Source organism: Streptomyces sp. NPDC048523 (assembly GCF_043199815.1).
Taxonomy (GTDB): Bacteria; Actinomycetota; Actinomycetes; order Streptomycetales; family Streptomycetaceae; genus Streptomyces.
The window spans coordinates 112,688-168,735 of the sequence record NZ_JBICWQ010000011.1 but is presented as its reverse complement, the minus strand read 5'-3'; the positions used below and the strand labels follow the sequence as shown (position 1 = coordinate 168,735).

51 protein-coding genes and 4 pseudogenes (2 of these 55 running past the window's edge) are annotated in these 56,048 nt (G+C 71.2%); 37 read left to right on the top strand and 18 right to left on the bottom strand.

The annotated features are described in order from the left end of the window. The 10 genes from ACGFWE_RS38570 to ACGFWE_RS38525 form a co-directional block, all read left to right on the top strand. Positions 1-1,446 carry the 3' portion of a tetratricopeptide repeat protein gene (locus ACGFWE_RS38570; protein ID WP_352390820.1) on the top strand. The gene continues 618 nt to the left of window position 1, outside the view, so 1,446 of the gene's 2,064 nt are visible here — the last part of the coding sequence; its start codon lies off the left edge, out of view; the stop codon is at positions 1,444-1,446. A gap of 144 nt (positions 1,447-1,590) precedes the next feature. Beyond that, positions 1,591-2,706, top strand: a complete 1,116-nt coding sequence (ald, locus tag ACGFWE_RS38565) for an alanine dehydrogenase (protein ID WP_393604878.1) — start codon at positions 1,591-1,593, stop codon at positions 2,704-2,706. Between the two features lie 413 nt (positions 2,707-3,119). Further along, a complete protein-coding gene (locus ACGFWE_RS38560; RefSeq protein ID WP_352390821.1) occupies positions 3,120-4,247 on the top strand; it encodes a ParA family protein in 1,128 nt (375 codons plus the stop codon). Beyond that, positions 4,232-4,810 carry a hypothetical protein gene (locus tag ACGFWE_RS38555; RefSeq protein WP_352390822.1) on the top strand — a complete coding sequence of 193 codons (579 nt, stop codon included), beginning with the start codon at positions 4,232-4,234 and terminating at the stop codon, positions 4,808-4,810. The genes ACGFWE_RS38560 and ACGFWE_RS38555 overlap by 16 nt, the downstream gene beginning before the upstream one ends. Positions 4,811-4,828: 18 nt before the next feature. Beyond that, complete coding sequence (locus tag ACGFWE_RS38550; protein WP_393604857.1) at positions 4,829-6,004, top strand: segregation/condensation protein A; 1,176 nt, start codon at positions 4,829-4,831, stop codon at positions 6,002-6,004. Continuing rightward, entirely contained in the window at positions 6,001-6,654 is a 654-nt protein-coding gene (gene scpB, locus ACGFWE_RS38545) for an SMC-Scp complex subunit ScpB (RefSeq protein ID WP_352390824.1), read from the top strand. The genes ACGFWE_RS38550 and scpB overlap by 4 nt, the downstream gene beginning before the upstream one ends. Further along, a complete protein-coding gene (locus ACGFWE_RS38540; RefSeq protein WP_393604855.1) occupies positions 6,654-7,796 on the top strand; it encodes a pseudouridine synthase in 1,143 nt (380 codons plus the stop codon). The genes scpB and ACGFWE_RS38540 overlap by 1 nt, the downstream gene beginning before the upstream one ends. A gap of 275 nt (positions 7,797-8,071) precedes the next feature. Further along, positions 8,072-8,638 carry a TIGR03086 family metal-binding protein gene (locus ACGFWE_RS38535; protein WP_393604853.1) on the top strand — a complete coding sequence of 189 codons (567 nt, stop codon included), beginning with the start codon at positions 8,072-8,074 and terminating at the stop codon, positions 8,636-8,638. Between the two features lie 45 nt (positions 8,639-8,683). Then, positions 8,684-9,400: an NUDIX domain-containing protein gene (locus ACGFWE_RS38530; RefSeq protein ID WP_352390827.1), complete on the top strand. Its 717-nt coding sequence runs from the start codon at positions 8,684-8,686 to the stop codon at positions 9,398-9,400. Further along, a complete protein-coding gene (locus ACGFWE_RS38525; RefSeq protein ID WP_352390828.1) occupies positions 9,397-10,416 on the top strand; it encodes an ADP-ribosylglycohydrolase family protein in 1,020 nt (339 codons plus the stop codon). The genes ACGFWE_RS38530 and ACGFWE_RS38525 overlap by 4 nt, the downstream gene beginning before the upstream one ends. Positions 10,417-10,430: 14 nt before the next feature. Here ACGFWE_RS38525 and ACGFWE_RS38520 read toward each other — a convergent pair whose 3' ends face one another. Genes ACGFWE_RS38520 through ACGFWE_RS38510 form a run of 3 tightly spaced genes read right to left on the bottom strand, consistent with a single transcriptional unit; the run spans position 10,431 to position 12,120 of the window. Beyond that, on the bottom strand, positions 10,431-10,838 hold the full coding sequence (locus tag ACGFWE_RS38520; protein WP_352390829.1) for a Rieske (2Fe-2S) protein: 408 nt from the start codon (positions 10,836-10,838) through the stop codon (positions 10,431-10,433). Further along, a complete protein-coding gene (locus ACGFWE_RS38515) occupies positions 10,835-11,416 on the bottom strand; it encodes a DUF6529 family protein (RefSeq protein ID WP_352390830.1) in 582 nt (193 codons plus the stop codon). Before ACGFWE_RS38515 ends, ACGFWE_RS38520 begins: the two co-directional genes overlap by 4 nt. A gap of 23 nt (positions 11,417-11,439) precedes the next feature. Continuing rightward, positions 11,440-12,120: a hypothetical protein gene (locus tag ACGFWE_RS38510; RefSeq protein ID WP_393604850.1), complete on the bottom strand. Its 681-nt coding sequence runs from the start codon at positions 12,118-12,120 to the stop codon at positions 11,440-11,442. 251 nt (positions 12,121-12,371) lie between these two features. On the opposite strand from ACGFWE_RS38510, the gene aroH reads away from it, so the two are divergent. The 5 genes from aroH (at position 12,372) to der (ending at position 16,838) form a co-directional block, all read left to right on the top strand. Then, positions 12,372-12,734: a chorismate mutase gene (aroH, locus tag ACGFWE_RS38505; protein ID WP_007381029.1), complete on the top strand. Its 363-nt coding sequence runs from the start codon at positions 12,372-12,374 to the stop codon at positions 12,732-12,734. Beyond that, positions 12,731-13,816, top strand: coding sequence for a prephenate dehydrogenase (locus tag ACGFWE_RS38500; protein WP_352390832.1), 1,086 nt, complete (start codon positions 12,731-12,733; stop codon positions 13,814-13,816). Before aroH ends, ACGFWE_RS38500 begins: the two co-directional genes overlap by 4 nt. Before the next feature lie 137 nt (positions 13,817-13,953). Beyond that, the gene (cmk, locus tag ACGFWE_RS38495) at positions 13,954-14,640 is read left to right on the top strand and encodes a (d)CMP kinase (RefSeq protein ID WP_352390833.1); all 687 of its coding nucleotides are present in this window, start codon (positions 13,954-13,956) and stop codon (positions 14,638-14,640) included. Further along, positions 14,598-15,281: a lysophospholipid acyltransferase family protein gene (locus ACGFWE_RS38490; protein ID WP_393604847.1), complete on the top strand. Its 684-nt coding sequence runs from the start codon at positions 14,598-14,600 to the stop codon at positions 15,279-15,281. The genes cmk and ACGFWE_RS38490 overlap by 43 nt, the downstream gene beginning before the upstream one ends. Before the next feature lie 78 nt (positions 15,282-15,359). Continuing rightward, a complete protein-coding gene (gene der, locus ACGFWE_RS38485) occupies positions 15,360-16,838 on the top strand; it encodes a ribosome biogenesis GTPase Der (protein WP_352390834.1) in 1,479 nt (492 codons plus the stop codon). A 64-nt stretch (positions 16,839-16,902) separates the two neighbouring features. On the opposite strand, the gene ACGFWE_RS38480 is transcribed toward der, so the two are convergent. From ACGFWE_RS38480 to ACGFWE_RS38460, 5 genes are all read right to left on the bottom strand, one after another. Next, entirely contained in the window at positions 16,903-17,241 is a 339-nt protein-coding gene (locus ACGFWE_RS38480; RefSeq protein WP_352390835.1) for a hypothetical protein, read from the bottom strand. Between the two features lie 70 nt (positions 17,242-17,311). Then, positions 17,312-18,094: a hypothetical protein gene (locus tag ACGFWE_RS38475; RefSeq protein WP_352390836.1), complete on the bottom strand. Its 783-nt coding sequence runs from the start codon at positions 18,092-18,094 to the stop codon at positions 17,312-17,314. Positions 18,095-18,387: 293 nt separating this feature from the next. Then, positions 18,388-19,053 (bottom strand): ABC transporter ATP-binding protein, encoded by a 666-nt coding sequence (locus ACGFWE_RS38470; protein WP_393604844.1) that lies wholly within the window; start codon positions 19,051-19,053, stop codon positions 18,388-18,390. After that, positions 19,050-21,683, bottom strand: a complete 2,634-nt coding sequence (locus tag ACGFWE_RS38465; protein ID WP_393604842.1) for an ATP-binding cassette domain-containing protein — start codon at positions 21,681-21,683, stop codon at positions 19,050-19,052. Before ACGFWE_RS38465 ends, ACGFWE_RS38470 begins: the two co-directional genes overlap by 4 nt. Then, positions 21,683-22,159 carry a hypothetical protein gene (locus tag ACGFWE_RS38460; RefSeq protein WP_393604841.1) on the bottom strand — a complete coding sequence of 159 codons (477 nt, stop codon included), beginning with the start codon at positions 22,157-22,159 and terminating at the stop codon, positions 21,683-21,685. The genes ACGFWE_RS38465 and ACGFWE_RS38460 overlap by 1 nt, the downstream gene beginning before the upstream one ends. A 123-nt stretch (positions 22,160-22,282) precedes the next feature. Between ACGFWE_RS38460 and ACGFWE_RS38455 the strand changes: the two genes are divergently transcribed. The 3 genes from ACGFWE_RS38455 (at position 22,283) to ACGFWE_RS38445 (ending at position 24,966) form a co-directional block, all read left to right on the top strand. Further along, positions 22,283-22,831 (top strand): hypothetical protein, encoded by a 549-nt coding sequence (locus ACGFWE_RS38455; protein ID WP_393604839.1) that lies wholly within the window; start codon positions 22,283-22,285, stop codon positions 22,829-22,831. Continuing rightward, a complete protein-coding gene (locus ACGFWE_RS38450) occupies positions 22,800-24,092 on the top strand; it encodes an ABC transporter substrate-binding protein (RefSeq protein ID WP_393604837.1) in 1,293 nt (430 codons plus the stop codon). Before ACGFWE_RS38455 ends, ACGFWE_RS38450 begins: the two co-directional genes overlap by 32 nt. A 70-nt stretch (positions 24,093-24,162) precedes the next feature. Further along, the gene (locus ACGFWE_RS38445) at positions 24,163-24,966 is read left to right on the top strand and encodes a hypothetical protein (RefSeq protein WP_393604836.1); all 804 of its coding nucleotides are present in this window, start codon (positions 24,163-24,165) and stop codon (positions 24,964-24,966) included. Here the strand turns inward: ACGFWE_RS38445 and ACGFWE_RS38440 are convergent. After that, positions 24,955-26,109, bottom strand: coding sequence for an epoxide hydrolase family protein (locus ACGFWE_RS38440; RefSeq protein ID WP_393604835.1), 1,155 nt, complete (start codon positions 26,107-26,109; stop codon positions 24,955-24,957). The genes ACGFWE_RS38445 and ACGFWE_RS38440 overlap by 12 nt on opposite strands. Positions 26,110-26,171: 62 nt before the next feature. Between ACGFWE_RS38440 and ACGFWE_RS38435 the strand changes: the two genes are divergently transcribed. Then, the gene (locus ACGFWE_RS38435; RefSeq protein WP_352390843.1) at positions 26,172-27,224 is read left to right on the top strand and encodes a YafY family protein; all 1,053 of its coding nucleotides are present in this window, start codon (positions 26,172-26,174) and stop codon (positions 27,222-27,224) included. Positions 27,225-27,267: 43 nt separating this feature from the next. Here ACGFWE_RS38435 and ctaD read toward each other — a convergent pair. Next, positions 27,268-28,794: pseudogene (gene ctaD / locus ACGFWE_RS38430) on the bottom strand (cytochrome c oxidase subunit I); the annotation flags it as partial. Between the two features lie 368 nt (positions 28,795-29,162). Here ctaD and ACGFWE_RS38425 point away from each other — a divergent pair. After that, on the top strand, positions 29,163-29,378 hold the full coding sequence (locus ACGFWE_RS38425) for an I78 family peptidase inhibitor (protein WP_352390844.1): 216 nt from the start codon (positions 29,163-29,165) through the stop codon (positions 29,376-29,378). Between the two features lie 99 nt (positions 29,379-29,477). Here the strand turns inward: ACGFWE_RS38425 and ACGFWE_RS38420 are convergent, their stop codons facing one another. Together ACGFWE_RS38420 and ACGFWE_RS38415 are read right to left on the bottom strand one after the other, a co-directional pair. Next, positions 29,478-30,509 carry a phosphatase PAP2 family protein gene (locus tag ACGFWE_RS38420; protein ID WP_352390845.1) on the bottom strand — a complete coding sequence of 344 codons (1,032 nt, stop codon included), beginning with the start codon at positions 30,507-30,509 and terminating at the stop codon, positions 29,478-29,480. 1,349 nt (positions 30,510-31,858) lie between these two features. Next, positions 31,859-32,488 (bottom strand): annotated as a pseudogene (locus ACGFWE_RS38415) (mannosyltransferase family protein); the annotation flags it as partial. Between the two features lie 257 nt (positions 32,489-32,745). On the opposite strand from ACGFWE_RS38415, the gene ACGFWE_RS38410 reads away from it, so the two are divergent. Continuing rightward, the gene (locus ACGFWE_RS38410) at positions 32,746-34,347 is read left to right on the top strand and encodes an MFS transporter (RefSeq protein ID WP_393604834.1); all 1,602 of its coding nucleotides are present in this window, start codon (positions 32,746-32,748) and stop codon (positions 34,345-34,347) included. A gap of 153 nt (positions 34,348-34,500) precedes the next feature. After that, positions 34,501-35,673 (top strand): acyl-CoA dehydrogenase family protein, encoded by a 1,173-nt coding sequence (locus ACGFWE_RS38405; RefSeq protein WP_352390848.1) that lies wholly within the window; start codon positions 34,501-34,503, stop codon positions 35,671-35,673. 36 nt (positions 35,674-35,709) lie between these two features. Here the strand turns inward: ACGFWE_RS38405 and ACGFWE_RS38400 are convergent, their stop codons facing one another. Both ACGFWE_RS38400 and ACGFWE_RS38395 read right to left on the bottom strand, forming a co-directional pair. Then, positions 35,710-36,150, bottom strand: coding sequence for a cell division protein SepF (locus ACGFWE_RS38400; RefSeq protein ID WP_352390849.1), 441 nt, complete (start codon positions 36,148-36,150; stop codon positions 35,710-35,712). A gap of 306 nt (positions 36,151-36,456) precedes the next feature. Beyond that, the gene (locus ACGFWE_RS38395; RefSeq protein WP_393604833.1) at positions 36,457-37,389 is read right to left on the bottom strand and encodes an ABC transporter substrate-binding protein; all 933 of its coding nucleotides are present in this window, start codon (positions 37,387-37,389) and stop codon (positions 36,457-36,459) included. A gap of 406 nt (positions 37,390-37,795) precedes the next feature. On the opposite strand from ACGFWE_RS38395, the gene ACGFWE_RS38390 reads away from it, so the two are divergent. The 5 genes from ACGFWE_RS38390 to ACGFWE_RS38370 all read left to right on the top strand — a co-directional run bounded on the left by ACGFWE_RS38390 (position 37,796) and on the right by ACGFWE_RS38370 (position 43,536). Then, positions 37,796-38,653: an amino acid ABC transporter permease gene (locus ACGFWE_RS38390; protein WP_393604832.1), complete on the top strand. Its 858-nt coding sequence runs from the start codon at positions 37,796-37,798 to the stop codon at positions 38,651-38,653. Next, positions 38,650-40,407: an FAD/NAD(P)-binding protein gene (locus ACGFWE_RS38385; protein WP_393604831.1), complete on the top strand. Its 1,758-nt coding sequence runs from the start codon at positions 38,650-38,652 to the stop codon at positions 40,405-40,407. Before ACGFWE_RS38390 ends, ACGFWE_RS38385 begins: the two co-directional genes overlap by 4 nt. A 27-nt stretch (positions 40,408-40,434) precedes the next feature. Continuing rightward, positions 40,435-41,196, top strand: coding sequence for an amino acid ABC transporter ATP-binding protein (locus ACGFWE_RS38380; protein ID WP_352390853.1), 762 nt, complete (start codon positions 40,435-40,437; stop codon positions 41,194-41,196). An 81-nt stretch (positions 41,197-41,277) separates the two neighbouring features. Next, positions 41,278-42,246, top strand: a complete 969-nt coding sequence (locus tag ACGFWE_RS38375) for an LLM class flavin-dependent oxidoreductase (protein WP_393604829.1) — start codon at positions 41,278-41,280, stop codon at positions 42,244-42,246. 381 nt (positions 42,247-42,627) lie between these two features. Continuing rightward, complete coding sequence (locus ACGFWE_RS38370) at positions 42,628-43,536, top strand: S1 family peptidase (protein WP_352390855.1); 909 nt, start codon at positions 42,628-42,630, stop codon at positions 43,534-43,536. Positions 43,537-43,609: 73 nt separating this feature from the next. Here ACGFWE_RS38370 and ACGFWE_RS38365 read toward each other — a convergent pair whose 3' ends face one another. Beyond that, entirely contained in the window at positions 43,610-44,494 is an 885-nt protein-coding gene (locus ACGFWE_RS38365) for an alpha/beta fold hydrolase (RefSeq protein ID WP_393604827.1), read from the bottom strand. A gap of 88 nt (positions 44,495-44,582) precedes the next feature. Here ACGFWE_RS38365 and ACGFWE_RS38360 point away from each other — a divergent pair, with 88 nt between their 5' ends. The 6 genes and pseudogenes from ACGFWE_RS38360 to ACGFWE_RS38335 all read left to right on the top strand — a co-directional run bounded on the left by ACGFWE_RS38360 (position 44,583) and on the right by ACGFWE_RS38335 (position 52,070). Then, positions 44,583-45,455 carry a slipin family protein gene (locus ACGFWE_RS38360; RefSeq protein WP_393604825.1) on the top strand — a complete coding sequence of 291 codons (873 nt, stop codon included), beginning with the start codon at positions 44,583-44,585 and terminating at the stop codon, positions 45,453-45,455. Between the two features lie 229 nt (positions 45,456-45,684). Further along, positions 45,685-46,767 (top strand): S1 family peptidase, encoded by a 1,083-nt coding sequence (locus ACGFWE_RS38355; RefSeq protein WP_393604823.1) that lies wholly within the window; start codon positions 45,685-45,687, stop codon positions 46,765-46,767. 172 nt (positions 46,768-46,939) lie between these two features. Continuing rightward, a pseudogene (locus ACGFWE_RS38350) lies at positions 46,940-47,209 on the top strand (helix-turn-helix domain-containing protein); the annotation flags it as partial. Next, positions 47,190-47,357 carry a hypothetical protein gene (locus ACGFWE_RS38345; protein WP_393604884.1) on the top strand — a complete coding sequence of 56 codons (168 nt, stop codon included), beginning with the start codon at positions 47,190-47,192 and terminating at the stop codon, positions 47,355-47,357. The pseudogene ACGFWE_RS38350 and the gene ACGFWE_RS38345, both read left to right, overlap by 20 nt. Before the next feature lie 301 nt (positions 47,358-47,658). Next, positions 47,659-51,105, top strand: a complete 3,447-nt coding sequence (locus tag ACGFWE_RS38340; RefSeq protein WP_393604821.1) for a DNA polymerase III subunit alpha — start codon at positions 47,659-47,661, stop codon at positions 51,103-51,105. Beyond that, positions 51,102-52,070, top strand: coding sequence for a hypothetical protein (locus ACGFWE_RS38335; protein WP_393604819.1), 969 nt, complete (start codon positions 51,102-51,104; stop codon positions 52,068-52,070). Before ACGFWE_RS38340 ends, ACGFWE_RS38335 begins: the two co-directional genes overlap by 4 nt. A gap of 3 nt (positions 52,071-52,073) precedes the next feature. On the opposite strand, the gene ACGFWE_RS38330 is transcribed toward ACGFWE_RS38335, so the two are convergent. Continuing rightward, entirely contained in the window at positions 52,074-52,448 is a 375-nt protein-coding gene (locus ACGFWE_RS38330; protein WP_393604817.1) for a cupin domain-containing protein, read from the bottom strand. A 96-nt stretch (positions 52,449-52,544) separates the two neighbouring features. Between ACGFWE_RS38330 and ACGFWE_RS38325 the strand changes: the two genes are divergently transcribed. Both ACGFWE_RS38325 and ACGFWE_RS38320 read left to right on the top strand, forming a co-directional pair. After that, the gene (locus tag ACGFWE_RS38325) at positions 52,545-52,988 is read left to right on the top strand and encodes a MarR family winged helix-turn-helix transcriptional regulator (RefSeq protein WP_393604815.1); all 444 of its coding nucleotides are present in this window, start codon (positions 52,545-52,547) and stop codon (positions 52,986-52,988) included. A gap of 171 nt (positions 52,989-53,159) precedes the next feature. Continuing rightward, positions 53,160-54,023: an alpha/beta fold hydrolase gene (locus tag ACGFWE_RS38320; protein WP_352390863.1), complete on the top strand. Its 864-nt coding sequence runs from the start codon at positions 53,160-53,162 to the stop codon at positions 54,021-54,023. Positions 54,024-54,078: 55 nt separating this feature from the next. Here ACGFWE_RS38320 and ACGFWE_RS38315 read toward each other — a convergent pair. Then, a pseudogene (locus tag ACGFWE_RS38315) lies at positions 54,079-55,052 on the bottom strand (lytic polysaccharide monooxygenase). Between the two features lie 141 nt (positions 55,053-55,193). Between ACGFWE_RS38315 and ACGFWE_RS38310 the strand changes: the two are divergent. Continuing rightward, complete coding sequence (locus ACGFWE_RS38310; protein WP_352390864.1) at positions 55,194-55,643, top strand: GNAT family N-acetyltransferase; 450 nt, start codon at positions 55,194-55,196, stop codon at positions 55,641-55,643. A gap of 25 nt (positions 55,644-55,668) precedes the next feature. Here ACGFWE_RS38310 and ACGFWE_RS38305 read toward each other — a convergent pair whose 3' ends face one another. Then, a complete protein-coding gene (locus ACGFWE_RS38305) occupies positions 55,669-55,803 on the bottom strand; it encodes a hypothetical protein (RefSeq protein ID WP_352390865.1) in 135 nt (44 codons plus the stop codon). Positions 55,804-55,943: 140 nt separating this feature from the next. On the opposite strand from ACGFWE_RS38305, the gene ACGFWE_RS38300 reads away from it, so the two are divergent. Beyond that, on the top strand, positions 55,944-56,048 hold the start of the coding sequence (locus ACGFWE_RS38300; RefSeq protein WP_393604812.1) for a class I SAM-dependent methyltransferase. The gene runs 495 nt beyond the window's last position; 105 of the gene's 600 nt are visible here — the first part of the coding sequence; the start codon lies at positions 55,944-55,946; its stop codon lies off the right edge, out of view.

The window sequence follows — 56,048 nt, the reverse complement described above, 5'->3', positions numbered from 1 at the left end:
GGACTCGTCGAGGAGTGCCAGGGCCACCCCGCCGCGCTGATGCTGGCCGGGGGCTGGCTCGCCACCCGCCCCAAGGCGGCCGTCGCCGATCTGGCCAAGCAGCTGCATGCGGAGAGTGACGAGGCGAGCCCGCTCAGCCGGGTCTTCAAACTCGTCTACACCTCCCTGCCCGCCGCGGCCGCCCGCACCCTGCGACTGCTCTCGCTCGCCCCGGCCGGCCTCCTCGACCCGCACACCGCCTCCGCGCTGGCCGGCTGCTCGGTGGCCGGCGCCCGCTCCACCCTGGACGACTTCGTCGCACTCGGACTGCTGCACGCCGTGGACTCACCGCTGCCGCAGTACGAGGTACCCGGCTGCCTGTACCCCCTGCTCAAGGCACTCGCCGACACCCAGGACCGCCCGGCCGAGCTCCAGCTGGCCCGCGCCCGCATGCTCGAGCGGACCGTACGGCTGCTCCAGTCCTCCCGCGCGATCACCGAGACCGACAGCGCCGAGGCCCGCGAGAAGCTCCAGGGCATGCCGCCCTCGGTGCGCTTCCCGACCCCCAGGGCCGCCGAGGACTGGCTGCGCGTCCGCCGGCCGGCCCTGCTCGCCGCGGCCCGCCTCGCGGTCGCCGACGGGGAGCTGGACACCCTGGCCAGGCGCCTGATGTCGCAGCTCGTGCGCGCGATGGTGGCCCACTTCGGGATGCAGGCCGCCGCCTCCGACCTCTACGACATCCACGGCCTCGTCCTCGACGTGGCCGAGCGGCGTGCCCTGCCCCGCGAGAAGGCCGCCGCCCTGCTGAACCTCGCCGACCTGGACGCCCGGACCGGCCGCACCCGGGAGGCACTCGCGCGCTATCGGGCGGCCCTGGACGCCGGACGGGAGGCGAACGACCCGTATGCGACCGGCCGCGCGATGGAATCCGTAGGCGGCGCGCATCTGGAGCTCGGGGACTACGACCGGGCCGCCGACTGGTTCGGCCGGGCCCTGGCCCAGCGGCTGGCCCGGGGCGAGCGCGCGGAGGCCGCCCGGCTGTACGGCCGTATCGCCGCCGCGCACACCTACGCCGGCCGCTACGGCGAGGCGGCCAGGAACTGGCGGGCCGCGCTCGGCGGGCACCGCAAGGACGGCGATGTCGCCGCCCACGCACGCGCGTTGAGCGAACTCGCCCGGGTCCAGGAGTACGCCGGACACCCCGAGGAGTCGCTGCGCACCTGCCAGGAGGCCGTGGACTGGGCTCGGCGCGCCGAGGACGTCCGGCTGCAGGCCGCGCTCCAGCTGCGGCTCGCGGACACCCTGGACCGCCTCGGCGATCCCGCCGCCGCTCAGCTGCACCGCGGCGCCGCGGAACGTCTGCTGGGTGAGGAGCTTTCCCAGGGGGAACCCGGGTCCCAGCAGGCTGAGGAACCGAAACAAGACGCTGACGCCTGCGAAATCCGTAGTACATCCGCAGAAGATTGATGCAATGGAAGGCTAGACAGCGGGAACACCTTCATTAGACTGGCTCTGCCGCACCTTCTCCTGCGGTGTCTCCTGGTGTGCTCAAGCATGCCCGGGTATGTGTTGTATTGCCCTACACACTCTGAGCCAAGGACCGTGATCCACGTGAAGGTCGGCATCCCCCGCGAGGTCAAGAACAACGAGTTCCGGGTGGCCATCACCCCCGCCGGTGTGCACGAGCTGGTACGCCACGGCCACCAGGTCGTCATCGAGCGCGGCGCCGGCGTCGGCTCCTCCATCCCGGACGAGGAGTACGTCGCCGAGGGCGCCCGGATCCTGGACACCGCCGACGAGGTGTGGGCCACCGCCGACCTGCTGCTGAAGGTCAAGGAGCCCGTCGCCGAGGAGTACCACCGCCTGCGCAAGGACCAGACGCTCTTCACCTACCTGCACCTGGCCGCCTCCAAGGCGTGCACCGACGCGCTCATCGAGTCCGGCACCACCGCGATCGCCTACGAGACCGTCGAGCTGCCCTCCCGCGCGCTCCCGCTGCTCGCCCCGATGTCCGAGGTTGCGGGCCGGCTGGCCCCGCAGGTCGGCGCCTACCACCTGATGCGCTCGGTCGGCGGCCGCGGTGTCCTGCCCGGCGGTGTCCCCGGCACCCAGCCCGCGCGGGCCGTCGTCATCGGCGGCGGTGTCTCCGGCTGGAACGCCACGCAGATCGCCGTCGGCATGGGCTTCCACGTCACGCTGCTCGACCGCGACATCAACAAGCTGCGCGAGGCCGACAAGGTCTTCGGCACCAAGGTCCGGGCGATCATGTCCAACGCCTTCGAGCTGGAGAAGGCCGTCCTGGACGCCGACCTCGTCATCGGCGCGGTGCTCATCCCGGGCGCCAAGGCTCCGAAGCTGGTCACCAACGAACTCGTGGCGCGGATGAAGCCCGGAAGTGTCCTTGTCGACATCGCGATCGACCAGGGCGGCTGCTTCGAGGACTCCCGTCCCACCACCCACGCCGAGCCGACCTTCCAGGTCCACGACTCGGTCTTCTACTGCGTCGCCAACATGCCCGGCGCGGTTCCCAACACCTCCACCTACGCGCTCACCAACGCCACGCTGCCCTACATCATCGAACTGGCCGACCGGGGCTGGGTGGAGGCGCTGCGCCGCGATCCCGCGCTCGCCAGGGGTCTCAACACCCATGACGGCAAGGTCGTTTACCGGGAGGTCGCGGAGGCCCACGGCCTGGAGCACCTGGAGCTCGAGACGCTGCTCGGCTGAGCTTGTGACCTGCTCCGACAGCTAAGTCACCTTTTCGTAAAGGCGATACGTCAACAAGGCGCGTCAACGACGCACAGGCGGCCGGACCTTGCCCCACAAGGTCCGGCCGGATGTGTGTATGGTCACTTTGCGACTCTCGGTCAACTCGCGTCGAACGTAACCCTTGAACCGATTCGTACACCGGCGAAACCTGCCGTGCGACTGCCGTACGCCCTTGACAGCGTGATGTTTCATTGCCGACACATCCTGCCGGGTCCGGCGGATTGTGTTGCTGTGAACACCCGACACGCCATAGAGTCGCCAACCGTCGGCATGGTGCCACGCTGACCTTGTCTAGAAGTTTCCTGGTCTCCAAGGAGGTAAGACGACTTGTGAATGAGTCGACATTTTCTCCCGGGGGTGGTCAACCAGGAATGCCTGCCGGGGCCCAGAGCCCCGCGGGGTTCGAGGCTGTCGGCTCCGTCGCGGTGCGCACCTTCGCAGCCCGTCAGAGTCCGCCGACCGTGCGGACAGCACACCAGAGCATGGATGGCCATCACGTGAACGCCATGGCCGGCGACGGAAGTGGCGCGCCCCACAACCACTTCGCCGACTACGACGAACTGCCCGAGGGGCACTTCTACGACCCCGACGCCGAGTACGAGCCGGATCCGGAGTACGCGGCGACGCTCGCGCCCGACGCGGCCCGCCAGCGCCGTGAGCGCGTGGGCCCGACCGGGCGGCCGCTGCCGTACTTCCCGATCCCGGGCCCGCTGACCGACCACGGCCCCGCGAAGATCATCGCGATGTGCAACCAGAAGGGCGGCGTGGGCAAGACGACGTCGACCATCAACCTGGGTGCCGCGCTCGCGGAGTACGGCCGACGCGTGCTGCTCGTGGACTTCGACCCGCAGGGCGCGCTGTCGGTGGGTCTCGGTGTCAACCCGATGGAGCTCGACCTCACCGTCTACAACCTGCTCATGGAGCGGGGCATGGCGGCGGACGAGGTCCTGCTGAAGACCGCGGTCCCCAACATGGACCTGCTGCCGAGCAATATCGACTTGTCGGCGGCGGAGGTCCAGCTGGTCTCCGAGGTCGCCCGCGAGTCGACATTGCAGCGGGCACTGAAGCCGCTCATGGCCGACTACGACTACATCGTGATCGACTGTCAGCCTTCGCTCGGCCTCCTCACGGTCAACGCCCTGACGGCCGCGCACAAGGTGATAGTGCCTCTGGAGTGCGAGTTCTTCGCCCTGCGTGGTGTCGCACTGCTGACGGAGACCATCGAGAAGGTCCAGGAGCGGCTCAACCCGGAACTGGAGCTCGACGGAATCCTCGCCACGATGTACGACTCGCGCACGGTCCACAGCCGTGAGGTCCTGGCCCGTGTGGTCGAGGCGTTCGACGACCACGTCTACCACACGGTCATCGGGCGCACGGTGCGCTTCCCGGAGACCACGGTCGCCGGTGAGCCGATCACCACGTACGCCTCCAACTCCGTCGGTGCCGCCGCCTATCGCCAGCTCGCCAGGGAGGTGCTCGCCCGGTGTCACGCCGAGTGAGTCTGCCGGGGGCCGACGAACTGTTCCGTACGACAGGGGGGATGGCGCTCCAGGCGTCCACTCCCCGGCGGGGGACCAACGGCGAGGCCCGGGTGCCGGCTCCCGCGGGGGAGTCCGACGGGGCCGGAGCCGAGGACGCGCCGCAGTCCGTGCCCGCGCAGGGCGGGGACGGCGACGGGGCCGAGCATGTGGCGGCCGATGCCGAGTCCGTGGAGGCGGGTGAGTCCCGTCTCCGGGCGGCCGCCGCGGAGCGCACCGCGCGACGTCAGGAGGCGCAGGAAGGTTCTGCCCAGGCCTCCGGCGGGGCGCAGCCGCGCGGCAAGCGCGGCCGGTCGCCCGCCCGGCGGCCCAGTGGGCGCGAACGGCACGACGAGAAGATCACCGTGTACGTGTCGGCTGAGGAGCTCATGGACCTGGAGCACGCCCGTCTCGTGCTCCGGGGCGAGCACGGGCTGGCGGTGGACCGCGGGCGCATCGTGCGCGAGGCGGTCGCCGTGGTGCTGGCTGATCTGGAGTCCCGCGGGGACGCGAGCATTCTCGTCCGCCGGCTGCGTGGGCGGTAGCGGTAGCCTGCGAGGGCTATGACCTCGAACGACGTTCCCCTCGGCTCCGGCGCAACGGCCGGTCGTCGGCGTGTGCTGGGCCGGGGGCCGGGCGCTCCGCGGGGCGAGCAGGGCACGGAGGCGGTGCCCGCTCCTGAGGAGCTGGAGTCCGAGGTCCCGGAGTCCGAGGCGGTTCCTCCGGCCGGGGTGGTCGGGGAACCTGAGCCGGTTGCGGTTGCGGAGGCCGTGCCGGTTTCCGAGGGGCCGGTGGTCGGGGTTCCGCAGGCCGAGGCGGGCTTCGAGCCCGAGCCGGTCCCGGAGCCCGTGACGCTTCCCGAGGCCGAGGCCGAGGCCGAGGCGGAGGCCGTCCCCCAGTCTGTGTCTGAAGAAGAGGGCGAGGGGGAGTCCGGCGGTGTCTTCAAGGTCCGGCTCGCCAACTTCGAGGGGCCCTTCGATCTTCTCCTCCAGCTGATCTCCAAGCACAAGCTGGACGTCACCGAGGTCGCGCTCTCCAAGGTCACCGACGAGTTCATGACGTACATCCGGGCCATGGGGCCGGACTGGGACCTGGACGAGACGACCGAGTTCCTCGTCGTCGCCGCCACCCTCCTCGATCTGAAGGCGGCCCGGCTGCTGCCCGCCGCACAGGTGGAGGACGAGGCCGACCTGGCGCTCCTCGAAGCCCGGGACCTGCTCTTCGCGCGGCTGCTCCAGTACCGCGCGTACAAGCAGATCGCCGACATCTTCAACCGGCGGCTCGACGAGGAGGCCCGGCGCTACCCCCGTACCGTCGGACTCGAACCGCATCACGCCGATCTGCTGCCCGAGGTCGTCATCAGCATCGGGCCCGAGGGATTCGCGAAGCTCGCCGTGAAGGCGATGCAGCCGAAGCCCAAGCCGCAGGTGTACGTCGACCACATTCACGCGCCCCTGGTGAGCGTCCAGGAGCAGGCGGGGATCGTGGTCGCACGGCTTCGGGAGCTCGGCGAGGCCAGCTTCCGCCTGCTGGTGGAGGACGCCGACGGCACCCTGACCGTCGTGGCGCGCTTCCTGGCGCTGCTGGAGCTGTACCGGGAGAAGGCCGTGGCGCTGGACCAGGAGACCGCGCTCGGAGAGCTGATCGTGCGGTGGACCGGCGGTGAGGGAGAGGCCGAGCCGACGGTGACCGACGAGTTCGACCGGCCGCCCGAGCCGCCCAAGGAGGACAAGGCGTGAACGAGGAGACCACCGGGACCCCGGCGGGACTGCCGGGCGTCGCCGACCTCGATCTGAAGCCGGCGCTGGAGGCCGTCCTGATGGTCGTGGACGAGCCCGCGACCGAGGAGCACCTGTCGAAGATCCTGGAGCGGCCGAAGCGGCAGATCACCAGGGCGCTGCGGGAACTGGCAGGCGAGTACGCCGCACAGGGGCGCGGTTTCGAACTGCGGCACGTCGCGAACGGGTGGCGGTTCTACTCCCGGGCCGCCTACGCCCCGGCCGTGGAACGGTTCGTCCTGGATGGCCAGCAGGCCCGGCTCACCCAGGCCGCGCTGGAGACGCTGGCGGTGGTCGCCTACCGCCAGCCGGTCAGCCGCAGCCGGGTCTCCGCGGTGCGCGGAGTCAACTGTGACGGCGTGATGCGCACCCTTCTCCAACGGGGTCTGGTCGCGGAGGCGGGCACGGAACCCGAAACAGGTGCGATCCTGTACGTGACGACGAACTACTTCCTGGAGCGGATGGGCCTGCGCGGTCTGGACGAGCTCCCGGAGCTCGCGCCCTTCCTCCCGGAGGCGGAGGCGATCGAGGCCGAGACCCAGGAAGGCGTACCGTCGTTCGATCCGGACGCCCCGGATTCCGAGGGCGCAGACGACAAGACGGAACTTTGATGCGAAGCAGCAGCGGCAGGAACAGCAGCGGAAACAACGGCGGGAGCCGTGGTGGCAACAGCGGCGGCCGCGGCGGGAGCAGCGGTGGCCGCGGGGGGAGCGGCGGTGGCCGCGGTAACTTCCGCGGTGCCGGGAACGACCGCGACGACAAGCAGGGCGGCCGGCCGAAGAACCCCCGCCCCGAGGAGCGGCGCTACGACGTGGGCCCCGGCGGGACCCACGACGGACCGAAGACCGGGCGCGGTGCCTCCGCGCGCGGCGGTGCCAAGGGCGGCCCGAAGCAGGGCCAGGGCACCGGGCGCGGCCGTTCGGTGCCGGCGACCTCGCGGGAGTACGAGGCGCGGGCCGAGGAGCGCAACCGGGAGCGGTACGCCGGCAAGAAGGACGTGAAGCCGCCGAAGACCTTCCCGGGCGCCGAGCAGGAGGGCGAGCGGCTCCAGAAGATCCTCGCGCGCGCGGGCTACGGCTCGCGCCGGGCCTGCGAGGAGCTCATCGAGCAGGCGCGGGTCGAGGTCAACGGCGAGATCGTCCTGGAGCAGGGCAAGCGGGTGGACCCGGAGAGGGACGAGGTCAGGGTCGACGGCCTGACCGTGGCGACGCAGTCGTACCAGTTCTTCTCGCTGAACAAGCCCGCCGGTGTCGTCTCGACGATGGAGGACAACGAGGGCCGGCAGTGCCTCGGGGACTACGTCACCAACCGTGAGACGCGGCTCTTCCACGTGGGGCGGCTCGACACCGAGACCGAGGGCGTCATCCTGCTCACCAACCACGGTGAGCTGGCCCACCGGCTGACCCACCCCAAGTACGGCGTGAAGAAGGTCTACCTCGCGCACATCGTGGGCCCGATCCCGCGGGACCTGGGCAAGCAGCTCAAGGACGGCATCCAGCTGGAGGACGGGTACGCGAAGGCGGACCACTTCCGGGTCGTCGAGCAGACCGGCAAGAACTACCTCGTCGAGGTCACCCTCCACGAGGGCCGCAAGCACATCGTGCGCCGGATGCTCGCCGAGGCGGGCTTCCCGGTCGACAAGCTGGTGCGGGTCGCCTTCGGCCCCATCACCCTGGGCGACCAGAAGTCGGGCTGGCTGCGGCGGCTGTCCAACACCGAGGTCGGCATGCTGCTGAAGGAAGTCGATCTGTAGTCCCGCGTCCCCCACGCGTGCACGTGCGGCCGGTTCCGGAGTTCTCCGGGACCGGCCGATGCGTTTTCGCCCTCCCGCCGGTCTGTATCGATGACGGAGGGAGTGGGGATGGAGGGAGTGGGGATGGACGCGAGAAACGCACACCGTGACGAGACGGGTCCGGCAGCACTGGAGGGCCCTGTGCGGCCTTCGTGGCCTCGTCGGGCGCCAGGGGGCCAGGAGGCGTCTGCGAGGCCGCTGAGCGGCTGCTGCGGCGACCTGGCGGAGGTGCTGTCATGAGCGCGGGGGAGTTGTTGGAGCGTTCGCTCGCCTACGCGCTGGGGAGCGTGGCGGCGTCGCGGCGCGTGGATCTCGGCACGGGTACGCCGTGCGCCGAGTGGGATCTGGGCGAGCTGCTGGGACATCTCGACGACTCGCTGGACGCGCTGTACGAGGGGCTGAGCGGCGGGCGGATCGGACTGCTCCCGCAGGCCGACCGGGTCTGCGGCTTCCGCACACGCGCGTGTGCCGTGCTCGGCGCCTGGGCCGCCGGGCCGCCCGAGGGCGTGCTGGTGGGCGAACGCCCGCTGGACGTACGGGTGATGGCCGCCGTCGGTGCTGTCGAGATCACCGTCCACGGGTGGGACGTGGCCCGGTCCTGCGGACGGTCGCGGCCCATTCCGGAGGGCCTCGCGGCAGAACTCCTGTCCGTCGCCCAGCGTGTGGTGGGGGAGGAGGACCGGGGTGTGCGGTTCGCCGAACCGGTCCCCGTACCTTCCGGTGCGCGGCCTGAGACGCGGCTTCTCGCCTTTCTGGGGCGGCACTTCCAGGGACTTGTGGAAGACCCTCGCGTCTCTTTATAGTCGTAACGACTATTAGTCGGCTGACCATAAAGGGGGCGAGCGCGAGTGGACTACGACAAGTACGCCCACGAACCCTTCGCCGTCACCGTCGACCTCGCCGTCCTCACCGTCGCCGAAGGCGCCCTGCACGCGCTGCTCGTGGAGCGGGGGCAGGAGCCGTACGCCGGACACTGGGCGTTGCCCGGCGGGTTCGTGCACCCGGACGAGTCCGCGGAGACGGCGGCCCGGCGTGAACTCGCCGAGGAGACCGGGCTGTCGGACCTCTCGGGGCTGCATCTGGAGCAGCTGCGGACCTACAGCGAGCCCGACCGCGACCCCCGGATGCGGGTCGTCTCCGTCGCCTTCGCCGCGCTGCTGCCCGACCCTCCCGAGCCGCACGGCGGCAGCGACGCGGCCGAGGCCCGCTGGGTGGCGTACGACAAGGCGGGACCGCTCGCCTTCGACCACGACCGCATCCTGGCCGACGCCCACGAACGCGTCGGCGCCAAGCTCGAGTACACCTGCCTCGCCACCGCCTTCTGCCCGCCCGAGTTCACCCTCGGGGAGCTCCAGCAGGTGTACGAGACCGTGTGGGGCACCACGCTCGACCGGCCCAACTTCCGCCGCAAGGTGCTCGCCACGCCCGGCTTCGTCGAGGCCGTCCCCGGTGCCGCGCGGCTGACCGGCGGCCGCGGCAAACCGGCCGCGCTCTACCGCGCGGGACCGGCCACCACCCTGCACCCCCCTCTCCTCCGCCCGTCCCCGGAAGGACGCCCCGCATGACCACGATCCTGACCAAACGCGCCGCCACCGGCACCCTCGTCGGCCTCGCCCTCGGGGACGCCCTCGGTTTCCCGACCGAGTTCAACGACGTGCCGTCGATCCTCGCCAAGTGCGGGCCGTGGCGGGAGATGGAGCTGCGGACCCCGGCGATCGTCAGCGACGACACGCAGATGACGCTGGCGGTGGGCAGGGGGCTGCGGACGGCGATGGACCGGGGTGTGGTCGAGCCCAAGAGGCTGGCGCGGCCCCTGCGGGAGGAGTTCGTGGACTGGTACCAGTCGCCGGAGAACAACCGGGCGCCGGGGAACACCTGTCTGCGGGCCTGCGCACTGCTCAAGAACGAGCAACTGCCCTGGCAGGAGGCCAGCCAGATCAACTCCAAGGGCTGCGGCGCCAACATGCGCGTCGCGCCCGTCGGACTCGTCCCCGGGCTCAGTGACGAACAGCGGGCGGGCGCCGCTCAGTTGCAGGCCGCGCTCACCCACGGGCACCCGACGGGGCTCGCCGCGTCCGACCTCACCGCGCGTGCCGTACGGCTGCTCGCATTGGGCACCGGGCCCGACGAACTCGTCGGGTTGCTGCGGTCGTACGCCCTGGCGAACCGGGGCCAGTACCACGAGCGCTGGCTCGGCGACCTGTGGGCGAGGAGCCAGGACCCGACGCCGGGGCAGTTCATCGCGCGCGGCTGGGACGAGTGCCTGGCAGTCCTCGACCGGCTCGACCACGCCGTGCGCACCGCCTCGCCGGAGGAGGACCCCTGCCTGGCCACCGGGGCGGGCTGGATCGCCGAAGAGGCCCTGGCCACCGGGTTGTTGTGCTTCCTCCAGTTCCCCGAGGAGCCGCTGACGGCCCTGCGGCGGGCCGCGTGCAGCTCCGGCGACTCCGACTCGATCGCCTGCCTGACGGGCGCCTTCGCGGGCGCCCATCTGGGAGCGGACGCCTGGCCGGTGGAATGGGCCGACCGGATCGAGTACGGCAGTGAACTGGTGACGCTCGGCGCGCTCTGGGACGCCTAGAGCCGTTCTGCGTGCTAGGCGAGCTGGATCGAGTCGCCGCTGACCTTGATCTGCTTCTCGGGCAGCGGCTTGTCGGCCGGCGGGTTGGCCACCGAGCCGTCCGTGATGTGGAACTTGCTGCCGTGGCAGGGGCAGTTGATGGTGCCGTCGGACACGCTGGTCACCTGGCAGCCCTGGTGGGTGCAGATGTCCGAGAAGGCCTTGAACTCGCCCTTTTTCGGCTGGGTGACGACCACCTTCTCGTCCTTGAAGATCTTCCCGCCGCCGACCGGGATCTCGCTCGTCTTCGCCAGTTCGGTGCCGGCCTGCACCGAACTGGACCCGGAGTCGCCGTTCTCGTTGCCGTACTCGCCGCAGCCGACGGTCAGCGCGGCCGCGCCCGTCGTGAGAAGGACCGTGCGCCGCGTCGGGCTGTGCGTCATGTCGTGACTCCGAAGGTGCGGAAGAACCAGAGGGCGGACGTCAGCCAGAGGATCGTGAGCGCGGTGAAGACGAGCCCGCCGACGATCGGCAGCAGCCATCCGGGAAGTCGCTCCCAGCGGAGCAGCAGCATCTTGGCACTGAAGACACCGAAGAAGAAGCAACCGAAGAGGGAGTGCCACAGAACGCGTGATTCGTACGACTGGAAGCCCAGCGCGTACAGGCAGTGCACGGCGACCGGCACCGCGACGAGGAACGCCGCTCGGCCGGACCAGCGGTGCAGGGTGGCGGACCAGCTCGGGCCCGGCAGCTTGCCGTACACCATCAGGGCCGAGACGAGCTGCACGAGCGCGAAGAAGAACGCGACCGTGGCGAGCCATGACTTCACCGCACCGGTGCTGCTGAAGCCGGCGAGGTTGAAGGCCGTGCCCGTCGGGTCGTGGACCTTGCCGTAGGCGCCCAGGGCGACCGCCACCGCGGCGGCGACCAGGGCCGGGATCAGATAGCGGGCCGCACCGGGGCCGCGCTCGGGTTCGGGCGAGGGCCAGCTCTGGGTGGCCGCGTTCGGGTCGACGGTCATGATCGGCTCCTAAGGGCCCTGGGTCAGGGGGTTGCCGGGCGGGCTGTGAGCCGCTGTCCGTCGACCGTCACCGCACCGGTCTCCGGGTCGATCTCCGGCGCCGGGGAGGGCTTGCCGTCGCGCCTCAGGATGCCGACCTGTTCGCCGTCCGGAAGGACGATCCAGCCGCCTTCGACCTTCGCGCCGGCCACCGTGCTGTTCGCCCGGTAGAGCCCGGACGACTTCTTCGTCCTGCCGATGGTGAAGGCGTAGCTCCCGTTGCCGACCTCGGCCGTGCCGCGGATCTCCTTGGTGCCCTGCACCCTGCCCTCCAGGCTCGCGCCGCCCTTGCCGGTGAGCCGCAGGCTGCCGTCGTCCTTCACGTCGCCCCGGAGCCACGACTCGACGTTGTGGCCGTCGCAGACGTACGCGATCGCCTTGTCGTCGCGCACGGTGATCGCGACCGCGGAGGAGTCGTCGTCGGTACGGCCCGTGTAGACGCCCTCGGGCACCGGGGTCCGGGTCGGGGACTTGCTCGGCGGCGCGGACGTCTGTGCCGGTGCGGTGCTCGGTGACGCCTTGGTGCTGGGCGACGACTTCCCGGAGCCCGGCGGCTTGACGTACGACGACGTGGGTTTCTCGCCCGTGGTGGCGTTGAGCGAGAGCATGAACAGGCCGAGCAGCAATCCCGCGAGCAGTGTCAGCAGCGGTCCGGAACGCTTCATGTAAGGGGCCTCCCCCGAGGCGAGTGTCCTGCCATCAGAGCGGACCCCGGGGCCCGAGTCCAGGGGCGCACGGGTGTGTTTTCACCCGAAGTAGCGGAACTGCGACGTTCGGGTGACATTGCCACGGTCCGGGACGCCATCTCAGGACGCGGGCGCCGCGCACCCGTGCCGCACGGGCTGACTAGGCTGGTCGTACGAAGAGCCGGGTTGTGCATCAGCAACATCAGCAAGCATCAGCGAGGAGCAATGCCGTGGCGGTACGAGCGGTCCGGGGCGCCGTCCAACTCGAACAGGACGAGGCCGGCCACATGGACGAGCAGGTCGGGGCGCTGCTCACCGCCATCATGGAGCGGAACGAGCTGACCGCCGACGACCTGATCAGCATCTGGTTCACGGCCACGCCCGACCTGCACAGCGACTTCCCGGCCGCCGCGGCCCGCAAGCTCGGCATCGTCGACGTACCGCTGATCTGCGCGCAGGAGCTGGACATCGAGGGTGCCATGCCCCGGGTCGTCCGGGTGCTCGCCCACATCGAGTCCGACCGGCCCCGCGCCGACATCGCGCACGTCTACCTCGGCGCCGCGGCCGCCCTGCGCAAGGACATCGCCCAGTGAGGACCGCACTCGTCATCGGGACCGGGCTCATCGGGACGTCCGCCGCGCTGGCACTGGCGGGACGGGGCGTCACCGTCCATCTCGCCGACCACGACCCCGAGCAGGCCCGCACGGCCGCCGCGCTCGGCGCCGGCACGGACGAGGTGCCGGAGGGGCCCGTCGACCTCGCGATCGTCGCCGCGCCGCCCGCGCACGTGGCCGCGGTGCTCGCCGACGCCATGCGACGGGGCGTGGCCCGCGGGTACATCGACGTGGCCAGCGTGAAGGGCGGGCCGCGTCGGGAGCTGGAGGGGCTGGGACTCGACCTCTCCGCGTACATCGGTACGCATCCGATGTCCGGGCGGGAGAAGTCCGGGCCGCTGGCCGCCTCCGGGGACCTCTTCGAGGGGCGGCCCTGGGTGCTGACCCCGACCCGGGACACCGACACCGAGGTGCTGAACCTCGCACTGGAGCTGGTCTCGCACTGCCGCGCGGTGCCGGTGGTCATGGACGCCGACGCCCACGACCGTGCCGTGGCGCTCGTCTCGCACATGCCGCATCTGGTCTCCAGCATGGTCGCCGCGCGGCTCGAGCACGCCGAGGAGGCCGCCGTACGGCTGTGTGGCCAGGGGATCCGTGATGTGACCCGGATCGCCGCGTCAGACCCCGACATGTGGATCGACATCCTCTCCGCGAATCCGGGGCCGGTGGCCGATCTGCTCACCGATGTGGCCGGGGACCTCGAGGAGACGGTGCGGGCGCTGCGGGCGCTCCAGTCCGCCGACGAGGCCAAGCGGGACGAGGGCGCGTCGGGGATCGAGGACATGCTGCGGCGGGGGAACGCCGGGCAGGTGCGGGTGCCCGGCAAGCACGGGTCCGCTCCTCGGGTGTACGAGGTCGTGGCCGTGCTCATCGACGACCAGCCGGGGCAGCTGGCCCGGATCTTCGCGGACGCGGGGCGGGCCGGGGTCAACATCGAGGACGTGCGGATCGAGCACGCGACAGGCCAGCAGGCCGGTCTGGTGCAGCTGATGGTGGAGCCGTCGGCCGGACCGGTGCTGTCGGCGTCGCTGCGGGAGCGGGGCTGGGCCATCCGGCAGTAGGGCGGACGGGCCGGGAGCGCCCGGCCGGCGTCGGTCGGGCACGCGTCCGGACGAGTGACGCGCACCCAGTAACCTTGTGCGGGGCACAGTCGCGCCCCCACACCACTCGCCAGACCGCACCCGAAAGGTGTCCCCCCGTGGAAAACGGCGCCGCCCAGCCCGTGATTGTCGCCATCGACGGCCCCTCCGGCACGGGTAAGTCGAGCACCTCGAAGGCTGTCGCCGCGCAGCTGGGGCTGAGCTACCTGGACACCGGGGCCCAGTACCGGGCGATCACCTGGTGGATGGTGACCAACGGGATCGACATCGACGACCCGTCCGCGATCGCCGCCGTGGCGGGCAAGGCGGAGATCGTCTCGGGCACCGATCCGCAGAACCCGACGATCACGGTCGACGGAACCGATGTGGCCGGTCCCATCCGGAGCCAGGAGGTCACCTCCAAGGTCAGCGCCGTGAGCGCCGTACCCGAGGTGCGGGCCCGGATCACCGAGCTGCAGCGCTCGCTCGCCACCTCCGCGGAGAAGGGCATCGTCGTCGAGGGCCGGGACATCGGTACGACCGTGCTGCCCGACGCCGACCTCAAGGTCTTCCTCACCGCCTCGCCGGAGGCCCGCGCGGCCCGCCGCAGCGGCGAGCTGAAGGGCGCCGACGTACACGCCACCCGTGAGGCCCTGATCAAGCGGGACGCGGCCGACTCCAGCCGGAAGACCTCGCCGCTCGCCAAGGCGGACGACGCGGTCGAGGTGGACACCACCGAGCTCACCCTCGCGCAGGTCATCGAGTGCGTCGTCACCCTCGTCGAGGAGAAGCGGGCCGGGAAGTGACCGTTCCTTCCGAGAAGGGTGCCGAGGTCGGCCGGCGCATCGGCGTCGGGCTGATGTACGGGCTGTGGAAGCCGCGGGTGCTCGGCGCCTGGCGGATGCCCGCGACCGGGCCCGTGATCCTCGCCGTGAACCACTCCAACATCCTCGACGGCCCGATGGTCATGGGCGTGTCACCCAGGCCGACGCACTTCCTGATCAAGAAGGAGGCGTTCATCGGACCGCTGGACCCCTTCCTGATCGGCATCGGGCAGGTCAAGGTGGACCGCTCGGGCGCCGACCGCGGGGCGATCACCCAGGCGCTCGACGTCCTCAAGACCGGCGGGGTCCTCGGTATCTTCCCGGAGGGCACCCGGGGCGAGGGCGACTTCGCCTCCCTGCGGGCCGGGCTCGCGTACTTCGCGGTGCGCACCGGTGCGCCGGTCGTCCCGGTCGCGGTTCTGGGAAGCTCCGAGAAGCCGGGACGGTTGATAAAGGGGCTGCCTCCACTGCGCAGCCGCGTCGACGTCGTCTACGGCGACCCCTTCGAGGCGGGCGACGGCAGCGGACGGCGCACCCGCAAGGCGCTCGACGAGGCGACCGAGCGCATCCAGAAGCAGCTCAGCACCCACCTGCAAAACGCCAGGCGCCTGACCGGGCGCTAGGCGACACTGAGTAGTGGACCGATCCGGCGAAAGGGCCGTCGGTCCACCGATCACCACGATGAACGAGGTACGCACTTCATGAACGACCACATCCACTCCGAGGGCTCGGGCGAGGAGCACGACCACGGGGCGCTTGGCGATGCCGAGTACGCGGAGTTCATGGAGCTCGCCGCGGAAGAGGGCTTCGACCCCGAGGACATCGAGGGTGCCATCGAGGCGGCCGGCCACGGCCCGCTGCCGGTGCTCGCCGTCGTCGGGCGCCCGAACGTCGGCAAGTCGACTCTGGTGAACCGCATCATCGGGCGCCGTGAGGCCGTCGTGGAGGACAAGCCCGGCGTCACCCGCGACCGCGTCACCTACGAGGCCGAGTGGGCGGGGCGCCGCTTCAAGGTCGTCGACACCGGCGGCTGGGAGCAGGACGTCCTCGGCATCGACGCCTCCGTGGCCGCGCAGGCCGAGTACGCGATCGAGGCCGCCGACGCCGTCGTGTTCGTCGTGGACGCCAAGGTGGGTGCCACCGACACCGACGAGGCGGTCGTACGGCTGCTGCGCAAGGCCGGCAAGCCGGTCGTGCTGGCGGCCAACAAGGTCGACGGCCTGAGCGGCGAGTCCGACGCGGCGTACCTGTGGTCCCTGGGCCTCGGTGAGCCGCACCCCGTCTCCGCGCTGCACGGCCGGGGCACCGGCGACATGCTCGACGCCGTTCTGGAGGCGCTGCCGGAGGCGCCCGAGCAGACCTTCGGCACCGGAGTCGGCGGCCCCCGCCGGATCGCGCTGATCGGCCGCCCGAACGTCGGCAAGTCCTCGCTGCTGAACAAGGTGGCGGGCGAGGAGCGGGTCGTCGTCAACGAGATCGCCGGCACCACCCGCGACCCGGTCGACGAGCTGATCGAACTCGGCGGTGTCATCTGGAAGTTCGTCGACACCGCGGGTATCCGCAAGCGGGTCCACCTCCAGCAGGGCGCCGACTACTACGCCTCGCTGCGCACCGCCGCCGCCGTCGAGAAGGCCGAGGTGGCGGTCATCCTGATCGACGGCTCCGAGTCCATCTCGGTGCAGGACCAGCGGATCGTCACGATGGCCGTCGAGGCGGGCCGCGCGATCGTCCTCGCCTACAACAAGTGGGACACCCTCGACGAGGAGCGCCGCTACTACCTGGAGCGGGAGATCGAGACCGAGCTCGGCCAGGTCGCCTGGGCGCCGCGGGTGAACGTCTCGGCGAAGACCGGCCGTCACATGGAGAAGCTGGTCCCCGCGATCGAGACGGCGCTGGCGGGCTGGGAGACACGGGTCCCGACGGGCCGCCTGAACGCCTTCCTCGGCGAGCTGGTCGCCGCCCACCCGCACCCGATCCGGGGCGGCAAGCAGCCGCGCATCCTCTTCGGCACCCAGGCCGGCACCAAGCCGCCGCGGTTCGTGCTGTTCGCCTCCGGGTTCATCGAGGCGGGCTACCGGCGCTTCATCGAGCGCCGGCTGCGCGAGGAGTTCGGCTTCGACGGCACCCCGATCCACATCTCGGTGCGGGTGCGCGAGAAGCGCGGCGCGAAGAAGAAGTGACGTACCGGCAGTGACGGACACATGAGGAAGGGCGGCCCCGACGGGGGCCGCCCTTCCTCATGTGTCAGATCCCTCTGCGCGGGCCGGGTGGCAGCGCCGCCGGGACGTGCTGCATCCCGGTGTGCTGCGTCCCGGTCTGCTGCTGTCCGATGTGTCCCACCCGCTGCCACTGCGACTGCTGGCGGGCGCTGAACGCCCCCGCGCTGTAGGCGCTGTACGAGCTGCTGAACGAGCCGGAGGCGTGCGGGGTGTTCCCGAACGCGGTGAAGCCCAGCTCCTCCTCGCCGCTGCGGTCACCCGGCAGCGAACGGAAGGTCTTGACGTACTCGGAGTAGAGCGCGTCGTAGATCGGCGTGGCCGATGGTCCGCCGGGAAACCGGCGCGGAGCGTCGTATGGGTGCACGTATGTCCAAACGACACCGGGACCCCGGGGATGCGGTCCGGCGTGATCGACGTGCTCCTTCAGCCGGTCCTCACGTCCCCGCGAGCGGCATGGCGGCCGCGACCAACTTGCCGTTCGCCGCGGCCTTGTCGAGTGCGCCCCGCAGCAGGTCCTCGCGAGGCTGCCGTCCGATGGAGCCCACCGGCGCGGCGAACATCAGCACCTGCTGGTGCTTGTTGGCGGCGGCCCGCCAGCTCTCCGTCACCTGGAGCGGCTGGTGCGCCTGCCACCAGGCCACCGGCTGCCCGCCGTTCGCCGAGGGCTGGAGCACCGCGTGCAGCTGCCCCACCGCCAGCAGCACCGACCACCCGTGCAGCACGGACGGCACCGACTCGATCGACGTCAACGGCATGAAGCCCTGCTCGATCAGCAGCGGCAGGAAGTCGTCGCCGCCTCCCGTCGCGCCCGGCCGCGCGATCGGCCCGGTCGGCTCCACGACCAGCGCCGGGTGCAGCTCCCCGGCGATCAGGACGAGTCCGCTGGTCACACCGAGTACGGCCTGCTCGGGTACGACCTTGTCCGGGTCGAGGTCGACGGTGTCGCCGGTGATGGACTTCACCGCGCCCTGGAGCTGCTCCTCGGTGACCTGGACGACCTGGGAGGGCAGGCAGGAGGCGTGGGCGAAGGCCAGGACGGCGGTCTCGTCGCCGATGAACAGGACGGTGCTGGTGCGCTCCTGTTCGGAGTCGCCCTGGGTGCGGCAGGACGTGCAGTCGTAGCTGCCGGGGGCGTTGTCTCCGGCGAGCAGCCGGTCGGCTTCTTCGTCGCCGATCTCAGCGCGTACCTCGTCGCTGACGTCGAGCATGCGCGGCACGGGTGGCTCCCTCGGGAAGTGGTGCGTGGCGGGGCCGGGTGGCTCCCGGCCCGTGAACCGGGCGGGTCCCGGGCTCATGAAGGAGACAACGGGCGATCTGTGGCGGGAGTCACGCCCCATGGCGAAAGGAATCGAACCAACCGCAGCGCAGGGGCACAGGTCGGGCGGATTCGCGCACTCACCGTCAATTCCCGCTAGTTCCAGGCAAGTTGATTACGTGAAGTGGGTCATGGATCGCTATGACCACTGGTCGACAAATCAGGAAATCGCGGAATGAAATGGGTGGCCGAAAATTACCGTTTCTCTCGCCTGTGCCGCAGCTCCGCCGCCTCCCCGCTGAACACGACCGCGCCGCGCCGCAGTTCGTACACGATCGCCGTCCGGCTGTGCAGCGCGGGCGGGAGCCGTTGCTCGGCCACGACCACGCACGCGTCCAGTGCGGCGAGGAGCTCGTACGTGCGGGCCGCGACCGTGGGGGACATGCCCTGTGCGGGCTCGTCGACGAGGACCACGCGCGCGCGTGCCAGCAGGGCACGGGACAGGGCCAGCATGCGCTGCTCGCCGCCGGAGAGGGTGCCGGCGCGACGGGGGAGCAGCGGGGCCAGTTCCGGGTAGGCGTCCAGGGCCGGGTCGGGCGTGGCAGCGGCGAGGTCGAGGTTCTCGCGCACGGTGAGGGAGCCGAACACCGCCCGGCGCTCGGGGACCATGCACAGACCGCGCCGGGCCCGCTCGTACGCCGGTACGCGGGTCACGTCGGTGCCGTCCCACACCACGCTGCCGTCGGCGAGCGGCACCGTCCCGGCCAGGGCGCGCAAGACCGTCGTACGGCCGGAGCCGTTGCGTCCCAGCAGGACGGTGAGGCCGGGGCCGGGGGCGGTGAGGGTGACGCCGTGCAGGGCCTCCAGCGGGCCGTAGCGCACGCGCGCGTGGCGCAGGGAGACGGCCGTCCTGGCTGTCATACGGCGGTCTCCCGGGCCTCGAGCGTCTCCAGTACGCGGGCCGGGGGGCCGGAGGCGATGACGCGGCCCGCGGTCATCACGTGCACGACGTCCGCGAGGCCGGCGACCAGGTCGAGGTCGTGCTCGACCACGAGGAGGGCGGTGCCGTCCGCCGCGAGGGCCCTGAGGACGCGGGCCAGGGCGCTCACCTCGGCGGTGTCCAGGCCGGCGGCGGGTTCGTCGAGGAGCAGGACGTCCGGGGAGCCGGCGAGGGCTCTGGCGAGTTCCACTCGACGCAGGGTGCCGGTGGGGAGGCGGGCGGCGGGGGCGTCGCGCAGGGGGCCGTCCAGCTGGAACAGCCTCAGAGCGCGGTCCACCGCGGCCGGGTCCGGGACATGGCCCTGTTCCGCGCCCACCTGGATGTTCTCGGCCACCGTCAACGTCGGGAACACGGCGAGTCGTTGGAAGGTGCGGGCGATGCCGAGGCGGGTGCGGGCGTGGGGCGACAGACGGGTGATGTTGCGGCCGCCGTAGCGGACTTGGCCTCGGCTGGGCCGGATCGTGCCTGCCAGGCAGTGGAACAGGGTGCTCTTGCCCGCGCCGTTGGGGCCGATGATCGCGGTGATCCGGCCGGGTGGGACGGTGAGGTCGACTCCGTCGAGGGCGGTGAAACCGTCGTAGCGGGCCTGGAGGTCGTGGGTGGTGAGGACTGCCCGGCCTTCGGGACCAACCGCGCGGGGTCGGTGGGCGGGTGCGGGTGCCCGGGTCGGAGTCCGGGCCTGGGGCTGCGCGAGGCCAGGTGGGCGCAGGCGCCGTCTCAGCCGCGCTCCGAGCGGGGTCAGGGCTGTCGGCCGGGGCGGCCGCAGTCTTCCCGCCACCGCCCGCACCGCCTCGTACGGCCCCCCGGGAAAGCGGCCCACCAGGACCGCCAGCACTCCGATCAGCGCCGCCGCCACCCCTCCCCGTGCCCCCGCGTCCAGGCCGACCAGCAGGGCCGCCGCGCCCAGGGCGCCCAGGGTGCTGTCGGCGCCCAGGACGACCACCGCGGCGAACCAGAGGAGGCCGCGGACGGGGTCGTAGGCGGTGGGGTCGAAGGCGCGCAGGCCCATGCCGAGCATGCCGCCGCCCAGGGCGGCCAACGCGGCGCCCGCCACGAAGGCGAGGAGCTTCAGGGCGGGGACGCGGACGCCTGCCGCCGAGGCGCCGGACTCGTGGTCGCGCAGGGCGGCCAGGGCCCGGCCCGTGCGGCCTCTGCGTAGCGCGTGGGCCGCCAGCAGGGCGAGCGCGAGCAGGACCAGCTCCAGGACGTAGTAGGCGCGGTCGCCGTCGAAGCCCTCGGGGCGGTCCAGGGACAGGCCGGACGTGGCGTACGGCTGGGCGAAGACGAAGCGGCTCACGCCGACGCCGACCGCGAAGGTCGCCAGGGCCAGCGCCAGGCCCCGGCGGGTGATCGCCGGCCAGCCGGTCAGGAGGCCCAGGGGAGCCACCAGGACCACCGCCAGCGCCAGCGCGGCCAGTTCCGGCAGGCGGGGCAGGCCCGGGAAGCGGCCCGCCGCCAGCAGGGCCGTGAAAAGGGCGCCCAGGCCCGCGTAGGCCGCCTGCCCGAGGGAGATCTGGCCGCCCCTGCCCGTCACGACCACCAGGGAGAGCAGCACCACGCCCAGCGCCGGGACCTGGACCGACGTGTGCAGGTCCGAGCCCGCGAAGCCCAGCGGGAGCAGGAACAGCACCACCGCGACGATCCACGCGCCCTGGGGCGTGGGCACGCGCGCGGTGGCCGTGCGCGGGAGCACGTCCCGGGTGCCGATGCGGGGGAGTACCGACGAAGCGATCAGCAGGGCCACCACGAACAGGTTCGCCCCCACCGCCTGGAGCAACGGCTCGCCCCGGCCCGACGGGTGCAGCCGGGTCAGCTGGCTCTGGGCCACCCCGATGGCCAGCGCCACCACCACCGCCACCGGCAGGCTGCGCATCCGCGCGGCCACCGCGACCGCCACCACCTCCATGACGAGCAGGGGCAGCCCGTACGGGTCCAGCCGGACGTAGGGGGCCAGCAGGACACCCGTCAGGCCCGCCGTGAACGACCCGAACGCCCAGCCGGCCGCCGCCACCCGGTCGGCGTCGATCCCGCCGAGTACGGCCAGCCCGCGGTCGTCCACGACGGCCCGCAGCTCCCGTCCGAAGCGCGTCCAGCGGATCACCGCGCCCACCCCGGCCGCCAGGACCAGGACGACCGCCAACTGCCCCCAGGGATCCGCCGACACCAGCTCCGGAGCGTCGTCCCGGGCGCCCTGGCCCCACAGCAGCGCGGCCCCGCCCACCAGCAGCACGAAGACGCCGATGGAGGCCACCAGGGTCTGGGCCGGATCGCCGCCCAGGACGGACAGCGGCCGGAAGACGAAACGCTCCAGCAGCACACCCAGGGCCGGCGCGAGGATCAGCAGGGTCACCACCGCCCCGGCCCACAGCGGCCAGCCCCACTCCACCACGCACTGCCGCAGCACGAACGCGCACACCATCGCGATCGCCCCGTGCGCGAAGTTCAGCACCCCGGTCGCGCGGTACGTCACGATCAGGCCGACTCCGGTGAGGGCGGCCGCGCTGCCGACCGACAACCCGGCCAGGGTGAGGTCGTAGGTCAGCGACGACATCAGTCGGTTTCCTCGACGGGCTCGCAGATCGGGCAGGGGCCCAGCTCGCCGCTCGCCAGGAGCTTGGCGTCCACCGGGACCGACCCCACCTTCCCGGCGACCAGCGGGCAGTCCGCGCGATGCCACAGGGTGCCTCCCGGCACCATCAGCAGATCCCCGCTGACCGCCAGGGGCGCGCCGGCCGCCGCGGCGGACTCCTCGGCCTCGGCGGGCTCGGCGGCGACCAGGAGGCCGTACAGCTCCTCCACGCGCGCGGCGGCGAGCGCGCCCCGGCCGTGGGCGAGCAGCACCGCCCCGGCGACGATCAGCGCGGCGCCGGGCACCGTGCAGGAGGCGAGGTAGGGCAGCTGCCGCTCGGCGTACCGCTCGCCCGAGACGCCGTACCAGCCCAGGACGCACAGCACGGCGCCCGCGGCGAGCGCGGCCCAGCCGGTCCACAGGACGGGGTGCACGGTCCGTAGTCGGGCTGTCCGCATCTGTGGCTCCCACATGTCGCATGCCTGTCCATGTAAGCCAATCGCTTGCACTATGCCCTCTGGAAGCTGACCCTGAAAGCACCGGGCGCACGTGGCCCGGACCGACACCCGGTGGTGAGCCAGATGGTTCTCGGGAGCGACCGCACGTGGGGGAACGGCAGCCGGGGGCTGATGACGGTGGGGTTCGTCCTCGCCGCGGCCCTCACGGCGTGCAGCGACGACAGCGGCGGCGGCAGCGAGAGCGCGCCGCCGACGCCTTCCGTGGAGCGGACCACACCGTCGGCGGCCCCGTCGCCGAGCGGCCCCGCCGACGCGGCCGCCGCCCGGCGGGAGATCAAGACGAACTGGGAGAAGTTCTTCGACCCGAAGACCTCCACCAAGGACAAACAGGCCGTCCTGGAGAACGGCGACGAGATGGGCCCGGTGCTCCAGGCCTTCAGCGGGGACCAGCGCGGCGGACAGGTGCAGGCGAAGGTCACGAAGGTCGGGTTCACCGAACAGACCGCGGCCGACGTGACGTACACCCTCATGCTGAACGGCGCCACCGCCCTGCCCGACGCCTCGGGAACGGCGGTCGAACAGGACGGCACCTGGAAGGTGTCGGTCAACACCCTGTGCGCGCTGGTCCAGTTGAGCGGCAATGCCACGGCGTCGGCTCTCCCGGGCTGCTGAGGCCGCCCTCGCGGTCCTGCTGCTCACGGTGGGCACGGCGTGCGGCAGCAGGCTGCCGGAGAGCGACTTCGAGCACCGGGAGCGGGCGACCCCCGCCCAGGACAGCACCCCGATCCGGGTCGGCATCGTCACCAGCGCGACCAGCCCGGTCGGCGGCAGCGCCTTCACCGGCCCGCGCGACGGCGCCAAGGCGTACTTCGAGCGCCTCAACGCGCGCGGGGGCCTCGACGGCCGCCGGATCGAGGTGCGCGAGTGCGACGACGGCGGCAGCGCGGTCGGCAACAACACCTGTGTGCACCGGCTGATCGACGAGGACAAGGTGGTCGCCCTGGTCGCCACCACCGCCCTCGACTACGCCGGCGCCTCCCGCGTCTCCCACGCGCGCGTGCCCGACATCGGCGGCCAGCCGATCGGCGCCGCCTACGACACCTGGCCGCACCTCTACGGCATCTACGGCAGCCTCGCGCCCCGGTCCGGCACGACCGGCTGGGGCGGGAAGCAGTACGGCGGCACCGAGGTCTACCGCTACTTCAAGCGCGAGCACGGGGCCCGTACGGCGGCTGTCGTGTCGTACAACCAGGCCGCGTCCGCCGCCTACGCCCGGCTCGTCGAGCAGGGTCTGAAGGCCGAGGGGTACAAGGTCGTCACCGAGCAGGTCGACTTCGCGCTGCCCAACTTCCGTGCCGTGGCGGCCGACCTGAAGGAGCAGGGCGCCGACCTGGTCTTCGACGCCGTCGACAGCCATGGCAACGCGCAGCTGTGCGAGGCGATGGACAAGGCGGGCGTCGAGCTCACCGCCAAGGTCACCAACGTGCAGAACTGGACGTCCACCGTCCAGGACGACTACAAGGAGGCCCCGCGCTGCCGCAACGCCCTGTGGGCGACCGGGTCCAGCCGGAACTTCGAGGACGTCGGCGATGCGGCCGTGCGCGAGTTCAGGGACGCCACCAGGAGCCTGAAGAAGCATTCCCAGTGGCAGTTGGAGGGCTGGGCGGCCGCGAAGTGGTTCACGGACGCCGCGAAGTCGTGTACGCCACAAGGCGTCACGCGCGCGTGCGTCGACGCCTTCATGAACCACAGCCAGGACTACACCGCGGGCGGCCTGCTTCTCCCCGTCCGCTTCGAGCGCCTGGCCGAGGCGCCGAAGTCCCGCAGAACCTGTCTCTCGGTGGCCCGCTGGCAGGACGGCCGGGGCTGGGTCTCCCAGGGCGACATGGACCGCACGTGCTTCGACGTTCCGCAATTGCCGTATCAGCAGTGAGTCACCGGACGCACGCAACCAAGGGCGGTGCCCGAGGGTCTGACAGAGCACCATGAACCACGGGAGGACCATGCCCGCCGGGCAGGGCGTACAACTGCGCGCCGACTGTGTCGCCGACTCCGCGGGCGGACTGACCTTCGACGTCACCGCCTGCGGGGCGAGCGGTACGGCCCATCTGGTGCTGCGCCGGCGCGACGGCCACGAGGAAGTGGGACTGCCCCTGGCCCCGGCCGCGGCCGGTCGGTTGCGCGCCGCCCTGCCCAGCACCGTCGCCCTGCCCGAGGGCCGCTGGGACGCGTACGCGTGCGTGGCCGACGACGAGCCGCTGCGCCTCGCGCCCGGCGCCACCGACCTGCGCGCGCTCGGCGCCCGCACCCCGAGCGGCTCCCGCGGCCACGTCGCCGTCCGCATCCCCTACGCGACCCGGCAGGGCGACCTCACCGTCCGCAGCTGGCTGCGCGCCCCGCACGCCGAGGCGGGCGAACTGCGCGTCGACAGCGCCGGACTGAGCGTGCGCGGGCGGCTGTACGGCACCGCCTTCGCCCCCGGCGCCCACGCCGAGGTGCGCTCCCGGCACTCCCCGGGCCCCGCCCGCCGCATCGACGTCGCCGTGGACGAGGCACGGTTCGGCTTCTCGGTCGGGTACGCGGTACTCGGGCCCGGGGTCTGGGACCTGTGGCTGCGGCCGCACGGCGAGAGCGGGCCGCGGGTGCGGATCGCGCGGCTGCTCGACGACGTCGCCGACAAGAAGCCCGTGTTCACCTACCCACGCGCACGCGTGGAGACGGTGTACGGCCCGGTGGAGGCCGGGCCGTACTACACGCGGGACAACGATCTGTCGGTGTCGGTCACCGCGCGCCCGTCACCGCAGTGAGCCGAAGAACTCCCTGACGTCACCGGCCAGCAGATCGGGCACCTCCAGGGCCGCGAAGTGGCCGCCGCGGTCGAACTCCGTCCAGCGGACGACGGTGTTGACCTGCTCGGCCCAGCGGCGGATCGCCACGTCCTCGCCGAAGTTGGCCACCGCGGTCGGCACCCCGGAGCTCGCCGTCGGGAACCAGTCCGGCACATGGCTGTTCTCGTAGTACATGCGGGCCGCCGAACCGGCGGTACCGGTCAGCCAGTACAGCATCACGTTCGTCAGCAGGGTGTCCCGGTCGATCGCGTCCTCCGGCAGCGCTGCCGAGGAGTGCGTCCACGCCTGGAACTTCTCCATGATCCAGGCCAGCTGGCCGACCGGCGAGTCGGTGAGCGCGTAGGACAGGGTCTGCGGGCGGGTCGACTGGAGGGCGTTGTAGCCGAAGCCGTCCGTGGTGAACTCGGCGATGCTCGCGAGGCTGCGCCGCTCGCGGTCGGTCAGCCCCTCGCGCGCCTCCTCGTCGACCGGGCCGAGCGGGATGAAGCCGACCGACGCCGCGTTCACATGGACGCCGACGACGGACTCGGGCGCGACCCGGGCCAGCGCGGGGGAGATCAGCGCGCCGAGGTCGCCGCCCTGGGCGCCGTAGCGCTCGTAGCCGAGCCTGTGCATCAGCTCCGCCCACGCGCGGGCGACCCGGTTGACGTTCCAGCCCTTGGCGCGCGTCGGCCCGGAGAACCCGAAGCCCGGGATGGACGGGATCACCAGATGGAAGTCCTCGCTCAGCGAGCCGATCACGCCGAGGAACTCGACGACCGATCCCGGCCAGCCGTGCGTCAGGATCAGCGGGAGGGCGTCCGGCCGGGACGAGCGGATGTGCAGGAAGTGCACCTGGGCGCCGTCGATCCCGGTGACGAACTGCGGGAGCTCGTTGAGGGCGGCCTCGTGCTTGCGCCAGTCGTAGGCACCGCGCCAGTACGCGGCGAGATCCCGGACATACGGCAGCGAGGCGCCGTACTCCCAGCCGGCGTCCGGGAGCTCCTCCGGCCAGCGGGTGAGGTCCAGGCGGGTGTGCAGATCGTCGAGCTGCGCCTGGGGGATGTCGATCCGGAACGGTCGGATGTCACGGTTCTCTGCGGTCGCGCTGTTGTCTGCCATGACTCCAAGCTAGGAGGACTTGCGGACAGCTACTGTCCGCAAGTGCTGGCAGACTCGACACCATGTTGGAGACCTCGGCACGACTCCTGCGCCTGCTCTCGCTCCTGCAGGCCCACCGCGAATGGTCCGGCGCCGACCTGGCCGACCGCCTCGGCGTCACCTCGCGCACCGTGCGCCGGGACGTGGACCGGCTGCGCGAGCTGGGCTACCCCGTCAACGCCAGCCCCGGCACCGGCGGCGGCTACCAGCTGGGCGCGGGCGCCGAGCTGCCCCCGCTGCTCCTGGACGACGACGAGGCCGTCGCTGTCGCCGTCGGCCTGCGCACCGCCGCAGGACAGGGCATCGAGGGGATCGGCGAGACCTCGGTACGGGCCCTCGCCAAGCTGGAGCAGGTCCTGCCGGGCCGGCTGCGCCGCCGGGTGGGCGCCCTGAACGCCTTCACCGTGCCGATGCTGCGCGGCCCCCAGCCCTCCGCCGTGGACCCGGGCGTCCTCACCGAGCTCGCCAACCTCTGCCGGGACGCCGAGCGCCTGCGCTTCGAGTACAGCGACCACGGGGGCGCCGCCAGCCGCCGTACCGTCGAACCGCACCGCCTGGTGTGCAGCGAGCGGCGCTGGTACCTGGTCGCCTGGGACCTGGACCGCGACGACTGGCGGACCTTCCGCGTCGACCGGATCACCCCGAAGCCGCCGCACGGCCCCCGGTTCGCTCCCCGCACCCCGCCCGCCGAGGATCTCGCCGCCTACGTCTCGCGAGGCGTCTCCACGCGCGTGTACGCCTCGCACGCGGTCGTACGGCTGCTCGTGCCCAAGGAACAGGCCGCCGAGCGGATCTCACCGAGCGCCGGGGTGCTGGAGGCCGAGGGACCCGACAGCTGCCTCCTGCACACCGGGGCCTCGAGCCTCGACGTGATGGTGATCCACGTGATGATGACCGGCTTCGAGTTCGAGGTGCTGGAGCCTGCGGAGCTGACCGAGGCGATCAGGACGGCTCACGGCCGGCTTGCCCGCTCGCTTGCTCGCTCTTCGGCTCGGGCTGCGGAGCCAGGGCCGCGTACTCCGGATGGTGCAGGTCGAACGCCGGGGACTCGGAGCGGATCCGGGGCAGCGTCGTGAAGTTGTGCCGCGGCGGCGGGCAGGAGGTCGCCCACTCCAGGGAGCGGCCGAAGCCCCAGGGGTCGTCCGTGTCCACCTTCACTCCGTACCTGGCGGTCTTCCAGACGTTGTAGAGGAACGGCAGCGTCGAGGCGCCGAGCAGGAACGCGCCGATCGTCGAGATGGTGTTCAGGGCCGTGAAGCCGTCCGCCGCGAGGTAGTCGGCGTACCGGCGGGGCATGCCCTCGGCACCCAGCCAGTGCTGGACCAGGAACGTGGTGTGGAAGCCGACGAACAGCGTCCAGAACTGGATCTTGCCGAGCCGCTCGTCGAGCATCTTCCCGGTGAACTTCGGCCACCAGAAGTACAGCCCGCCGAAGACCGCGAAGACGACCGTGCCGAACACGACGTAGTGGAAGTGCGCCACCACGAAGTAGGTGTCCGAGACGTGGAAGTCCAGCGGCGGCGAGGCCAGCAGCACCCCGGTCAGGCCGCCGAACAGGAATGTCACCAGGAAGCCCGTCGCCCACAGCATCGGCGTCTCGAAGGACAGTGAGCCCTTGATCATCGTCCCGGTCCAGTTGAAGAACTTCACTCCCGTCGGCACGGCGATCAGGAAACTCATGAAGGAGAAGAACGGCAGCAGCACCGCGCCGGTGACGAACATGTGGTGCGCCCACACCACGATCGACAGGCCGGTGATCGACATCGTCGCCGCGACCAGCGTCAGATAGCCGAAGATCGGCTTGCGGCTGAAGACCGGGATGATCTCCGTGATGATGCCGAAGAACGGCAGCGCGATGATGTACACCTCGGGATGGCCGAAGAACCAGAACAGGTGTTGCCACAGCAGCGCCCCGCCGTTGTCCGCCTCGAAGACCTGTGAGCCGAAGCGCCGGTCGGCCTCCAGGACCAGCAGCGCGGCCGCCAGCACCGGGAACGCCAGCAGGATCAGGATCGACGTGAACAGCGTGTTCCAGGTGAAGATCGGCATCCGGAACATGGTCATGCCGGGCGCGCGCATCCCGATGATCGTGGTGATGAAGTTGACCGCGCCGAGGATCGTGCCGAAGCCGGCCAGCGCGAGACCCATGATCCACAGGTCGGGGCCGACGCCGGGGGAGTGCGCGGAGTTGTTCAGCGGCGCGTAGGCGAACCAGCCGAAGGCGGCCGGGCCGGACGGCACCAGCAGCGACCCCAGCACGATCAGGCCGCCGAACAGGAAGAACCAGTACGACAGCATGTTCAGCCGCGGGAACGCCACGTCCGGGGCGCCGATCTGCAGCGGCATCAGCTCATTGGCGAAGCCCGCGAAGCTCGGGGTCGCGAACAGCAGCAGCATGATCGTGCCGTGCATCGTGAACAACTGGTTGAACTGCTGGTTGTCCACGATCTGCAGCCCCGGCCGGGCGAGTTCCGCGCGCATCAGCAGCGCCATGACCCCGCCGACCAGGAAGAACACGAATGACGTGATCAGATAGAGGTGACCGATCTTCTTGTGGTCGGTGGTGGTCAGCCAGTCCACGACCAGCCGCCCGTGCCGCTTGGTCCGGACGGGTCGTGCCGTCGCCTGCACGGTCTGCGTCCCCATCGCTCGCCCCTTCCGCTCGGCTGACGCCATGATGCTCGCGCCGCCGTGCACGGCGACAGGGGGCGTAAGGGGGTTCTGTGCCGGAACCGTGTATTTCCTATGCGGCGTCAGCTGGTGAGGCCGTGTCCGGAATCGGTCGGCAAAGGGGCGCCGGACCGGTTTTCGGACAGGCCTTCTCACAGGGCATTCGGAGAAGTCGTACGACGCACGGAAATCACGTTCGAATACCCGCGGTAAGGCCGGGGAAACGCCCGTCCGTGTGACGGAGCGCGAGGGAAACGGGTGGCGGCATCCTGTGACAGAAGCGTGACAGGAGGCGTGCGTGATCCGGACTTCCGCGACCGCCGGGCAGGGCCTAGCGTGGCGGTATGGCACCCATTCCGACACCGCCCACCGAACCCCAGGACAGTCCGGACACCTACGTCGGCCTCGACTCCGACTCCGCCGAGCGGACCGCGCGTGAGCGGGGCTGGTCGACGGTCCGGTCGCTGCCGCCGGGGGCGATCATCACGATGGAGTACCGCTCGGGCCGGCTGAACTTCGAGGTGAAGGACGGCCGCGTGGCGCGGGCCTGGAAGGGCTGAACCGCATGACGTGGGCCCCGGTTCCGTGAAGGGAACCGGGGCCCACGTCATGCCCGGGGTGGTGGTGCGTACCGGCCCCGTCGGCCGCGAGGTGCCGGATCAGCCGCCGGCCACCGGCCGGGTGGCCGCGGACGGCGTGCCGCGCACGATCCGGTCCGGGTGCGGCGGGCGGCGGCTGCCGAGCGGGGTGACCGGAGTGCGCTCCGAACGGGTGGTGTGCGGGCCCGGCGCCAGATGGAGGGGTGACCTGGGACCACGCGCCGGAACGGCGGCCTCGCGGGCCGCCGTCTCGTTCTGCGGGGCGGTGAGCGGCTTGAGTCGGGCGGGCGCGGGGGCCGCCACGGGGGTGACCGGGGCCGGGGCCTTCGCGCCGCCGCGGGCCCGCCAGCGGTCGCGCAGGTCGAAGGCGTAGGCCTCGGTGCGGGCGATCAGCGGCTCGAACCAGGGCAGCGCCAGCAGGATCAGCAGACCCGCGACCCAGCCCAGCACGACGTCGCTCAGCCAGTGCGTACCGAGGTAGACGGTGGCCATGCCGACGCCCAGCGACGTCACCGCGGAGATCGCGGACAGCCAGCGGCGGGCTCTCGGGGTGGAGGCCAGATACGCCAGGATTCCCCAGGTCACCACGGCGTTGGCGGTGTGGCCGCTGGGAAATATATCGCCGCCCAGGCCCATCTCGTTCGAGCCGATCACGGTCGCGTAGTGCGGTCCGAGCCTTCCCATGCCGTACTTGGCGGCGCCGACCGTGATGTTCAGCAGCAGCAGTGAGGCACCCAGGGTCAGCAGGGGGCGCAGGGTGTGCTGGCGCCAGGAACGCCAGCCCAGCCAGGCCGCCACCATCACCGCGGTGGGGCCGCGCTGGCCCAGCACCACGTAGTAGTCGACGAACCAGTGGATGGACGCCCACTGCTGGTACGGCCGGAAGAACATGACCTGCCAGTCGAGGCGGACCAGCCACGACGTGGTCACCACGAGCCACACGATCGCCAGGTAGAAGGCCAGGGCGGCGATCGCGAGGACGGTCCGGTGACGGCTCGCCCGCGGCACGCTGAGGTGGGCCGGCCGTTCCGGCTCACGGTCCAGCCTGGCGAACACCCGGTCCAGACGGGTGGGGTTTCGTTCGGTACGCACCCAATCGACGTTACAGCGAGTGAGCTCTGATCCCTGGCGAATCAGCGGCTTTGTGATGACGATGTGATGTGGGATTCCTCTCAGCCGGGTGTCTATTTCCGGGGATTCCGCAAAGGCGGCGGCTGCGCTCCGCAATTGTTTTGATCATTCCGGCTCACGGTTTTATGGCCCTTATGAATTCGTTCACCGAATCATGGGGTGGAATTCTCGGGCGCTCATCGGTGCTCCCGAGTCGATCATGGTGGACCGGAACCGTTCAGCCAGAAGGCGCCGTACAGGGCGGACGCGGTGGCGATCAGCGTGATGATCGCGGCTGACCTGCGGGTCCTCGAGCGGGCCAGGGCCAGGGCGAGGGGGAGCAGCAGGGGGAAGGCGGGCATCAGCAGGCGGGGTTTCGAGCCGAAGTAGCTCGACGCGCACAGGGCGAGCGCGGTGACGACGCCGGAGTACACCAGGAGGGGCAGCGGCTGGCCCTGCCGTGCGCAGACGACGTACAGCCACACCACCAGCCCGACGCCGACGATCAGTCCGGTCCCGGCCAGGGCCGACGGGAACGACGTGAACTTGTCGGCGACGAAACGGGCGAAGGCGTACCCGCCGTCGAATCCGTTCCGCCAGCCCGCCTGCACGTCGAGATACCCGAGCGGCCCTTTCCCGGTGCGGTGACCGACCCACAGGACGTAGGCGGCGGTACCGAGCGGGGCGAGTGCCATGCCGAGGGCGCGGCGGGGGGCGGGGTGGTCGGCGGGGGCCGTTGCGGGGCCGGGGCGGGGGGTGTGGGCGGATCCGGGGGCGGGTGAGGAGCCCGCTCCGGACGGGACGGCGGGGTCGCTGCCGGAGGCGGAGGGTGACGGGCCCGGATCGGGAGTGTGTGGCGGGCCGACGGCGGGGGCGTGTGTCGGGTCGGGCGCGCTGTCCGCGTCCGCGATGCGCTCGGTCGTGGACGACGGGGTCCGGCCGATGGGGGCGTATTCGGCGTCGGGGGCGCCGCTCGCCCCGGCCGCGCTTCGGCTCCGCTCGAAAGAGCTGTCGGCGGGGTTGCCGGGGGCCTGGAGGACTGGGGTGCGTTCGGGTGTGCCGGGGGTGTCGAGGGACGAGGACGCACCGGGTGCCGCCGGATCGGTTCTGGGCGTGTCCGCTCCCGATGCGGACGGGCTGTTCCCGCGTGGACCGGTTCCTGGTGCGGCCGGGTCCGTCTCCGCCGCATTCGGGGCGATCCCCTCGTCGAGCTTCAGGTGACCCGCGAAGTGCCGGGTGTGCTCGGCGGCGCCCCGGCGCGGAGTCGATGCGGGCCCCCGCAGGGCCGGCGCGGTGATACCGGAGGCGCCCTGCGCTCGGGTCCGGTTTCGGCGGTCGCCGAGGTGCGCCGCGATTCCCGCCACCCACACCGCCGCGACCACCGCCAGGCCCACCGGGCGGGTCAGGCCCGCCAGCGAGGCCAGGAGGCCCGCCGTCACCCAGCGGCCGGTCAGCACCGCGTACAGCGACCAGGCCGCCAGAGCCGTGAACAGCGACTCGCTGTACGCCATCGACTGGACGATTCCGACGGGAAGGACGGCCCACAGCAGGACCGCGCAGACGCCGGCCCGGCGGCCGTACACAAGATCCGTCACCGCGAAGACGCCCCAGGCCGCGGCCAGGGAGGCGAGCAGGGCCACCGCGAAGCCCGCGTCGGCGTACGACAGCGGGGTCACCGCGGACAGCAGCCGCTCCAGCCAGGGCAGGAGCGGGAAGAACGCCAGGTTCGAGTGCACGTCGCCGTTCGGCAGCCGCACCTCGTAGCCGTAACCGAGTTCGGCGACCCTCGTGTACCAGAGGGCGTCCCAGCGGGCGGTCAGGAGGGTGTACGCGCTCTTGTCGCGCGCCCCGCTCCACAGGGCCAGCGTGAGGAGGCCCAGGGCGCGTACGGCCGCGTAGCCGAGCAGCGCCGGGGCGGCTCGGCGCAGGGCCGGTTCGGTGCGCGTTCCAAGATCGGTCACGGGTCCGATTATCGACCGGTCGCCGAAGCAACCCGCCGGGGCGTGGCGACAGACGGTGAAAGTGGCGTACGCCACACGTGTTCTGCCGGAAGTCTGAGAGGTCCGCCACTGGGCCGACGCGCGAACTCGCGTACGCTGACGTGTCACCCGCCGTTCGCTGCGCGGGCCGGAGACCACCGCTCCTCTCCGGCCGAGATCATGGGGATCCCCACCCCGTGTGCCCGCCGAACGCCAGGGAACTTCTGGGAGGTACGTACATGTCCGGGACGACCACGGCCGCCGCGTTGCTGCGCCGTCGGGCGGCCGGGGCCGGTGCAAACCGCTGGGTCGTCCTCGTGGTCCTCTGCACGAGCCTGCTCCTGGTCGCCCTCGACGCGACCGTGCTGCACGTGGCGGTACCCGCCGTCACCGAGGACCTCAAGCCCGGCGCGATACAACTGCTCTGGATCGTCGACGTCTATCCGCTCGTCTGCGCCTCGCTGCTGATCCTCTTCGGCACGCTCGGCGACCGCGTGGGCCGCAGAAGAGTCCTCCTCCTCGGCTACGCCCTCTTCGGCGTCGCCTCCGGTGTCGCCGCCGTCGCGGACACCGCCCAGGTGCTGATCCTCGCGCGGGCGCTGCTCGGCGTCGGCGGCGCGATGATCATGCCCGCGACGCTGTCGATCCTCCGCCAGGTCTTCCCAGACCGGCGTGAGCGGGCGCTCGCGATCGGCATCTGGAGCGCCGTCGCCGCGGTCGGTGCCGCGGTCGGACCGCTGCTCGGCGGCTTCCTCCTGGAGCACTTCTGGTGGGGCTCGGTCTTCCTCATCAACATCCCGTTGATGCTGGTCAGCCTGCCGGTGGGCCGCCTTCTGCTGCCCGAGTCCAAGGGCAGCGCGGACGGTCCCTGGGACGTCGTGGGCGCCCTGATGGCCGCGGGCGGCCTGTTCGCCCTCGTGCTCGGCGTGAAGCGGCTCGGCGGTGGAGAGCTCGACGTGTTCACCGCGATCCCGCTGGTCGTGGGCGCGGCGCTGCTCTTCCTCTTCGTACGGCGGCAGCGGCGGCTCGCGCATCCCTTGGTGGACCTGCGGATGTTCGCGCGTCCGGCGTTCAGCACCTCGGTCGGCTGCATCGTCCTGGCGATGCTCGCTCTGGTCGGACTCGAACTGATCGCGGCCCAGTACCTCCAGTTGGTTCTCGGCCTGTCCCCGCTGGAAACCGGTCTGCGGTTGCTGCCGCTGACGATCGCCGCGATGGCGGCGGGGCTGGCCGGGGCGCGTCTGCTGCGGCGGTTCGGGCCGCGCCTGATGGTGAGTGCCGGGTTCTGCCTCACGGCGGTGGCCGTGCTGCTGCTCACCGCGATGGGCGACGCGGACAACACGGGCCTGTTGGTGTTCGGGTTCGTGCTGCTCGGGTTCGGTCTGGAGGCGACGCTCTTCGGGGCGTACGAGTCGATGCTCAGCGAGGCCCCGCCGGAGCAGGCGGGCGGGGCCGCGGCGATCGGCGAGACCTCGTACCAGCTCGGGGCGGGCATCGGGATCGCGCTGCTCGGCAGCGTGATGAACGCGGCGTACACGCCCGGCCTGTCGGGTGTGCCCGGTGTCCCGGACTCGGCGTCCAGGTCGGCCGGGCACTCCCTGGGCGAGGCCTACGAGGTCGCCGGACGCCTCGGCGGACCCGCCGGGGTCGCCCTGCGCCGGGCCGCCCAGGACTCCTTCGTGCACGGACTGCATGTGACCTTGCTGGTCAGTGCGGGGTTGTTGCTGCTGGGCGCGGCGATGGCGCTGCGGCTGCCGCGCACGATGCAGTGCGGTGAGGCCCCGGCGGCGGTCGGGCTTCCGGCGCCCAGGGACATCGCGGAGTCGCGCGTCTCCGCCTGACCGGCGTCTGGATGTGCGGCACGGCGCGCTGTAACGTCGGCGACAGAGCTAAATTAGCGGTGCTAGTTTCTGTCACCGCCCAGTCACCGCCCAACCGCCACCCGCTGTTTCCCGTCGCCCGCCCGCTGGACCCCTTCTTCCGGAGGATGTGCCATGCCCCCGTTCGACCCCGCCGACCTCCTCGGCATCGACGACCTCCTGGAACCGGAGGACCTGGCGATCCGCGAGACCGTGCGGACCTGGGCCGCCGACCGCGTCCTGCCCCATGTCGCCGACTGGTACGAGAAGGGCGAGCTGCCGGGGATCAGGGAACTCGCCCGGGAACTCGGCCGGATCGGCGCCCTCGGGATGTCGCTCAGCGGATACGGGTGCGCCGGCGCCTCCGCCGTGCAGTACGGGCTCGCCTGTCTGGAGCTGGAGGCCGCCGACTCCGGGATCCGGTCCCTCGTCTCGGTGCAGGGCTCGCTCGCCATGTACGCGATCCACCGCTTCGGCAGCGAGGAGCAGAAGCAGACCTGGCTGCCGCGCATGGCCGCCGGCGAGGTGATCGGCTGCTTCGGGCTCACCGAACCCGATCACGGCTCCGACCCCGGTGCCATGCGGACGTACGCCAAGAAGGACGGCACGGACTGGGTCCTGAACGGGCGCAAGATGTGGATCACCAACGGGTCGGTCGCCGGGGTCGCCGTGGTGTGGGCGCAGACCGACGACGGGATCCGCGGGTTCGTGGTGCCGACCGACGCGCCGGGTTTCTCGGCGCCGGAGATCAAGCACAAGTGGTCGCTGCGGGCCAGCGTCACCAGTGAGTTGATCCTCGACGACGTACGGCTGCCCGCCGACGCGGTGCTGCCGGAGGTCGTGGGACTGAAGGGGCCGCTGAGCTGTCTCTCGCACGCCCGGTACGGGATCGTGTGGGGCGCGATGGGGGCGGCGCGGTCGTGTTTCGAGACCGCCGTGGACTACGCGAAGACGCGGGAGCAGTTCGGGCGGCCGATCGGGGGCTTCCAGCTCACCCAGGCCAAACTCGCCGACATGGCGGTCGAACTGCACAAGGGGATTCTGCTCGCCCATCATCTGGGGCGGCGCATGGACGCCGGCCGCCTGCGTCCCGAGCAGGTCAGCTTCGGCAAGCTCAACAACGTCCGCGAGGCCATCGAGATCTGCCGTACGGCGCGGACGATCCTCGGGGCCAACGGGATCTCCCTCGAATACCCCGTGATGCGGCACGCGACGAACCTCGAGTCGGTGCTGACGTACGAGGGCACCGTCGAGATGCACCAGCTGGTGCTCGGCAAGGCGCTCACCGGGCTGGATGCCTTCCGGTGAACCCCGCTGGGGGCAGGGCCGGTGAGCGGCCCTGCCTCAGCTCTGGTTGAAGAAGCCGTCCGTGCGGTGCTGGCCGGGATCGCCATTCACGATCTCCGTGTTGGCGGGGGTCAGCAGGAACACGCGGGTGGACACACGCTCGATGGAACCGCGCAGTCCGAAGATCAGCCCCGCCGCGAAGTCCACGACGCGCTTGGCGTCGCCGGCCTCCATCGCGGTGAGGTTCATGATGACGGGAACGCCGTCGCGGAACAGTTCGCCGATGGCGCGGGCGTCCCGGAAGCTGTCCGGGGTCACCGTGCCGATGCGACGGCCCTTCTCCTCGGCGACGTCCGAGGCCACCTTGACCCGGGGGTCGGTGACCCAGGCCTCCCCGGGCTCGGTCCCTTCGGAGTATCCGTCGTCGTCGTAGTAACGCTCGTCATCGTTGTCGTCAACGAGGCCCAGCCAAGCACTAGCCTTGCGCACCGATCCCATGGACGCCTCCTCTCACAGCGGTTTCTCTTGCTTCTGTATCCCTATGGTCATCCATGATGCGGATCGCGCGCCAAGTGAATAGCCGCCGCGCGGGGGGTTTGTGACGGTACTGGTGCACAGCGAATACGTCGAGAGCCCAGGTACCCCAAGGGTCGTATCCCATACGGCTGCTGACTGTGAGTGAAATATGATTCTTCGCGGCGTATGGGTGAGGGCTGGAGCGTACGGGTGAACGGGGCGGGGAGAGGAACCCGCTGCTCAACGCCGTGCCGGTGCTGGGATCTGACGGTGGCTCAGTCCGGTGCGCTAAGAATTTTTTCCTTCCGGAGGGGAGATCCGGGACGTGGAAATCGCCGAGCCCGTCGTCCCCCACTTCTTCAGGATCCTGGCGTAGGTGCCGTCCTCGATCAGGTCGTTCACCGCTGCCTGGAACGCCTTCGTCAGCGGTGTGCCCTTCTTGAAGGCGAAGCCCACGTCCAGGCGGTGGTACTCGTTGAGGAACTTCACGCCCTGCTGATGGGCCACCGCGTAACGCAGGCCGTTGATCGTGGACATCACGACGTCGCTGCGGCCCTGCTGCAGTGAGGACCAGATCGCGCCCTGCTCGTTGTAGGTCTGCACCTTGTACGGCTTGTCGCACACGTGCTTGTTGTCCTCGAGAGTGGCCTCGAACGTCGTGCCGGCGCCGGTCGCCACGTTCAGGCCGCACAGCTGGGTCAGGTCGGTGACCTTGGTGAGCTTGCTGTCGGCGCGGGTGGCGAAACCCTGGCCGTCGTTGATGTAGGTGACGAAGTCGATCGTCCTGCGGCGCTCGTCGGTCACGCCGAAGTTGCCGACGCCGAGGTCGTACTTGCCGCTGTCGAGGGCGGGCAGGATCGCCTCGAAGCTCGCCTGCTCGGTCCTCAGTCTGATGCCGAGGACCTTGGCGACCGCGTTCGCGAAGTCGACGTCCTGGCCGGCGAGGGTCTTGCCGTCGTCCAGGATCGAGGTGCCGGGCGGCTGGCCGGAGACGCTGACGGCGAGGGTCAGGGTCTTCGTGCCGGGCGGCAGGAGCCGGGCCGCCGCCTCGTCCTTCCCGATCGCGGAGACCACGTCCGCGGTGGGGACGGCGTCGGACTCGGCGGAGGCCGTAGCGGTGTCGTCCGCGCCGGAGCCGCACGCGGTCAGCAGCAGAGTGCCCGCCGTGATGAGGGCGAACGGGATGATGAGCCCGTTTCGGGCGCGCGAAGGTGTGCGCATGGGGGAGCGGTCTCCTGGGAGCGAGAAAGCGCTGGGTGAGGGGAAGGCGCGTGTGAAGGCGAAGAACGTGAAGAGCGCGAAGAGCGCGAAGAAGGGGGAGAACGCGAAAGGCGCCCTGTGCGTCAGGGCGCGCAGTGGGTCAGCTCAACAGGAAGAGGACCACACGCGACCGAGGTCGATGTGGGAGCGCTTGACCAGCCACTGCTGTGGATGCATGGGGTAAGTGGAACAGGCATCCGGTTTGCCGTCAACCGACTTGAGACGTACGGCTCACAGTATGGACAGCCTTGACAGCGGGCGGAAACGCACCCGTAGTCTCAAAGGGCGGCCCTGCTGAGGGGCTCGGCCGCATCCGTGTGAAGGCACCCGTCCGAGTTCGACCGACTCGCTGCCACGGAGCCCTCGCATGTCCTCCGACACCCTCGCCAAAGCCCCCGCCGCACCGGACATACCGGAACACGCGGACTCCCTTCGCATCGTCCCGCAGCGCCGCCTCGGCCAGTGGACGGCCGCCGTCGCCGTCCTCGTGCTGCTGGGCCTGGCCGTCAACTCCGTCCTGCGCAACCGGGCGTTCCAGTGGGACGTCGTCGCGGACTACTTCACCTCGGACGCGGTGCTGCGCGGACTGTGGCTCACGCTCTGGCTGACCGCGGTCGTCATGGTGCTCGGCTTCGCGCTGGGCACCCTGCTCGCGGCGGCCCGGCTGTCCGCCAACCCCGTGCTCAGAAGCGTGAGTTGGGGATACGTCTGGCTGTTCCGGTCGATCCCGGTCCTGGTGCAGCTGCTGCTGTGGTTCAACATCGGGGCGCTGTACCCGCAGATCCTCGGGGTGAAGACGGTCGACCTGCTCGGCCCGGTCACCGTCGCGGTCATCGGCCTGACCCTGCACGAGGCCGCCTACGCCGCCGAGGTCGTGCGCGGCGGCATCCTGTCCGTCGACCACGGACAGATCGAGGCGGCACAGGCGCTCGGACTGAGCCGGTGGCGACGCTGGTGGCGGATCGTGCTGCCACAGGCGATGCGCTCCATCGTGCCCCCGGCCGGGAACATGCTGATCGGCACCCTCAAGGGCACCTCCATCGTCAGCGTGATCGCGGTGCAGGACCTGCTCTACTCCGTGCAGCTCGTCTACCACCGCACGTACCAGGTCATCCCGCTGCTGATGGTCGCCACCGTCTGGTACACCGTCGTCACCTCGGTGCTCGGCGTCGGCCAGTACTACGTGGAGAAGCACTACGCCCGCGGTTCGGAGCGCACCCGATGAGGCACTCACTGGTGATCGTCGGAGCCGGGCCGCGGGGGACCGGTCTCATCGAGCGGATCGCCGCCAACGCGCCCGAGCTGTACGACGGTTCGGGTCTCGACCTGCACCTGGTCGATCCGCACCCGCCCGGCGCCGGACGCATCTGGCGCGAGGCGCAGTCACCGCTGCTGTGGATGAACTCGCACGCCGAGGACGTCACCATGTTCACCGACGAGACGGTGGAGATGGAGGGGCCCGTGCGCCCCGGCCCCACCCTGCACGAGTGGGCCGGCATCGACGGCCGCACCTTCGCCGACCGGCAGCTCCAGGGCGCCTATCTGCGCTGGGTGCACGAGCAGGCGGTGGCCGCGCTGCCGCCGTCCGTGTCCGTCCACCACCATCCCCGACGTGCCCTGCGGGTGAGCGGAGCGCCCGAGGGACGTCAGCAGGTCTGGCTGGAGGGCCGTCCGCGCCCGCTCCTCGCCGACCTGGTCGTCCTCAGCCTGGGCCACCTCGACGCCGAACTGGACGAGGATCAGCGGGACCTGGCGGCGTACGCCCGCACCCACGGCCTCGTCCACCTGCCGCCCGACTTCACCGCCGACAGCGACCTGTCCGCGCTCGCACCCGGCGAACCGGTCCTGGTCCGCGGGTTCGGGCTCGCCTTCGTCGACCTGATGGCGCTGCTGACCGAGGGCCGGGGCGGACGGTACGACGGGGACACCTACGTCCCGTCCGGGCGTGAGCCGGTCCTCCTCGTCGGATCGCGGCGCGGAGTGCCGTACCACTCGAAGATCGGCTACGACTGGACCGGTGAGCGGCTGCCGCTGCCCCGCTTCCTGGGCCCGGCCGAGATCGACGGGCTGCTTGCCCGGCCGGAGGGCTTCGACTTCCGGCGGGACGTGTGGCCGCTGGTGGAGAAGGAGCTCGGGTTCGCCCACTACCACCGGCTGTTCACCGTGCATCCGGAGCGGACCGCGATGTCCTGGACCGACTTCGAGGAGAAGTACGCGGCAGCCGACGGTCCCTCCGAGCGGGAGACCCTGGCGGCCTCCGCCGTGCCCGATCCCCGCGACCGGCTCGACCTCGCCCGGCTCGACCGGCCACTGGAGGGCGTGCGGTACGCGACCCACGAGGAGTTCCAGGACGGGCTGCGGGAGTACGTCGAGGCCGACCTGAGCCGTCGGCACGACTCCCGGTACAGCCCGGACCTGGCCGTGTTCCTCGGACTGCTCTCCGTCTACGGGCAGTTGGTCCGGCTCGGGGACATCGGCGGGTGGTGGCACGGGTTCTTCAGCTACCTCGCCTCGGGGCCGCCCGGGCCCCGGCTGCGGCAACTGCTCGCGCTGTCCCGGGCCGGAGTGCTCAGGTTCGTCGGGGCGGACATGGAAGTGCGCGCCGATGACGGGGTGTTCCGGGCGTCGAGCCCCACCGTGCCGGGCCACTCGGTCCAGGCGCGGGCGCTGGTCGAGGCCCGGCTGCCCGAGCCGACCGTCCGGCGGGCCCTCGACCCGCTGCTGCGCGAGCTGTACGCCGAGGGGGCCGCCGAGAGCCCGGACGGGCTGCTGCGCGTGGACCGTGCCGACGGACGGCTCCTGGACCGGTCCGGTCGGCCGCACCCCCGGCGCTTCGCGCTCGGGCCGTACACCGACGGACGTACCCCCGGCGCCTTCACCCGGCCGCGCACCGGCGGGCCCGCGTTCCGGCAGAACGACGCGACCGCGCGGGCCGCGCTGCGGTTCCTCGGCGAGCTCGCCGTCCGTGCGGCCGCCTAGTCACCTGGAAGGCAGGGAAGTTCACCGATGACCGTCATGGTCGACATCAGGTCCGTCCACAAGAGCTTCGGCCCACTGGAGGTGCTCAAGGGCATCGACCTGGCCGTACGCGCCGGAGAGGTCACCGTGATCCTCGGTCCGTCCGGCTCCGGCAAGTCGACGCTGCTGCGCACCGTCAACCACCTGGAGAAGGTGGACAAGGGGACGATCAGCGTGGACGGGGCGCTGGTCGGATACCGGCGCTCCGGTGACAAGCTGTACGAGCTGCCCGAGCGCGAGGTGCTGCGACAGCGCACGCGGATCGGCTTCGTCTTCCAGAACTTCCACCTGTTCCCGCATCTGACCGTGCTGGACAACGTCGTCGAGGCCCCGGTGTCCGCGCTGAAGCGGCCGCGCAAGGAGGCCGTCGAGGCGGCGCGGCGGCTCCTGGACCGGGTGGGACTCGCCGACAAGGCGGACACCTATCCCAGGCAGCTCTCCGGCGGGCAGCAGCAACGGGTCGCGATCGCACGGGCGTTGGCGCTGGAACCCCGGCTGCTGCTCTTCGACGAACCGACCTCGGCGCTCGACCCCGAACTCGTGGGGGAGGTCCTCGACGTCATCAAGGACCTCGCGCACCAGGGCACCACGATGATCGTCGTCACGCACGAGATCGGCTTCGCCCGCGAGGTCGCCGACACCGTCGTGTTCATGGACGACGGACGGATCGTCGAACAGGGCCCGCCTGCCGAGGTACTGGACGCTCCGCGCAACGAGCGGACCAGGGCGTTTCTCTCCAAGGTGCTGTGAGCGAGATGGCCGCCGGTCCGCGCGGTCGTGGTTGCTTCCCGCCGCGGCGGGCCGGATTCTCCCCCGAAAGGACTCCCCCACATGGCTTCCTCGCACGGCCGGGGCCTGGTGCACCTGGCCGCCGCCCTCGACCATCCGTCGGCGTACGACGCGCTCCCCTACATCGAGGCGGCCCGGCTCGCCGAACGCGGTGGGCTCGACTTCCTGACCCTGGACGACACCTTCGCCCGGCCCGGCCCCGACGCGCTCGACGTGCTGTCCCGGGTCGCGTCCGCCACGGGCCGGATCGGCCTGGTGCCCACCATCACGCCCCCGCACCGCGACCCCTTCCACGTGCGGGCAGCCATCGCGGCCCTCGACCGCGTCAGCCCGGGCCGGGCCGGCTGGTGGATGGACGTGTCGGCCACCGACCACACCCTCGTGGCCGTATCGGCGGCGCCGCCCGCGTCGGCCGGTGCCGAGACACGGGACGCCGGCTTCCCGGGCACGCCCTTCTCCGCCAAGGCCCCCTCGATCGTGCCGCGCCCCCCGCAGGGCCTCCCGGTCCGGGTGGTCGACGCCACCGACGGACCCGCCCGCAGAACCGCCGCCCGGTACGCCGACGTGGCCCTCGTCCGCGCCGCGAGTGCCGCGCAGGCCGCCGCCGTACGGGACGAACTCCGCTTGCTGGCAGCGGAGTTCGGGCGCGGCCCCGACGAACCGCGGATCCTCGCCGGCCTCCTCGTCGACCTCGGCGACGGGGAGCACGCGGCCGCGCCGGGGCACGGCGGAGGCGGTCCACGTCAGACCGCGCAGGGGCCGCTGTACCGGGGTGGCCCCGTCGACCTCGCGGAACTGATCGCCACCTGGCACGGCGAGGGCATCGTCGACGGCTTCCACCTCACCCCCGCCGAACCGCTGCGCGACCTGGAGCGGCTCGTCAACGGCACGGTGTCGCTGCTCCAACACCGCGGACTGTTCCGCACCTTCTACCCGGGCAGCACGCTCCGGGAGCACCTGGGCCTCGGCAGACCGGCCACCCAGTGCGCCGGGACGGGGCGAGCGTCCTGAGCCGGGACGGACGCGTCTGTCCGCCCGCTTTCCGGGGCGGCTCGCCATGGGCTGTTTTCGGCGATCCGGCGAGCGGGGACGGAAGGTGTGTTTCCGGTACGCGTGCCCGCCCGCGCCGGACACCGACAGCCGTAAGACGGCCGGTGGCGGGGGAGAGCGACGCGAGCCGAGGCGTGGCGGTTCCCTCTGAAGCACAAAGGTCTTTCAAAGGTTGACGGCCGAAAGGCGCCCTTGCGCCGACCGTCCGTTCGGCCGAATACTCCCCCTCAGCGCTTGTCAGGAGCACGGCTTGTCCGAAAACCGGACGACCGGGCCGCTGACTGCGCCTCACGGGCCCCGACCCCACGCGGGCCCCCGACTTCCCCTGGGAGGGAACGAAACGTGAGGATCAGGCGCACCAACCCCCGCAGTGGCATTACGAGACGGACCCGGCTGATCGCCGGTACCACCGGCCTCGTGGCCGCGGCCGCGATCGCGGTCCCCAGCGCGAACGCGACCGCTGCGACCCCGTTCAGCACCGCCGAACTCAAGAGCGCCAGCAGTTCGGTGCTCAAGGCCGACATCCCGGGCACCGCCTGGGCCGTCGACAGCAAGACCAACCGTGTGGTCGTCACCGTCGACAGCACGGTCTCGCAGGCCGAGATCTCCAAGATCAAGGAGCAGGCGGGCAGCAACGCCGACGCGCTCACGATCAAGCGGACCCCGGGCAAGTTCAACAAGCTGATCTCCGGCGGCGACGCCATCTATGCGAGTAGCTGGCGCTGCTCCCTCGGCTTCAACGTCCGCAGCGGCAGCACCTACTACTTCCTGACCGCCGGTCACTGCACCGACGGCGCGGGCACCTGGTGGTCGAACTCCGGGCACACGACCACGCTCGGTTCGACGGCGGGCTCCAGCTTCCCGACCAACGACTACGGCCTCGTCAAGTACTCCAGCAGCTACCCGACCTCGTCGATCTCCGGCACCGTCGGCAGCGTCGACATCACCAGCGCCGCCACCCCGAGCGTGGGCACCACGGTCTACCGCCGCGGTTCCACCACCGGCATCCACAGCGGCCGGGTCACCGCGCTGAACGCGACCGTCAACTACGGCGGCGGTGACGTCGTCTACGGCATGATCCAGACCACGGTCTGCGCCGAGCCCGGCGACTCCGGCGGCCCGCTCTACTCCAACAGCGGTGTCGCCTACGGTCTGACCTCCGGCGGCAGCGGCAACTGCTCCTCCGGCGGCACGACCTTCTTCCAGCCGGTCACCGAGGCCCTGAGCGCTTACGGCGTCAGCGTCTTCTAGACCCGGCTACGGCCTGAACCGCAGCCGGCACCCGGTGAGCCCCCGTACGCATCCGTACGGGGGCTCGTCGTGATCACGACGAGGTCCGCTCCGGTGGCGCGCAGAGCCAGTCCAGTACGGCCGGCAGGGCCTCCAGGGCTCCGAAGCGGCCTGTGTCCCGCTGGAGGACGGGCCGGACCCGGGGGACGCGGTCCGCCAGCCACCGGAAGTGGCCGACCGGGGAGAACCTGTCCTGGTCCCCGTGCCACAGCAGGACGGGCCGGGTGACGGCCGCCGGGTCGAAGCCCCAGCCGCTGAGCAGGGCGAGGTCGTCGTCGAGCCAGCCGTACGACGAACCGCGCACCGCCTCCCGGTAGGTGCGCAGCAGCATCTCGCCGACCGCCGGGGCGGAGACGGTCCGCCGGTCGGAGTCCGTGAGCCCGTCGCGGAGGGAGACGAGCAACTGGGCGGGGTCGCGGCGGATGTCGGCGGCACGGGCGGCGCGGCGCTCGGCGAAGGCGAGCGGGTCGGTGAGCGCCCGGGTGAACTCCTCCACCTGGGACGCGGCCATGCCGTCGAACCAGTTCAGGTCCCTCGCGTCCGGGGGCGCGGGGGACGCCAGTGCCGCGGCTCGCCGTACCCGGGAGGGCAGCAGCGCGGCACAGGCCAGGGCGTGCGGGGCGCCGCCGCCGTGGCCGAGCACCGAGAAACGGCCGAGCCGCAGGGCCATGGCCAGTTCCGCCACGTCCCGGGCGGCGTCGGACACACGGCGGCCCGGCAGCCGGTCCGAGTCGCCGTAGCCGGGGCGGTCGTAGGCGATGAACCGGATGTGCGGGTGCGCGGTCACGACATCCCGGGGCACGACGCCGAAGTGGCAGCCCGGGGTGTCGTGCAGCAGTACCACCGGGCTGCCGTCCGGGTCGCCGTACTCCTCGACCGTCAGCCGGCGGCCGTCCCGCGTCCTGATGCCGTGGACCACCTGTGTCCTCCGTCTCCCCTTGTGTACACCGCGGAGTTACCGTCGAAGTACACACCTTGAGCGCCTGGTTCTGACCCTGGGGGTCGCGATGGTCGAGGAGCTGGTGGCGGCGGGCGTAGCGCTCGTGTCGGCCGGAGCGGTGTACGTGATGGCGGCCGCGCGGGTCGTCAAGCAGTACGAACGGGGCGTGGTCTTCCGCCTCGGAAAGCTCCGGCCGGATGTGCGCGGGCCTGGGTTCACGATGGTCGTTCCGGGCGTGGACAAGCTCCGGAAGGTCAACATGCAGATCGTGACCATGCCGGTGCCCGGGCAGGAGGGCATCACCCGGGACAACGTCACCGTGCGGGTGGACGCCGTCGTCTACTTCAAGGTGACCTCACCGGCCGAGGCGATCGTCCGGGTCGAGGACTACCGGTTCGCGGTCGCGCAGATGGCGCAGACCTCGCTGCGGTCGATCATCGGCAAGAGCGAGCTGGACGATCTGCTGTCCAACCGCGAAAAGCTCAACCAGGGGCTGGAGTTGATGATCGACAGCCCGGCGGTGGAGTGGGGCGTCACGATCGACCGGGTCGAGATCAAGGACGTCTCCCTGCCCGAGACCATGAAACGGTCCATGGCCCGGCAGGCCGAGGCGGACCGGGAGCGGCGGGCGCGGGTCATCAACGCGGACGCGGAGCTCCAGGCGTCGAAGAAGCTGGCCGAGGCGGCCAAGGAGATGTCCGAGCAGCCTGCCGCGCTGCAACTGCGGTTGCTTCAGACGGTGGTGGCGGTGGCGGCGGAGAAGAACTCGACGCTGGTACTGCCGTTCCCGGTCGAGCTGCTGCGGTTCCTGGAGCGGGCGGCGCCGGCGCCGCAGCAGCCGGGGCAGCAGTCTGTGCAGCAACCGGTGCAGGAGCAACGTCCGCCTCTTGAGTCCCTGCCGGATCCGGACCCCGGGGGGTTGAATTCAGGACAGGACTAGACCTCACGGGCTGATGAGGTGTTACTCGCTCGTAGTGTTTGCGGCGTGAACGGCCTGGGCTGACCGTGAACTGTCAAAATGCAGGGGCGTGCAACCGCGTTCTACGCGCGTCCGGAAGTCGCCCTTGTGCGCTCCCTGTGGGGTTCGGAAGGGTAAGGGCTCGTCAACCAGCCTTCCGGCCCGCGAGATCCCCACAATCTCCGGGTCGCCCCCCACAGGAGGACGCGAGTTGCAGCACCGACGCATACCCAGGCGGCGGATCGTCGTGGCAGGTGCGGGCGTCACCGCGCTGGTCGCCGCGGGAGTCACCTTGCAGACTGCGAACGCCAGCGAGACGCCGGCCTCGCCCCAGGTCAAGACCCTCTCGGCCGTCGCGGCCGGAAAGCTCGCCTCGACGCTCGGGACCGAACTCGGCGCGGACGCGGCGGGAACGTTCTACGACGCGAAGACCAAGAGCCTCGTGGTGAACGTGCTCGACGAGGACGCGGCGCGGACCGTCTCGGCGGCCGGGGCCACGGCCAGAGTCGTCTCGAACTCCCTCGTCGAGCTGAAGAACGCGCGTACGGCGCTCGCCGACGACGCGACCGTCCCGGGGACGTCCTGGGTGACCGACCCCACCACCAACAAGGTCGTCGTCACGGCCGACCGCACGGTCTCCGCCGCCGAGTGGACCAAGCTCACCAAGGTGGTCGACGGACTGGGATCGGTGGCCGAACTCCAGCGCACAGAGGGGGAGTTCAAGCCCTTCGTCGCCGGCGGTGACGCGATCAGCGGGTCCGGTGGCCGGTGCTCGCTCGGGTTCAACGTGGTCAAGGGCGGACAGCCGCACTTCCTCACCGCCGGGCACTGCACCGAGGCGATCTCGACGTGGTCGGACTCCAGCGGGAACAAGATCGGCATCAATGAGGTGTCGAGCTTCCCGGACAACGACTTCGGGCTGGTGAAGTACACGGCCGAGGTCGACCATCCCAGCGAGGTGAACCTCTACAACGGGTCCTCGCAGGCGATCACCGGGGCGGCATCGGCGACCGTCGGTCAGTCGGTGACGCGGAGCGGGTCCACGACCCAGGTGCACTCCGGGAAGGTCACCGGTCTGGACGCGACGGTGAACTACGGCAACGGTGACATCGTGAACGGGCTGATCCAGGCCGATGTGTGCGCGGAGCCGGGGGACAGCGGCGGGTCGCTGTTCTCGGGGAGCAGCGCGATCGGACTGACGTCCGGTGGCAGCGGTGACTGCACCTCCGGTGGGGAGACGTTCTTCCAGCCGGTGACGGAGGCGTTGTCGGCGACCGGGGCGTCGATCGGCTGACGCTTCGACGGTTCGGCGGGGCGTGAAGTCCCGTCCCCTGTGTGGGGGCGGGGCTTTCTTGCTGCCCGCCAACCATCTGATAGTGACGGCGCGGGACGAGGGAGTCAGGGGTGATGATTCGTTCCTGTGTTCCCTCTGGTGGCGCATGTGCGACGTCCCTGATGTGATCGTCATGCAGCTTCGGTACAGCTTCCGCCTGTACCCGGACATCAACCAGCAGACCGCGTCGGCGAAGGCGTTCGGGTGTGCCCGTGTGGTGTTCAACGACACGGTCCGCGCCCGCGAGTGCGCCCGCGTGGCGGGCGGGACATTCCCGAAGATCGGCGAGCTTTCCATGCGGCTGATCACCGAGGCCAAGCGGACAGCGGAACGGTCCTGGTTGGGCGAGGTCTCCGCGGTGGTGCTGCAGCAGTCCCTGCGGGATGCCGAGACCGCGCACCGTCGACGCCCTCGTGGTGATCAAGGACTTGTTCTTTCCCGAGGGCACCCGGTTCGGTGTACGGATCACCGGGATCGAGGTCACCCCGGGCAACGACGCGGGCGAGGAGCAGGTCCAGCTGACCGTCACCCCCGCCATCGACATCCCATGAACCGGAGGAGTTCCCCGTGACCAGGATCAACCGCCCCGACACCCTCCTCACCGAGCTCCGCGACATCAAACGGCGTCTGACGCCCTGGAGACCGCGCAGCGCGCGACGGCCGCCGGCACCCGGTCGACGGTCGCGGCCGAGCACCCCGCCGAGGAATCCGCCGAGACCGACACATCCGGGTCCGAATAGCTCGTTTTCCCAGGTGGGGGGCGGCTCGAACGCTGTCGTACACATGTTCGGTTTTTGGTCTATGGTGGAGGTGAGGCGATAGGGAACTGACGTTCGACAGCGGGAGGTGCGGATGCCTGGCTTCACTCATCTGCACACCGTCTCCGGGTTCTCCCTGCGCTACGGCGCCTCGCACCCGGAGCGCCTCGCCGAGCGTGCCTCGGAGCGGGGGATGGACGCCCTCGCCCTCACCGACCGCGACACCCTCGCGGGTACGGTCCGGTTCGCCAAGGCCTGTGCGAAGGCGGGGGTGCGGCCGTTGTTCGGGGCGGAGCTGGCCGTGGCGGAGGCCGAGCCCGTACGGCAGGAGCGGCGCCGCGCTCCCGTGCGCGGCGGTGCCTTCGTCGACGAGTCGGCTCCCCGGGTCACCTTTCTCGCCCGGGACGGCGCCCGCGGCTGGGCCGACCTGTGCCGGCTCGTCACGGCGGCGCACGCCGACAAGGGTGAACGGGACACGCCACTGGTGCCCCGGGCCGAGAACCGGGGGGACGGGCTGACCGTGCTGCTCGGCCCCGCCTCCGATGTCGGCCGGGCCCTCGCCGCCGGCCGCCCCGACCGGGCCGCCCGGCTGCTCGTCCCCTGGCGGGAGACCTACGGTGACGCCCTGCGCCTCGAAGCCGTCTGGCACGGACGCAAGGGCACCGGACCGGGCTCCCTGCGGCTGGCCGCCCGTACGGTCGGATTCGCCGCCGAGCAGCGGGTCCGTCCCGTGCTCAGCAACGCCGTACGGTACGCCGACCCCGGCCTGGGCCCGGTCGCCGACGTCCTGGACTCCGCCCGCCGCCTCGTCCCGGTCGGTGCTGTCAAGGAACTGGACTCCGGCGAGGCCTGGCTCAAGGACGCGGATGCCATGCTGGCGGGTGCCGAGCGGATCGTCGAGGCCGCGGGCTTCCGGCGCGACACCGCCCACCGGCTGCTGGAGCAGACACAGGCGACGGCCGCCGAGTGCCTGGTCGATCCCGAGGACGACCTCGGGATCGGCACCGTCCACTTCCCCGAGCCGCACCTCGTCGGCGCGGGCCGGCGCGGCGCCCAGCGGGCACTGGCCTCACGGGCGGCGGCGGGGATGGTGTTGAAGGGATACGCGGGCAGGCGCGCGTACTGGGAGCGGATGCACGAGGAACTGGACATCATCGCCCACCACGGCTTCGCCTCCTACTTCCTGACGGTCGCTCAGGTCGTCGACGACGTAAGGGACATGGGGATCCGGGTCGCCGCACGCGGTTCCGGTGCCGGTTCCCTGGTCAATCACCTTCTCGGGATCGCCCACGCCGATCCCGTCGAGCACGGGCTGCTGATGGAGCGGTTCCTGTCCACCCGGCGGCTCGTCCTGCCCGACATCGACATCGACGTGGAGTCCGCGCGCCGCCTCGAGGTCTACCGGGCGATCATCGGGCGGTTCGGCACCGACCGGGTCGCCACCGTCGCGATGCCGGAGACATACCGGGTGCGGCACGCGATCCGGGACGTGGGGGCCGCCCTGTCCATGAACCCCGCCGACATCGACCGCATCGCCAAGTCCTTCCCGCACATCCGGGCGCGGGACGCCCGCGCGGCGCTGGAGGAACTGCCCGAACTCAAGGCACTCGCGGAGGAGAAGCAGCGGTACGGCCGGCTGTGGGAGCTGGTCGAGGCCCTCGACGCCCTTCCCCGGGGGATCGCCATGCATCCGTGCGGGGTGCTGCTCTCCGACGCGTCCCTGCTCCGCCGTACACCGGTCGTGCCGACCAGCGGCGAGGGGTTTCCCATGTCGCAGTTCGACAAGGAGGACGTCGAGGATCTCGGGCTGCTCAAGCTCGATGTGCTGGGCGTGCGGATGCAGTCGGCGATGGCGCACGCGGTCGCGGAGGTGGAGCGGGCGACGGGGGAGCGGGTCGACCTGGACGCCGTACCGCCGGGCGACCCGGCGACGTACCAACTCATCCGGTCCACCGAGACGTTGGGGTGCTTCCAGATCGAGTCGCCGGGACAGCGGGATCTGGTCGGGCGGCTCCAGCCGGCCACCTTTCACGATCTCGTCGTCGACATCTCCCTCTTCCGGCCGGGACCGGTCGCCGCCGACATGGTGCGACCGTTCATCGAGGCACGGCACGGTCGGGCGCCCGTGCGGTATCCGCACCGGGATCTGGAGCGGCCGTTGGAGGAGACGTACGGGGTCGTCGTCTTCCACGAGCAGATCATCGACATCGTCGACATCATGACCGGGTGCGGGCGCGGTGAGGCGGACCGGGTACGGCGCGGGCTGTCCGACCCGGAGTCGCAGGGGCGGATCCGGTTCTGGTTCGCGCAGCACGCGGCGGCGAACGGATACAGCGCGGAAACGATTCAGCGGACCTGGGAGATCGTCGAGGCCTTCGGGTCGTACGGCTTCTGCAAGGCGCACGCTGTCGCCTTCGCCGTACCCACGTACCAGTCGGCGTGGCTGAAGGCGCATCACCCGGCGGCCTTCTACGCCGGGCTGCTCACCCACGACCCCGGGATGTATCCGAAGCGGCTGCTGCTGGCGGACGCGCGGCGGCGCGGGGTGCCGATCCTGCCGTTGGACGTGAACAAGTCGGGGGTCGCACATCGGATCGAACTGGTGTCTGAATCCCCGTCTGGATCCCCTTCGATGTGGGGACTGCGACTGGCCCTGTCCGACGTGCACGGCATCAGCGAGGCCGAGGCGGCGCGGATCGCCGAGGGTCAGCCGTACGCCTCGCTGCTGGACTTCTGGGAGCGGGGGCGGCCCAGTCGCCCGGTGGCCCAAAGGCTGGCCCAGGTCGGCGCGTTGGACGCCTTCGGTGCCAACCGGCGTGATCTGCAACTGCACCTGACCGAGCTGCACCGGGGCGCTCGCGCGGGCCGTGGGGCCCAACTCCCCCTGTCCGGCGGGCGGAAAACGGCCTCGGCCGGGCTGCCGGACCTGTCCTCCGTGGAGAAGCTCAGCGCCGAGCTGGGAGTGCTGTCGATGGACGTCTCGCGCAATCTGATGGACGACCACCGGGAGTTCCTGACGGAGTTGGGCGTGGTCAGCGCGCGACGGCTGCGTGAGGCGCGGCACGGCGAGGCCGTGCTGGTCGCGGGGGCCAAGGCGGCCACCCAGACCCCGCCGATCCGGTCCGGCAAGCGGGTCATCTTCACCACCCTGGACGACGGCACCGGCCTGGTCGACCTCGCCTTCTTCGACGACTCCCACGACGCCTGCGCGCACACCGTCTTCCACTCCTGGCTGCTGCTGGTGCGCGGGGTGGTGCAGCGGCGCGGCCCGCGCAGCCTCAGCGTGGTGGGCGCGGCCGCCTGGAACCTCGCCGAACTGGTCGAACTGCGGGACGGGGAAGGCCTCGACGCGGTGGCGGCACGGCTGGCCGAGCCGGTGCCGGAGCGGGCCGGTGACGCGACCGGCGATCCGACCGGCGGCAGGCGAATCCAAATGCCGACGGGATACGAACTGCATCCGTGGGCCGATCTGCGACCGGCGGGTCAAGAGGCTTCACAGGTAAGGAAGTTGTGGCACCAGAGTCCGGGGAGTGCGGGATGACCATCCTCTGCGTACGTTTCCAGCTGCCGCCGACGCGGGAGGCGGCCCTGCCCGAACTGCTCGGCCTCCTCGAGGAGTTCACCCCGGTCGTCGAGGGGCTGCCGCCGGACCGGGCGCTGGCCGATCTGCGGGGCGCCGAACGCTACTTCAAGCGGGACGCCGTCGAACTGGCCTCGGTGATCCGGGTCCGCGCCCTCGCCCTGCACGGCGTCGACTGTGCGATCGGCGCCGGGCCCGGGCCGATGCTGGCCCGCATGGCGCTGAAGGACGCCCGGCCCGGGGTGACCTGCTCGGTTTCCGAGGGCGCGGTGGCGGACTTCCTCGCCGGCCGGCCCGTCGCCGCGCTCCCCGGCGTCGGCGCCGCGACCGCCCGCACCCTGTGCGAGTACGGCCTCGACACCCTGGGCCGGGTCGCCGCCGCCCCGCTGTCCACGCTCCAGCGTCTGGTCGGCGCCAAGACCGGCCGCGAACTGCACGAGAAGGCGAACGGCGTCGACCGCGGCCGGGTCGTCCCGAACGGCGTCTCTCGCTCCCTCGCCACCGAACGCCCCTTCACCCGCGACGAGTTGGACCCCGGTCTGCACCGCCGCGCGCTGCTCTCCGCGGCCGAGGAGTTGGGCTCCCGGCTGCGCGCCCTCGACAAGGTCTGCCGCACCCTGACCCTCACCGTCCGCTACGCCGACCGCACCGGGACCACCCGCAGTCGCACCCTCGGCGAACCCACCGCCCACTCGGCGGCCCTCACCAGGGCGGCCTACGGCATGTACGAGGCGTTGGGTCTCCAGCGCGCTCGGGTCCGCTCCATCGCCCTGCGCGCCGAGGGCCTCGACCCCGCCGAACACGCTTCCCACCAGCTCACCTTCGACCCCACCGACGAGAAACTCCGTCGTATCGAGGAGGCCGCGGACCGCGCCCGGGCGAGGTTCGGACCGCTGGCGGTGCTGCCGGGGGCGCTGGCGGCGTAGGGATCAGTTGGCCCACGGGGGAGTGATGCGGGTGCCGTCGGCCAGTTCCGCCTCCAGGCCGATGGAGGTGGTGACCCAGGTGAGGGCGGTGTGATCGGTGGGGTTCTCGACGGCGAAGGTCACCCCGGGGTTGACGATCACCGTGTCGCCCGCGGTGATCCGGTGGGTGGCGCCGTCGAGGGTGATCAGGAGTTCGCCGATGAGCAGATGGAAGATCTCCTCGCGGTTGACGGTGTGCGCCGGCGCCTTCGTCCCCGCGGGGATCTCGCCGCGCCAGGCGCAGAGCTCCTTGGCGCCGCTGAGGGGAGTGGCGTACGAGACGAAACGGGCGCCGTGGATCTCATGGGTGACGGCCTCGGACGAGCGGACTACGGGCATGCGGGACCCCCGGGTCATAGATGGTCAAGCAGGTTGACTATATGTCTCCATGGTCAAGCTCCTTGACCAATCCGTCAAGAGTGTTTCAATGCCCGAGTGCAGAACTCCGAAGCCCTTGCCCTGGCCGCCGCCCTGCTCGCCGCCGCCGGTGACCTGACCCAGCGCATCAACGACGGGGTGGTGGCCCGGGGGTTCGAGGCGCGGCCCGCCTGGGGCTTCGCGTTCACCAGGCTCGCGCCGGACGGGGCCACGGTCACGGAGCTCGCCGGTCATCTCGGGGTGACCAAGCAGGCCGCGAGTCAGCTGGTCGAGGAGATCGTGCGCAAGGGGTACGCCGAGCGGCGGCCGCATCCCGGGGACGCGCGGGCCCGGCTCGTCGTGCTGACCGAGCGGGGGTGGGCCTGCACCCGTGCGGCGGAGGAGGCCGCCGCGGAGGCGGTGCGGGCGTGGACCGACGTGCTCGGTGAGGGTGAAGTGCGCGCGCTGCGTGAGCGGTTGGGGCGTGTTGCTCCCCATGGCCCCATCAGGCCCATCTGGTGACGGTTCATCAGCCGGTGCATCCCGCGCGGTTACCACTGGAAGTTTTTACTGACGCGTAACTTCACAACTGCACTACTCGTCCGTAACTTTCGAATTGAACAGCATCCTCGTGATCCGGGTCACAGGGCGTACAGCCATCGCAACTCCCTTGAGCCGCAAGGAGATCACCCGATGCTGCCCTGGAAACGACTGCTCAGACCCCTCGCCGCCCTGCTCCTGACCGCCGCGGTCGCCGTCGTCCCCGCCGCCGGAGCCGCCCAGGCGGCCACCGCCCCAAGTAGCGGATGGAACGACTACTCGTGCAAGCCCTCCGCCGCCCACCCCCGCCCCGTCGTCCTCGTCCACGGCACCTTCGCGAACTCCGTCGACAACTGGCTGGCCCTCGTCCCGTACCTGGAGAACCGCGACTACTGCGTCTTCTCCTTCGACTACGGCCAACTGTCCGGAGTACCCCTCTTCCACGGCCTCGGCCCGATCGACAAGTCGGCGGAGCAGCTGAAGACCTTCGTCGACAAGGTGCTCGCCGCCACCGGCGCCGCCGAGACCGACCTCGTCGGTCACTCGCAGGGCGGCCTCATGCCCCGCTACTACCTCAAGTTCCTCGGCGGAGCCGCCAAGGTGAACGCCCTCGTCGGCATCGCCCCCGACAACCACGGCACCACCCTGTCCGGCATCACCAACCTGCTGCCGTACTTCCCGGGTATCCAGGACCTGCTCACCACCCACACCCCGGCCCTCGCCGACCAGGTCGTCGGCTCCCCCTTCCTCACCAAGCTGAACGCGGGCGGCGACACCGTCCCCGGCGTCAAGTACACGGTCCTCGCCACCAAGTACGACGAGGTCGTGACGCCGTACCAGAGCCAGTTCCTCAGCGGATCCGGCGTCCACAACGTCCTGCTGCAGGATCTGTGCCCGCTCGACCTCTCCGAGCACGTGGCCATCGGGCTGTTCGACCGGATCGCCTTCCACGAGGTGGCCAACGCCCTCGACCCGGCCCACGCTACCGCCACCACCTGCGCGTCGGCGTTCAGTTGACCGCGCCGGGGCCTGTCCGGCCTGAGCCGCCGGTCAGGCCCCGGAGTTCATTCGGTCAACGGCCGTGCCGCCCACCGCCGTTCACCCGCGCCGGCGCACCGAGCCGAACAGGATCGCCGCACCGGCCGCGAGCGTGAGGGCGCCGCCCATCGCGAGATACGGCGTACCGCTGTCACCGCCGGTCTCGGCGAGATGCTGCGAAGTGCCCGCCGCCTTCACGTCGTTGACCGGGACGCTCTCCGTCTCGGCGGCCACCGGCTCTGCCGACGTACCGGCGTCGTCGTCACCGTGCCCGTGGTGTTCGACCGTCGACTTGTCGGTGCCGTCCTCGATCTGCTCCTCGGAGGGCGCGGAGGCGCTCGGAGCGGGGGTCGGGCTGCTCACCGTGCCGCCCGAGTCGCCGCCGAACGTCACGTCCGAGCAGGAGTAGAACGCCTCCGGGCTGTCCGAGCGCTGCCAGACCGCATACAGGAGCTGCTTGCCGGAGCGTTCGGGGAGCGTGCCGGAGAAGGTGTAGAAGCCGCCCGAGGCGACCGGGTCGGTGGCCGTCGCGACCGGGTGCGACAGGTCCAGGTCGTCCCAGGCCAGCGGCTGCGCGGGGTCGTAGCCCGGCTTGGTGAGGTACACCGTGAAGGTGCCCTTGTGCGGCGCGGTCACGCGGTACCTGAAGGTGTACGACCCGCTGCGCACGCTGGTCGCCGGCCAGTCGGCGCGGGCCAGGTCGAGCCCCTTGAACTCGTCGTTGTTGGCGCTGCACAGCCTGCCGTCCGGGATCAGCTCCTGGTGCCGTCCGTTCGCGTCGCCGATGCGGATGCCGTTCCAGTCGTAGAGCGCCTGGGTGCCGTCCGCCGCGACCGCCGCCCTGCACGCGTCCGACTTCGGGCTCTCGGGACCCTCCGCGTAGCACTGCGAGACCCGGCTGACCGGGTCGCCCATCGAGCCGTGCGCGGACGCCGGTGCGGCGGCAAGTGCGGTCAGGGCGAACGGGACCAGGCCGACGGCGACGGCGGCCTTGCGGCGTGCGGGCATGGGGGATCTCCTCGGAACCGGTACTGGCGGGTGCCGGATCAAAGAAACCGTGAAATCCCCAGCTTGTGACGGTCGGCGGCGATCTTTATGGCCCTCTTAAGGGAGTGCTGAGACGGAGATCAGACAGATAGCGTCCCGCGCATGACGAACGAGGAGATCCGACCCGCCGACGCGGCCGACGTACCGGCCGTGAAGGCCGTGACCGACGCGGCGTACGAGCACTACATCGAGCGCATCGGACAGGTGCCGCAGCCCATGGAGCGGGACCACGCGGCGAACGTGGCCGCGGGGCGGGTGTTCGTGACGGGTGACCCCGTGATCGGGCTCGTGGTGGTCGAGCGGTTCCCGGACCATCTGTACCTCGACAACATCGCCGTCCGGCCCGACGCCCAGGGGCAGGGCGTGGGAGGGCGGCTGCTGCGGTTCGTCGAGGCACACGCGCGTGCGCTGGGCCTGCCCGAGGTCAGGCTCTGTACGAACGCGATGATGTGGGAGAACCAGGAGATCTATCCGAAGTTCGGTTATGAGGTCGTGGAACGGCGAGTGGACGGGCCCTACGACCGCGTCCACTACCGCAAGCGACTGGTCTGACACGGAGGGAGCATGCCTGCCGCCGTCAGCCGTCGGGCCACCAGGTCCGCGCGATGTCCTTGCGGACCTCGGGTCGTCCCGCGGGGCGCTCTTCGGCCTCCTCGGCAAGTCGCCGGGCGTCCGTCCTCTTCAGGGGCTTCTGCACGGTGGTACGGCGCATGGCTGCCTCCTTCAGTGCCTACCGAGTTCCGCGTTCTCACGGAGGTAGACGCTTGGGGGGAGAGTTCCTCATCGGTCACCGGTCTGTCAGTGGCGGCTGTCACGATTCGAGTGTCAGTGGCGGGTGTCACTCTTGGGTGCATGACGGAGAACAGTGGTGGTGGGGGCGTGGACTGGGACGCCGAGGCGGTCTCCTTCGACGAGGAGCCGGACCACGGGCTCCGGGACCCCGAGGTGCGCGGGGCC

What these genes read in the sequence shown, in the direction of transcription:
- ACGFWE_RS38560 (WP_352390821.1), top strand. Translation starts at nt 3,120, where the DNA reads ATGCCTGCCGGGGCCCAGAGCCCCGCGGGGTTCGAGGCTGTCGGCTCC.
- ACGFWE_RS38550 (WP_393604857.1), top strand. Translation starts at nt 4,829, where the DNA reads ATGACCTCGAACGACGTTCCCCTCGGCTCCGGCGCAACGGCCGGTCGT.
- ACGFWE_RS38540 (WP_393604855.1), top strand. Translation starts at nt 6,654, where the DNA reads ATGCGAAGCAGCAGCGGCAGGAACAGCAGCGGAAACAACGGCGGGAGC.
- ACGFWE_RS38535 (WP_393604853.1), top strand. Translation starts at nt 8,072, where the DNA reads ATGAGCGCGGGGGAGTTGTTGGAGCGTTCGCTCGCCTACGCGCTGGGG.
- ACGFWE_RS38525 (WP_352390828.1), top strand. Translation starts at nt 9,397, where the DNA reads ATGACCACGATCCTGACCAAACGCGCCGCCACCGGCACCCTCGTCGGC.
- ACGFWE_RS38520 (WP_352390829.1), bottom strand. Translation starts at nt 10,838, where the DNA reads ATGACGCACAGCCCGACGCGGCGCACGGTCCTTCTCACGACGGGCGCG.
- ACGFWE_RS38515 (WP_352390830.1), bottom strand. Translation starts at nt 11,416, where the DNA reads ATGACCGTCGACCCGAACGCGGCCACCCAGAGCTGGCCCTCGCCCGAA.
- ACGFWE_RS38510 (WP_393604850.1), bottom strand. Translation starts at nt 12,120, where the DNA reads ATGAAGCGTTCCGGACCGCTGCTGACACTGCTCGCGGGATTGCTGCTC.
- der (WP_352390834.1), top strand. Translation starts at nt 15,360, where the DNA reads ATGAACGACCACATCCACTCCGAGGGCTCGGGCGAGGAGCACGACCAC.
- ACGFWE_RS38470 (WP_393604844.1), bottom strand. Translation starts at nt 19,053, where the DNA reads ATGACAGCCAGGACGGCCGTCTCCCTGCGCCACGCGCGCGTGCGCTAC.
- ACGFWE_RS38465 (WP_393604842.1), bottom strand. Translation starts at nt 21,683, where the DNA reads ATGTCGTCGCTGACCTACGACCTCACCCTGGCCGGGTTGTCGGTCGGC.
- ACGFWE_RS38460 (WP_393604841.1), bottom strand. Translation starts at nt 22,159, where the DNA reads ATGCGGACAGCCCGACTACGGACCGTGCACCCCGTCCTGTGGACCGGC.
- ACGFWE_RS38455 (WP_393604839.1), top strand. Translation starts at nt 22,283, where the DNA reads ATGGTTCTCGGGAGCGACCGCACGTGGGGGAACGGCAGCCGGGGGCTG.
- ACGFWE_RS38450 (WP_393604837.1), top strand. Translation starts at nt 22,800, where the DNA reads ATGCCACGGCGTCGGCTCTCCCGGGCTGCTGAGGCCGCCCTCGCGGTC.
- ACGFWE_RS38445 (WP_393604836.1), top strand. Translation starts at nt 24,163, where the DNA reads ATGCCCGCCGGGCAGGGCGTACAACTGCGCGCCGACTGTGTCGCCGAC.
- ACGFWE_RS38440 (WP_393604835.1), bottom strand. Translation starts at nt 26,109, where the DNA reads ATGGCAGACAACAGCGCGACCGCAGAGAACCGTGACATCCGACCGTTC.
- ACGFWE_RS38435 (WP_352390843.1), top strand. Translation starts at nt 26,172, where the DNA reads ATGTTGGAGACCTCGGCACGACTCCTGCGCCTGCTCTCGCTCCTGCAG.
- ACGFWE_RS38425 (WP_352390844.1), top strand. Translation starts at nt 29,163, where the DNA reads ATGGCACCCATTCCGACACCGCCCACCGAACCCCAGGACAGTCCGGAC.
- ACGFWE_RS38410 (WP_393604834.1), top strand. Translation starts at nt 32,746, where the DNA reads ATGTCCGGGACGACCACGGCCGCCGCGTTGCTGCGCCGTCGGGCGGCC.
- ACGFWE_RS38405 (WP_352390848.1), top strand. Translation starts at nt 34,501, where the DNA reads ATGCCCCCGTTCGACCCCGCCGACCTCCTCGGCATCGACGACCTCCTG.
- ACGFWE_RS38400 (WP_352390849.1), bottom strand. Translation starts at nt 36,150, where the DNA reads ATGGGATCGGTGCGCAAGGCTAGTGCTTGGCTGGGCCTCGTTGACGAC.
- ACGFWE_RS38395 (WP_393604833.1), bottom strand. Translation starts at nt 37,389, where the DNA reads ATGCGCACACCTTCGCGCGCCCGAAACGGGCTCATCATCCCGTTCGCC.
- ACGFWE_RS38390 (WP_393604832.1), top strand. Translation starts at nt 37,796, where the DNA reads ATGTCCTCCGACACCCTCGCCAAAGCCCCCGCCGCACCGGACATACCG.
- ACGFWE_RS38385 (WP_393604831.1), top strand. Translation starts at nt 38,650, where the DNA reads ATGAGGCACTCACTGGTGATCGTCGGAGCCGGGCCGCGGGGGACCGGT.
- ACGFWE_RS38380 (WP_352390853.1), top strand. Translation starts at nt 40,435, where the DNA reads ATGACCGTCATGGTCGACATCAGGTCCGTCCACAAGAGCTTCGGCCCA.
- ACGFWE_RS38375 (WP_393604829.1), top strand. Translation starts at nt 41,278, where the DNA reads ATGGCTTCCTCGCACGGCCGGGGCCTGGTGCACCTGGCCGCCGCCCTC.
- ACGFWE_RS38360 (WP_393604825.1), top strand. Translation starts at nt 44,583, where the DNA reads ATGGTCGAGGAGCTGGTGGCGGCGGGCGTAGCGCTCGTGTCGGCCGGA.
- ACGFWE_RS38345 (WP_393604884.1), top strand. Translation starts at nt 47,190, where the DNA reads ATGCCGAGACCGCGCACCGTCGACGCCCTCGTGGTGATCAAGGACTTG.
- ACGFWE_RS38340 (WP_393604821.1), top strand. Translation starts at nt 47,659, where the DNA reads ATGCCTGGCTTCACTCATCTGCACACCGTCTCCGGGTTCTCCCTGCGC.
- ACGFWE_RS38335 (WP_393604819.1), top strand. Translation starts at nt 51,102, where the DNA reads ATGACCATCCTCTGCGTACGTTTCCAGCTGCCGCCGACGCGGGAGGCG.
- ACGFWE_RS38330 (WP_393604817.1), bottom strand. Translation starts at nt 52,448, where the DNA reads ATGCCCGTAGTCCGCTCGTCCGAGGCCGTCACCCATGAGATCCACGGC.
- ACGFWE_RS38320 (WP_352390863.1), top strand. Translation starts at nt 53,160, where the DNA reads ATGCTGCCCTGGAAACGACTGCTCAGACCCCTCGCCGCCCTGCTCCTG.
- ACGFWE_RS38310 (WP_352390864.1), top strand. Translation starts at nt 55,194, where the DNA reads ATGACGAACGAGGAGATCCGACCCGCCGACGCGGCCGACGTACCGGCC.
- ACGFWE_RS38305 (WP_352390865.1), bottom strand. Translation starts at nt 55,803, where the DNA reads ATGCGCCGTACCACCGTGCAGAAGCCCCTGAAGAGGACGGACGCCCGG.